The 57,671-nt window shown below is 48.5% G+C and carries 54 protein-coding genes (1 of these 54 running past the window's edge); 43 read left to right on the top strand and 11 right to left on the bottom strand.

Going from position 1 to position 57,671, the window contains the following annotated elements; genetic code table 11:
* The 10 genes from EJL91_RS22670 to EJL91_RS22625 all read left to right on the top strand — a co-directional run.
* Positions 1-1,702, top strand: partial view of a leucine-rich repeat domain-containing protein gene (locus EJL91_RS22670; RefSeq protein ID WP_125144250.1) — the 3' portion only. It extends 266 nt beyond the left edge of the window; the window shows 1,702 of its 1,968 coding nt (coding positions 267-1,968); its start codon lies off the left edge, out of view; its stop codon occupies positions 1,700-1,702.
* Between the two features lie 563 nt (positions 1,703-2,265).
* Entirely contained in the window at positions 2,266-4,209 is a 1,944-nt protein-coding gene (locus EJL91_RS22665; protein ID WP_125144249.1) for a PfkB family carbohydrate kinase, read from the top strand.
* A 67-nt stretch (positions 4,210-4,276) separates the two neighbouring features.
* Positions 4,277-5,215 carry a ribokinase gene (gene rbsK, locus EJL91_RS22660; RefSeq protein ID WP_125144248.1) on the top strand — a complete coding sequence of 313 codons (939 nt, stop codon included), beginning with the start codon at positions 4,277-4,279 and terminating at the stop codon, positions 5,213-5,215.
* Position 5,216: 1 nt separating this feature from the next.
* Positions 5,217-6,194: a nucleoside hydrolase gene (locus EJL91_RS22655; RefSeq protein WP_125144247.1), complete on the top strand. Its 978-nt coding sequence runs from the start codon at positions 5,217-5,219 to the stop codon at positions 6,192-6,194.
* A 189-nt stretch (positions 6,195-6,383) separates the two neighbouring features.
* The gene (locus EJL91_RS22650; protein ID WP_243125536.1) at positions 6,384-6,983 is read left to right on the top strand and encodes an ECF transporter S component; all 600 of its coding nucleotides are present in this window, start codon (positions 6,384-6,386) and stop codon (positions 6,981-6,983) included.
* A gap of 15 nt (positions 6,984-6,998) precedes the next feature.
* On the top strand, positions 6,999-7,769 hold the full coding sequence (locus EJL91_RS22645; protein WP_125144246.1) for an energy-coupling factor transporter transmembrane component T: 771 nt from the start codon (positions 6,999-7,001) through the stop codon (positions 7,767-7,769).
* Positions 7,757-8,602: an energy-coupling factor ABC transporter ATP-binding protein gene (locus EJL91_RS22640; RefSeq protein WP_125144245.1), complete on the top strand. Its 846-nt coding sequence runs from the start codon at positions 7,757-7,759 to the stop codon at positions 8,600-8,602. Before EJL91_RS22645 ends, EJL91_RS22640 begins: the two co-directional genes overlap by 13 nt.
* Positions 8,603-8,615: 13 nt before the next feature.
* Positions 8,616-9,419: an energy-coupling factor ABC transporter ATP-binding protein gene (locus tag EJL91_RS22635; RefSeq protein ID WP_125144244.1), complete on the top strand. Its 804-nt coding sequence runs from the start codon at positions 8,616-8,618 to the stop codon at positions 9,417-9,419.
* Positions 9,420-9,865: 446 nt separating this feature from the next.
* Positions 9,866-10,459, top strand: a complete 594-nt coding sequence (locus EJL91_RS22630; protein WP_125144243.1) for a hypothetical protein — start codon at positions 9,866-9,868, stop codon at positions 10,457-10,459.
* A gap of 91 nt (positions 10,460-10,550) precedes the next feature.
* Positions 10,551-11,090 carry a hypothetical protein gene (locus EJL91_RS22625; protein ID WP_125144242.1) on the top strand — a complete coding sequence of 180 codons (540 nt, stop codon included), beginning with the start codon at positions 10,551-10,553 and terminating at the stop codon, positions 11,088-11,090.
* Between the two features lie 104 nt (positions 11,091-11,194).
* Here EJL91_RS22625 and EJL91_RS22620 read toward each other — a convergent pair whose 3' ends face one another.
* Together EJL91_RS22620 and EJL91_RS22615 are read right to left on the bottom strand one after the other, a co-directional pair.
* Complete coding sequence (locus EJL91_RS22620; protein WP_125144241.1) at positions 11,195-12,199, bottom strand: NADH:flavin oxidoreductase; 1,005 nt, start codon at positions 12,197-12,199, stop codon at positions 11,195-11,197.
* 92 nt (positions 12,200-12,291) lie between these two features.
* Positions 12,292-13,248 carry a LysR family transcriptional regulator gene (locus EJL91_RS22615; protein WP_125144240.1) on the bottom strand — a complete coding sequence of 319 codons (957 nt, stop codon included), beginning with the start codon at positions 13,246-13,248 and terminating at the stop codon, positions 12,292-12,294.
* Positions 13,249-13,475: 227 nt separating this feature from the next.
* Between EJL91_RS22615 and EJL91_RS22610 the strand changes: the two genes are divergently transcribed.
* The 6 genes from EJL91_RS22610 to EJL91_RS22585 all read left to right on the top strand — a co-directional run bounded on the left by EJL91_RS22610 (position 13,476) and on the right by EJL91_RS22585 (position 20,210).
* Positions 13,476-14,951, top strand: a complete 1,476-nt coding sequence (locus EJL91_RS22610; protein WP_125144239.1) for a UbiD family decarboxylase — start codon at positions 13,476-13,478, stop codon at positions 14,949-14,951.
* The gene (locus tag EJL91_RS22605; protein ID WP_125144238.1) at positions 14,933-15,601 is read left to right on the top strand and encodes a UbiX family flavin prenyltransferase; all 669 of its coding nucleotides are present in this window, start codon (positions 14,933-14,935) and stop codon (positions 15,599-15,601) included. Before EJL91_RS22610 ends, EJL91_RS22605 begins: the two co-directional genes overlap by 19 nt.
* Positions 15,602-15,652: 51 nt before the next feature.
* Positions 15,653-16,009, top strand: a complete 357-nt coding sequence (lpdD, locus tag EJL91_RS22600; protein WP_125144237.1) for a prenylated flavin chaperone LpdD — start codon at positions 15,653-15,655, stop codon at positions 16,007-16,009.
* 150 nt (positions 16,010-16,159) lie between these two features.
* Complete coding sequence (locus EJL91_RS22595; protein WP_125144236.1) at positions 16,160-16,996, top strand: AraC family transcriptional regulator; 837 nt, start codon at positions 16,160-16,162, stop codon at positions 16,994-16,996.
* Between the two features lie 102 nt (positions 16,997-17,098).
* Complete coding sequence (xylB, locus tag EJL91_RS22590) at positions 17,099-18,622, top strand: xylulokinase (RefSeq protein ID WP_125144235.1); 1,524 nt, start codon at positions 17,099-17,101, stop codon at positions 18,620-18,622.
* A gap of 103 nt (positions 18,623-18,725) precedes the next feature.
* A complete protein-coding gene (locus tag EJL91_RS22585; protein WP_125144234.1) occupies positions 18,726-20,210 on the top strand; it encodes an L-fucose/L-arabinose isomerase family protein in 1,485 nt (494 codons plus the stop codon).
* Between the two features lie 208 nt (positions 20,211-20,418).
* Here EJL91_RS22585 and EJL91_RS22580 read toward each other — a convergent pair whose 3' ends face one another.
* The gene (locus tag EJL91_RS22580) at positions 20,419-20,922 is read right to left on the bottom strand and encodes a YbhB/YbcL family Raf kinase inhibitor-like protein (protein WP_125144233.1); all 504 of its coding nucleotides are present in this window, start codon (positions 20,920-20,922) and stop codon (positions 20,419-20,421) included.
* 375 nt (positions 20,923-21,297) lie between these two features.
* On the opposite strand from EJL91_RS22580, the gene EJL91_RS22575 reads away from it, so the two are divergent.
* Positions 21,298-22,035, top strand: a complete 738-nt coding sequence (locus EJL91_RS22575) for a metallophosphoesterase family protein (protein WP_341467048.1) — start codon at positions 21,298-21,300, stop codon at positions 22,033-22,035.
* Positions 22,036-22,078: 43 nt separating this feature from the next.
* Here the strand turns inward: EJL91_RS22575 and EJL91_RS22570 are convergent, their stop codons facing one another.
* The gene (locus EJL91_RS22570) at positions 22,079-23,035 is read right to left on the bottom strand and encodes a DUF1848 domain-containing protein (RefSeq protein ID WP_125144231.1); all 957 of its coding nucleotides are present in this window, start codon (positions 23,033-23,035) and stop codon (positions 22,079-22,081) included.
* A gap of 250 nt (positions 23,036-23,285) precedes the next feature.
* Between EJL91_RS22570 and EJL91_RS22565 the strand changes: the two genes are divergently transcribed.
* The 3 genes from EJL91_RS22565 (at position 23,286) to guaA (ending at position 25,387) form a co-directional block, all read left to right on the top strand.
* On the top strand, positions 23,286-23,549 hold the full coding sequence (locus EJL91_RS22565) for a helix-turn-helix transcriptional regulator (RefSeq protein ID WP_125144230.1): 264 nt from the start codon (positions 23,286-23,288) through the stop codon (positions 23,547-23,549).
* Entirely contained in the window at positions 23,521-23,973 is a 453-nt protein-coding gene (gene def / locus EJL91_RS22560; RefSeq protein WP_125144229.1) for a peptide deformylase, read from the top strand. Before EJL91_RS22565 ends, def begins: the two co-directional genes overlap by 29 nt.
* Before the next feature lie 121 nt (positions 23,974-24,094).
* Positions 24,095-25,387, top strand: a complete 1,293-nt coding sequence (gene guaA, locus EJL91_RS22555) for a glutamine-hydrolyzing GMP synthase (protein ID WP_125144228.1) — start codon at positions 24,095-24,097, stop codon at positions 25,385-25,387.
* A gap of 78 nt (positions 25,388-25,465) precedes the next feature.
* On the opposite strand, the gene EJL91_RS22550 is transcribed toward guaA, so the two are convergent.
* Genes EJL91_RS22550 through EJL91_RS22540 form a run of 3 tightly spaced genes read right to left on the bottom strand, consistent with a single transcriptional unit; the run spans position 25,466 to position 27,095 of the window.
* Entirely contained in the window at positions 25,466-25,678 is a 213-nt protein-coding gene (locus tag EJL91_RS22550; protein WP_125144227.1) for a hypothetical protein, read from the bottom strand.
* Between the two features lie 23 nt (positions 25,679-25,701).
* A complete protein-coding gene (locus tag EJL91_RS22545) occupies positions 25,702-26,190 on the bottom strand; it encodes a GNAT family N-acetyltransferase (protein ID WP_125144226.1) in 489 nt (162 codons plus the stop codon).
* On the bottom strand, positions 26,190-27,095 hold the full coding sequence (locus tag EJL91_RS22540; RefSeq protein WP_125144225.1) for a PhzF family isomerase: 906 nt from the start codon (positions 27,093-27,095) through the stop codon (positions 26,190-26,192). Before EJL91_RS22540 ends, EJL91_RS22545 begins: the two co-directional genes overlap by 1 nt.
* Before the next feature lie 313 nt (positions 27,096-27,408).
* On the opposite strand from EJL91_RS22540, the gene EJL91_RS22535 reads away from it, so the two are divergent.
* From EJL91_RS22535 to EJL91_RS22520, 4 genes are all read left to right on the top strand, one after another.
* Positions 27,409-28,410, top strand: coding sequence for a 2,5-dihydroxypyridine 5,6-dioxygenase NicX family protein (locus EJL91_RS22535; RefSeq protein ID WP_125144224.1), 1,002 nt, complete (start codon positions 27,409-27,411; stop codon positions 28,408-28,410).
* A 95-nt stretch (positions 28,411-28,505) separates the two neighbouring features.
* Complete coding sequence (locus EJL91_RS22530) at positions 28,506-29,951, top strand: amidohydrolase family protein (protein ID WP_125144223.1); 1,446 nt, start codon at positions 28,506-28,508, stop codon at positions 29,949-29,951.
* A gap of 49 nt (positions 29,952-30,000) precedes the next feature.
* Positions 30,001-30,960: a LysR family transcriptional regulator gene (locus EJL91_RS22525; protein WP_125144222.1), complete on the top strand. Its 960-nt coding sequence runs from the start codon at positions 30,001-30,003 to the stop codon at positions 30,958-30,960.
* A 31-nt stretch (positions 30,961-30,991) separates the two neighbouring features.
* Complete coding sequence (locus EJL91_RS22520) at positions 30,992-32,539, top strand: AbgT family transporter (protein ID WP_125144221.1); 1,548 nt, start codon at positions 30,992-30,994, stop codon at positions 32,537-32,539.
* 228 nt (positions 32,540-32,767) lie between these two features.
* Here EJL91_RS22520 and EJL91_RS22515 read toward each other — a convergent pair whose 3' ends face one another.
* Positions 32,768-34,114 (bottom strand): MATE family efflux transporter, encoded by a 1,347-nt coding sequence (locus EJL91_RS22515; RefSeq protein WP_341467047.1) that lies wholly within the window; start codon positions 34,112-34,114, stop codon positions 32,768-32,770.
* A gap of 155 nt (positions 34,115-34,269) precedes the next feature.
* Here EJL91_RS22515 and EJL91_RS22510 point away from each other — a divergent pair, with 155 nt between their 5' ends.
* The 6 genes from EJL91_RS22510 (at position 34,270) to EJL91_RS22485 (ending at position 40,236) form a co-directional block, all read left to right on the top strand.
* Positions 34,270-35,088 carry a MerR family transcriptional regulator gene (locus tag EJL91_RS22510; protein WP_125144220.1) on the top strand — a complete coding sequence of 273 codons (819 nt, stop codon included), beginning with the start codon at positions 34,270-34,272 and terminating at the stop codon, positions 35,086-35,088.
* A gap of 73 nt (positions 35,089-35,161) precedes the next feature.
* Positions 35,162-35,665 (top strand): RNA polymerase sigma factor, encoded by a 504-nt coding sequence (locus tag EJL91_RS22505; protein WP_243125546.1) that lies wholly within the window; start codon positions 35,162-35,164, stop codon positions 35,663-35,665.
* A gap of 195 nt (positions 35,666-35,860) precedes the next feature.
* A complete protein-coding gene (locus tag EJL91_RS22500) occupies positions 35,861-36,478 on the top strand; it encodes a TetR/AcrR family transcriptional regulator (protein ID WP_125144218.1) in 618 nt (205 codons plus the stop codon).
* Positions 36,479-36,483: 5 nt separating this feature from the next.
* Positions 36,484-37,869 carry an MATE family efflux transporter gene (locus EJL91_RS22495; protein WP_125144217.1) on the top strand — a complete coding sequence of 462 codons (1,386 nt, stop codon included), beginning with the start codon at positions 36,484-36,486 and terminating at the stop codon, positions 37,867-37,869.
* A 370-nt stretch (positions 37,870-38,239) separates the two neighbouring features.
* Positions 38,240-39,676 carry an MATE family efflux transporter gene (locus EJL91_RS22490; RefSeq protein WP_125144216.1) on the top strand — a complete coding sequence of 479 codons (1,437 nt, stop codon included), beginning with the start codon at positions 38,240-38,242 and terminating at the stop codon, positions 39,674-39,676.
* Positions 39,652-40,236, top strand: coding sequence for a cytidylate kinase-like family protein (locus tag EJL91_RS22485; RefSeq protein ID WP_125144215.1), 585 nt, complete (start codon positions 39,652-39,654; stop codon positions 40,234-40,236). Before EJL91_RS22490 ends, EJL91_RS22485 begins: the two co-directional genes overlap by 25 nt.
* Before the next feature lie 168 nt (positions 40,237-40,404).
* Here the strand turns inward: EJL91_RS22485 and EJL91_RS22480 are convergent, their stop codons facing one another.
* The 3 genes from EJL91_RS22480 to EJL91_RS22470 all read right to left on the bottom strand — a co-directional run bounded on the left by EJL91_RS22480 (position 40,405) and on the right by EJL91_RS22470 (position 42,331).
* On the bottom strand, positions 40,405-41,157 hold the full coding sequence (locus EJL91_RS22480; protein WP_125144214.1) for a DUF6232 family protein: 753 nt from the start codon (positions 41,155-41,157) through the stop codon (positions 40,405-40,407).
* Positions 41,158-41,181: 24 nt separating this feature from the next.
* Positions 41,182-41,676, bottom strand: a complete 495-nt coding sequence (locus tag EJL91_RS22475) for a DUF4489 domain-containing protein (RefSeq protein ID WP_243125535.1) — start codon at positions 41,674-41,676, stop codon at positions 41,182-41,184.
* Between the two features lie 118 nt (positions 41,677-41,794).
* Positions 41,795-42,331: a DUF4489 domain-containing protein gene (locus tag EJL91_RS22470; RefSeq protein ID WP_125144212.1), complete on the bottom strand. Its 537-nt coding sequence runs from the start codon at positions 42,329-42,331 to the stop codon at positions 41,795-41,797.
* A gap of 216 nt (positions 42,332-42,547) precedes the next feature.
* Between EJL91_RS22470 and EJL91_RS22465 the strand changes: the two genes are divergently transcribed.
* From EJL91_RS22465 to EJL91_RS22405, 13 genes are all read left to right on the top strand, one after another.
* Positions 42,548-43,618, top strand: coding sequence for a zinc ribbon domain-containing protein (locus tag EJL91_RS22465; protein WP_243125534.1), 1,071 nt, complete (start codon positions 42,548-42,550; stop codon positions 43,616-43,618).
* 425 nt (positions 43,619-44,043) lie between these two features.
* Positions 44,044-45,117, top strand: coding sequence for an RNA ligase RtcB family protein (locus EJL91_RS22460; protein WP_125144211.1), 1,074 nt, complete (start codon positions 44,044-44,046; stop codon positions 45,115-45,117).
* Between the two features lie 9 nt (positions 45,118-45,126).
* Positions 45,127-45,720 (top strand): peptide chain release factor H, encoded by a 594-nt coding sequence (gene prfH / locus EJL91_RS22455; protein ID WP_125144210.1) that lies wholly within the window; start codon positions 45,127-45,129, stop codon positions 45,718-45,720.
* Positions 45,721-46,276: 556 nt separating this feature from the next.
* Complete coding sequence (locus EJL91_RS22450; protein ID WP_164516928.1) at positions 46,277-48,184, top strand: sigma 54-interacting transcriptional regulator; 1,908 nt, start codon at positions 46,277-46,279, stop codon at positions 48,182-48,184.
* A gap of 412 nt (positions 48,185-48,596) precedes the next feature.
* Entirely contained in the window at positions 48,597-49,370 is a 774-nt protein-coding gene (locus tag EJL91_RS22445) for an enoyl-CoA hydratase/isomerase family protein (RefSeq protein ID WP_164516927.1), read from the top strand.
* A gap of 43 nt (positions 49,371-49,413) precedes the next feature.
* Positions 49,414-50,439, top strand: coding sequence for a TRAP transporter substrate-binding protein (locus EJL91_RS22440; RefSeq protein WP_164516926.1), 1,026 nt, complete (start codon positions 49,414-49,416; stop codon positions 50,437-50,439).
* Positions 50,440-50,471: 32 nt separating this feature from the next.
* Positions 50,472-50,963, top strand: coding sequence for a TRAP transporter small permease (locus EJL91_RS22435; RefSeq protein WP_125144206.1), 492 nt, complete (start codon positions 50,472-50,474; stop codon positions 50,961-50,963).
* 1 nt (position 50,964) lies between these two features.
* Positions 50,965-52,230 (top strand): TRAP transporter large permease, encoded by a 1,266-nt coding sequence (locus EJL91_RS22430; protein ID WP_125144205.1) that lies wholly within the window; start codon positions 50,965-50,967, stop codon positions 52,228-52,230.
* A gap of 44 nt (positions 52,231-52,274) precedes the next feature.
* Positions 52,275-53,543, top strand: a complete 1,269-nt coding sequence (gene leuC, locus EJL91_RS22425; protein WP_125144204.1) for a 3-isopropylmalate dehydratase large subunit — start codon at positions 52,275-52,277, stop codon at positions 53,541-53,543.
* Between the two features lie 14 nt (positions 53,544-53,557).
* Positions 53,558-54,112, top strand: coding sequence for a 3-isopropylmalate dehydratase small subunit (leuD, locus tag EJL91_RS22420; RefSeq protein ID WP_125144203.1), 555 nt, complete (start codon positions 53,558-53,560; stop codon positions 54,110-54,112).
* A 2-nt stretch (positions 54,113-54,114) separates the two neighbouring features.
* The gene (locus EJL91_RS22415) at positions 54,115-55,002 is read left to right on the top strand and encodes an isocitrate lyase/PEP mutase family protein (RefSeq protein ID WP_125144202.1); all 888 of its coding nucleotides are present in this window, start codon (positions 54,115-54,117) and stop codon (positions 55,000-55,002) included.
* Between the two features lie 132 nt (positions 55,003-55,134).
* Positions 55,135-56,091 (top strand): D-2-hydroxyacid dehydrogenase, encoded by a 957-nt coding sequence (locus tag EJL91_RS22410; RefSeq protein ID WP_125144201.1) that lies wholly within the window; start codon positions 55,135-55,137, stop codon positions 56,089-56,091.
* Between the two features lie 50 nt (positions 56,092-56,141).
* On the top strand, positions 56,142-57,287 hold the full coding sequence (locus EJL91_RS22405) for a glycerate kinase family protein (RefSeq protein ID WP_125144200.1): 1,146 nt from the start codon (positions 56,142-56,144) through the stop codon (positions 57,285-57,287).
* Positions 57,288-57,671: the final 384 nt, after the last annotated feature.

Below are 57,671 nucleotides of genomic sequence, written 5' to 3'. Positions count from 1 at the left end.
GCTGTTTTTTGTTATACTGGGCGTGATGAGAGGTCCTGCCGTTTACCGGCGCTATAAGATGGACCATGAGGCGAAAGTAAATAGTGAACTGTCAGAGGATGCCGTCAACGGAAGTGCGGCAGTAATTGGCAAAACAGAGGTAGATGATATTAAGCTGGAGGGAATTCTTGCCGCATTTGCGGAACAGGTATATGGGCAGCCTGCGGAGTTAATCACCGATGAACAGCTGGCAAAGATTCAGTGGCTGGAATTCAGAACCACAGCCGATTTTGAGCAGATTGGGTACAGTTTTCATAATCCGTATTCCGGTTCCGGTGACGGAGCCGCCGATTGGGAAATGGGAGTTTCTGAGCCGGAGTTTACCTGGGTCAGCTTTCCCAGAGACAACTATGTAAATATGAATTTATCCAGCTTGCCGAAGTTTACGGGGGTAAAGAAACTGAAAACCAACCGCGGACTTACATCGGAGGAAATTGCGGGTCTGCAGCTTGAAGGGATCAGCGGATACTTTGACAGTCTGGACGGTGTGGCAGGACTGATCGGTGATACGGATTCCATGCGGGAAATCGGCATATCGGGAGACAAGGTGAGTATTAACGGAGCCGAAAAGTTTCCGAACCTGGAGATTCTGAGTCTGAACTGCGATCAGATTGAGGAGCCGAAGAAGCTGGTTGCTGTCAAAACATTGAAATCCCTTTCGGTCGATCTGTATGACGAGGGGATGGATTTTTCCGTTTTCGGCATGATGCCATGGCTGGAGAGGGTGACGATTAGTTCAAAGAAGTTAAAAGATTTCAGCTTTGTGTCGGGGATGGAGGGACTAAAGGAACTGAACTTAAGCTATGGGACATTCCTGAATCTGGATCCGCTTAAAAACTGCACGGGGTTGGAGAGTCTGACCATAGAACGCTGCGACGAGTTAAAAGATATGTCTGCGATATCCGGACTGACAAATCTTAAAAAATTGAAGCTGGAGCTGCCATACGGCTGCCCGGAACCGGATCTGAGTGCGCTTTCGGCCATGGAGGAGCTGTATCTGGACAGTTTTGAGAATACCGCTTTTCTGCGGAACATGCCGGAGCTTAGGACAATGACGCTGGACGGCTGCAGGATAAATAATCCGTCGGATTTTGAGGGCCTGGGGAAGCTAACTACCTTAAACTGCACCTCGTTCGGCCAGATGGAACGGGACTACCGTTTTATCACAAGACTTCCAGCACTTGAGAACCTGAACCTGAGCGGGACAAAAACTTATGAGGATATATCCGGGATTTTTAACATGACGACGCTTAAGTCTTTAAACATCAGCGGGATGGAGTGTGAGATTAATTTTGATAACATCCGGGATAATACAAGCCTTGAACAACTGAAGATCGATCATATCAAACTGTATAAAAATGTGTCGGTCAGAGGAGGGGGCGGAATCTACTCTGTAAACTGGGATGATGTGAATCTCACGGATCATCTGTCTTTCCTGGGTAAATTTAAAGGATTGAATGCATTAAGTATTAAAGAGAATGAATTGACGGATCTGGAATTTGCGTCATCAACGGAGGCGCTTAAATCGATTGATTTTTCGGATAATTACGTGACGGATATATCGCCGCTCTCCGGTCTGAAGGGGCTTCGGGAAGTAATCTGCACAGAGAACCCCATCTCTAACTTTGAAGTGTTGAGTGATTCTGTGACGGTGGTCCAATAGTGGGCGGTAAGAGGACGAATGGTCGTATTTACAAGGGCTATGGGATACTGGTGTAAGTAAAGAAAGAGCTTTCCGGCGACGGCCGGGAAGCTCTTTTCAGAATTAGCGGAAAATTACGGGGCCGGAGGAAAAGTCCCCAGAGCGCAGTTTCCAAGAACTTGACGGTGTCCTGAAAGGTTGTATTGCAAAGTGAAACCGGAATCGGCATTAAATTAAATAATATGGAAACTAAAATATGGATACGGCTTTACGAAGATAGTCACGAAACATTTTTCCCCTGACTGTCTGTGTAAAGCCGCTTTTCGTTGAACGGCAATAAAAAGTTACGCATACAAAATTTTCCTTTGTTCCATACTATACGATATTTCCGAAACATGTTTCGTGCATTTCCTGATACATCTGATTAATTTCAATTCTTTGTGCAATCCATACAAAAACAAATCTGTATATCCTGTAGTAATCATGAAACTTCCGAAACGGTTTGACGAAAATTGTGAAAACAATTACGTTTAAGACATGAAATACGTTTCGGAAATATAGTTCAGGTTCGAGGGGTCCGGGAGGTGTGTCATATTAATATCAGAGATATTGCGTCAATTGCGGAAGTTTCGGTCTCGACCGTTTCAAAGGTGATAAACGGGAAAGACCAGGATATCAGTGCAAAGACGCGAAAGCGGGTACTTGAGGTGGTGAGGGAATATCAGTACGTTCCCTATTCCAAAATAAGAAAGAACATGTCGGGAAAAAGCCATTTGATCAGTGTACTCATCGCAGAGGGGGATACGGAATATACGCCGATCCTGGGAGTGATTGAGAAGCAGGCGTCCAAGAGCGGATACAGCATTGTCGTCTATACGCTGGACGGAGTGAAGAAACATGAGGAGCGCCAGATGAAGGTGATGGGAAGCCGGAACGTAGACGGTTTCCTTCTGATTGGAAACTTCAGGGACAGAAAAGGGCTGATAGAGCAGATTGGGCTGGCGGATAAACCCTGCGTAATTCTGGGGGCCGATGTGGGAGATATGGAGGGAACCTCAGCCGTTATTTACGACGAGAGTTCTATCGGATATGAGGCCTCCCAGTATCTGCTGCAAAAGGAGCATGTCAACATCGGATGTATCTTTTCGGCAGGCACCGGGATGGAGGAAGGCTATAAGAGGGCGCTTTATGAGGCAGGGATTCCCTATGAGGCGGGCCGGATTTTCCGTTGGGACAAGACGGACGGGGACGGGAAAGAGAAGTTTAAGAGCTGGTTTTCCAACAACTGCACCGCTGTTTTCTGCGGGAGTGTGGAAAATGCCATCTATCTCTATCAGAGATTCCAGGAGCTGGGCGTACTGATACCGGATGATGTTTCCGTCCTCTGCGGACAGGATTCCACCTATCTGGAGCTGTTAAACCCGCCGGTCACCTCGGTTGCCTGCATGCTTCCCACCTTTGGGAAGGCGGCGGTCAGCGAGCTGGTAGAGCTGATTGAGACGAAAGAGGAGTATAAGAAGCCGCCGGCCGTGATTCCCTTTACAATCAGGGAGAGGGAGAGCATCTCGCTTCCGGCGGCGCAGAGCCGGGGACAAAAGCTGGTGGTGGTCGGCAGTATGAATATGGATGTCACCATCTCCGTCCCCCATATCCCTGCAGATGGGGAAACGCTAATTGCGGATGATGCCCTGCTCCTGCCGGGAGGAAAGGGAGCCAACCAGGCGGTAGGCGCCAGCAAGCTCGGGGGAAAAGTTTATTTGGTCGGCTGCCTTGGAAACGACAGGGAAGGCAAAGAGATTTACAATGCCCTCGTTACAAACAAGGTCCACACAAACGGAATTCTGTTCGACGGACTGTCGCCCACCGGAAAAGCCTACATCAATGTATCTGATTTTAACCGGGGGGAGAGCACCATCGTGATATACCCGGGAGCCAACCAGAAACTGAACGGGGTACAGATACAAAAAAGCGAGGACCTGTTCGACGAGGCGAAATACTGTCTTCTGTCCCTGGAGATTCCGACCGAGGCGGCCAGTTATGCGGTGGCTCTCTGCAAACGGAAAGGAATCGACATCATTTTAAAACCTTCCGGAGTCGACGTGCTGGACAGGCAGTTTATCGACGGAATCACCTATTTTGTTCCTAACAGGAAAGAACTGGAACAGCTTATCCCGGGCAATGATTCGATGGAGCGGAAGGCGGACCGCCTCTGGAAGCTGGGGGCAAAAAACGTGATTATCACTCTTGGAAAAGACGGGTGTTATCTGAAAAACGAGGAATGTTCCCGGTATTTTCCAGCGGCGGATTTCCAGCCGGTGGATACGACGGGAGGAGCCGACGCGTTTATAAGCGCCCTGGCGGTCTACTTAAGCGAAGGCGTTTCCCTGGTCCATGCAATCGGCTTTGCGACATACTGTGCGGGGCTCAGCATCACGAGAAAGGGAGTGCAGTCCGCCATGCCGGACCGGGGAGGCGTGGATATGTACCGCGACGTGGTATATGCCCAGTTTCCCTCCGAAGGAAAATAGGCCCGGCTCATAACACCGGCCCAAAAGAGTATACATCATGGAGGAATAACGAAAGACAGGTGGTTCAATGGAACAGATTGTGGTAGTGGGAAGTCTGAATATGGACTTTGCGGTTGAAGTGAAAGAGATGCCGGAAAAAGGGGAAACAATCCTTGGAAAAAAGGTATCCCTGATTCCCGGGGGAAAGGGCGCGAATCAGGCTTACGCGGTCAGCCGCCTGGGGAAAAAAGTACAGATGATAGGAGCGGTCGGAACCGATATTTTCGGGGATAAGCTGGTTGGCAACCTGGAAAAGGCCGGTGTGGGGACCGAAGGAATCTGCCGTGTGGAAAACCGTGAGAGCGGCCAGGCATTTGTATTCGTCAATGAGGCGGGGGAAAACAGCATTACCGTGATTCAGGGGGCCAATCAGGATTTGACGGAGGCCCGGGTGGATGAAAATGAGGAGCGGATTGACCGCTGCGACGCCGTGGTCATACAGTTGGAGGTTCCTGTCCCCACGGTTGTCCATACGGCACAGGTGGCTCGGAAGAAGGGAAAGCTGGTGTATCTCGATCCGGCTCCCGCAAGACCGGATTTGCCGGACGAGCTGTTTGCCTCAGTGGATATCATGAAACCCAACGAGACGGAGCTTAAAATCCTGACCGGAATGGAGGTTTCCACCGGGAAAGAGATTATCCTGGCGGCAAAGAGTCTGCTGAAAAAGGGAGTGGGGGCCGTGATCGTCACCCTCGGGGAAAAGGGCTGCGTGCTGGTTACCGAAAAGCTGGTAAAGGAATTTCCGGCAAGGAAGGTAAATGCGGTGGATACAACGGCGGCCGGAGACAGTTTCACCGCGGGATTTCTGGCGGCCTATGAGCCGGACGGGGAAAAACGGGAGGAAAACCTGGAAGAGGCGCTTTTATTTGCCGGAAAGGTTTCGGCCATAGCGGTCACGAGAAAAGGTGCGCAAAGTTCGATCCCGACTCTGGCGGAAGTGATGGAAGAACAGAAAGGAGAAGATTAAAATGGAGAAAAAAATTCCGGTCATTATAGACTGCGATCCCGGTGTGGATGATGCCCTTGCCATTATCTTGGCGCTGAGCCACCCGACGCTGGACGTGAGGGCCGTCTGCTCCGTGACGGGCAACGGGAACATTGAGAACACGACGGATAATGGACTGAAAATCCTGTCACTGTGCGGCAGGGAGGACATTCCTCTCTATAGAGGTTCCGATACGGCCTTAAACCGGGAGCGTCCGGAGACGGTGGACGCCTTTGGAGACGACGGCCTGGGAGGTTATGCCCATACGGTCGTGACGGATAAAAAACCGGAATCCGAACATGCGGTGGACTATCTGCTCAGAGCGGTGCGGGAAGCTCCGGGGGAGCTTACCATCCTGGCAATCGGCCCGTGCACCAATCTTGCAAGGGCAGTCATAAATGAGCCGCGGTTTGCGGAAAATGTAAAACGCCTCATCATCATGGGAGGAGCCAAATACACGGGGAATATGAGTCCGGTGGCGGAATATAATTTCTGGGCCGATCCGGAGGCAGCGGCCGTCATTTTCCGGGCGGGATTTAAGGAACGGGTGATGATTGGCCTGGATGTGACAAACAGAATTGCACTGGATGCCGGAACAAGAGAGCTTCTGCGGATATTCGGGACGGACCTTTCGCGTTTCCTTTATCATATCACCCAGTCCGGGCTGGATGAAAACTGGCTTACGAGAAGAAAACCGGTGTCCCCGATGCACGACGTGCTGACGGCGGCCTATCTCATCGATCCGGACGTTATAACGGTAAAACCCGCATTCATCGATGTTGCGACAGAAGGCATTTCCAGGGGGCAGTCGGTTGTGGACATAGACGGCCACTGGAATCATGGAACCTGCAATGCCCTCTACGCCGACAGCGTGGATGTAAACCGGTTTTACAGACTGTTCCTGACAACGGTGTTTAAGGAGCATGAGGAGGAGATACTCGCCTATCTCGGGAGTCTATAAAATTTATATAAACGCGTGGTAACTCCAGAGGCGAAGGAAGCTTTAAATGTAGTACAAAAGCATTCACGAGGCAGCCATAAATGCAGTCACAGGGCAGTGACAAACGTAGTCAAGCCACAAATGCAGCCAAGCCACAAAGGCAGAACAAAGATGCAGTACGAAAGTGCATAAAAAGAGGAGGAAATACAAATGAGCATGAAAGAAAAAATGGGAAAAGACTTTTCATTAATGGTAATCTTACTGATCCCGATCGCAATCGCAATTAACATAGTGGGGGGACAGATGACATCTATCTTAAAGCTGCCGCTGGATCTCGATATGATAGGCGTAATTCTGGTAGGCGCTTTGGCAGGGCCGCTTCCGGCGGCAGTGACCGGTGTTCTGACCAACCTGATTAACGGCATTTTCAGCCCGGATCTGATCCCGTACGCAATCTGTGCATTTGCAATCGGTATTGCGGCAGGTCTTCTTTCCAAATACAACATGATGAATAAAATCTGGAAACTGGTGGTGTCCGGCCTCGTTATCGCAGTGGTTGCCACGATTATTGCAACCCCCATCACGGTATTCTTCTTCGGCGGAGCCACGGGTGGCGGCGCTTCCATGCTGGCGGCGGGACTCATGGCGACGGGAAAGAAAATCATGCAGTCCGTACTCTCCGTATACATTGTGACGGAAACAATCGGAAAGGTATTATCCGTGTTTGTTGCCTATGTAATTATCAAGGCAATCCCGGCCCGTTCCCTGACGAAATTCCGTTTTGGCAACAACTTTGTAGAAAAGAAATAAGGAAAGGTGAAAAGTATGCAGGCGTCCGAATCTAAGAAAAATAAAATAGCGGCTCTCTATCCGCTCACTAAATTTTACATAGCGGTTGTGATGGCGGTTCTGGCCCTGCTTTTGCCGGGATTCGTTTCAAAAATAGGTGTTTTTATCCTGATTAATATACTGGCGGCATGCAGCGGCGTTTGGGGAATCTTTGCAAAGCGGGTCAGAAACTCCGTGGGCATCCTGTTTATCATCCTTTTGCTGATTCAGTTGTTTTTCTATCCGAATGAGAGCGATATCCTGTTTACCTTCTGGATATTCAGCGCCAAGAAGGAGGGATTGTTCTTCGCCCTCAGGCTGGGCTTCACGCTTCTCTGTGTGGGCGGCGCGCTGATCTGGTATTTTGCGGTGACAACGGAACGCGATTTTGTGCTGACGCTCGAGAAAAAGGGACTGAGCTCCAAGGCCTCCTATGTCATTTTGTCCACGCTTCAGATGGTGCCTGTCATGAAAAAACGTTCACAGGTGATTATGAACGCCCAGAGGGCCAGAGGTGTGGAGACGGAAGGAAATTTCATCACCAGGGCCAAGGTATTTATCCCGACCCTTGTCCCACTTGTCCTCAGCTCGATCCAGGGGATGGAGGAGAGAGCCCTGACGCTGGAAGCCAGAGGGTTCTCCATCGAGACAAAGGCAACGCATCTTTACGACATATTTGAAACCCCTCTTGACAGGAAAGTGGTGCTCCTTATGCATGCTGTACTGGTCATCGGGATTGCAGGGAGGATCGCATTATGGCTTATATAGACCTTCAGAATGTAACCTATACTTATCCGCTGGCGGACAAACCCAGCATTGAGGATGTAACGCTCTCTTTTGATAAAGGGAAATTCTACGCCATTCTGGGCGCCAACGGAAGCGGAAAAACGACGCTCTGCAATATTATCAGGGGATTTATCCCTCAGTTTTTCCAGGGGGACATAAAAGGGGAAGTGAAACTGCAGGGAAAGAACCTAAGTGAGTTTTCCCTGGCGGAGCTGGCGCCGAAGATGGGTTACATTTTCCAGAATCCGTTTAACCAGATAACAGGGGCGCGTGATAATGTATACGAGGAGATTGCCTACGGTCTGGAAAAGTTCGGGGTGGCTCCGGACGAGATAAGAAAAAGAGTGGACCGTGTGCTGGAGATGACGAATACGGCGGCCTTTGCCGACAAGAATCCGTTCGAGCTGTCGGGCGGACAGCAGCAGAGAGTGGCCCTGGCTTCGGTGATTGTGCTGGAGCCGGATATCATGGTCATCGATGAACCCACCTCCCAGCTCGATCCGCAGGAGACGGAGAGGGTATTCGACATAATCAGCCGGATGAAGGAAATGGGAAAGACCATCATTCTCGTGGAGCATAAAATCGAACTGATTGCGGAATATGCGGACGAAGTCATCGCCCTGGAAAACGGCAGGCTGCTGACGAGTGGTCCGAAGGAGAAAGTACTGTCGGACATTACGTTAAAGGATCATGGGATTGACATGCCTCCGTCCGTCCTTCTTTCGGAGGAACTTAAGAAACGCGGTATTGAAACGGAATACTTCATAAGCAGGAAACAGATGATGGAATTTTTGAAAACGCTGGTGCGGGAATAAGGAGGAAGCGGCTATGGCTCTGATAGAATTTAAAAATGTCAGCTTTTCGTACCCGAATGGGTTTACGGCCATTGAGCACGTGGACTTCGCGATAGATAAAGGGCAGAATATAGCAATAGTAGGGCAGAACGGTGCAGGAAAGACGACGACGGTCAAGATGATGAACGGCCTTTTGAAACCGACGGAGGGAACCGTCCTTGTGGACGGTATGGACACCAGGGATTTTACGGCGGCGAAGCTGTCCAGAAAAGCCGGTTACGTGTTCCAGAACCCGGATGATCAGATTTTCCACAATACGGTGGGAGCGGAAATCCGTTTCGGCCCCGGCGTCCTGGGCTACGATGCCGGGAAGACGGAGGAACTGGTAAAGTTTGCGGCGGAGCTTGTGGGCCTTTCCGGGGAGCTTGAAGAAAATCCTTATAACCTGCCGCTGTCCATCCGGAAGTTTGTCACAATCGCGTCGGTTCTTGCGATGGATACGGATATCGTCATTCTGGACGAACCGACTGCGGGGCAGGACCTTCACGGAATCAGAACGCTTGAAAACATGATGGAGGTACTGAAGAAAAAAGGGAAAACAATGATTACGATCACCCACGACATGGAATTCGTAGTCAATAATTTTGAAACCGTCTTTGTCATGGCCCATAAAAACCTTCTGAGAGCGGCGGATCCCGGACAGATATTCGGGGATGGGGAATTGTTGAATGAAAGTATGTTAAAAAGGCCCTTTGTCTGCGACATCGTCGAAGAACTGGGACTGGACAAGCAGATTACGTCCCTGGGGGCGCTGGCGGACTGCCTTGCCGGAAGATAGGCCCAGTTTAAGGAACTGTTATCAAGCGCAGTTGCCTGGAATAATCATTAAAGGAAGCTGCAGGATGAGAAAAAGCATTTTCTGTATGATCGGTTTGAAGATCATGGAGAAAATGCTTTTTTGGTTTACTGACGGTAGCCTGATGAGAGGGGCATGCATCAGCACGCGTGGAAATGAGATTTCATGAGATATATAAATAAGATTTCATGATTCTTTATGATGATTAACCTGAGGAAATTAGAAAATTAAGCGATTCATTAAAGAATAAAACGATATAAAGCAGAAGTTAAAGAATTTAAAAGAATAAAGCAGAAATACAAGAATTTGACTTGACTGTCATGGGAATATATGATTTAATGTAATTAAATCATAAAGAATTATAAAACAATGAAAAATGAGCTTATAAATTAAAAGTCATGAACACAGAGAAGAAAAGGGGATGCTCTATGGAATCAACAAGTGCGATCTTGAGAAGGGCAATTATTCGTGCAATGGAAGATGGTAAAGAACGGGATGTTTCTGAGATTAAGGAGATGGTAAGAGAGAAATGTGGGCTGACATATGGCGTGGATTATCAAGAAGGCCATATCGCGGGCAGCCTGAGAGTACTGAAAAATTCAGGAAAATTACAGCTGCAGGGACGGGGAAGATACCGTTGTTTTCAGGAAGAAGAAAAAGCGGCTATCGAACATACACAGGAAAAAGAATTCATGGAGCCAGATAAGTTGACGGAGACCTGCAATTATTCATGTAGAGCAGGACGTCCGGTAAGTGAGACTAAACAGTCTGACAGGGAAAATGTCTTGGCCTCATCGGGACACCTGGTAATGGAAATGTATCAATCCTTTGAAGCACAGTATCATTATCTAATGGAGCAGTTAGGCCTGATGGGGACAATTTCCGTGTTAGATTTGACAGATGAGGAATTAGAGAATGTAAGGCGGCTTATAAAATACAGAGTTGGCCTGGAGGAAATTTTAGAAGATAAAACGGCGGACGGACGGACGGCGAAGAAATTCTCCGATACTGAATCAAGATAGGGGAGCGAAAAAACTGTGGGTGTTCTAAGCTTTGTAGATTTTAGGTGTATTAATTGATGGAGTGCTGCAGCCACAGATTAAGGAGATGTAAATGCACAAAACAGGGAACGGAAAATGGAGGAGGATATTCGCTCCGTTGTATGTGATGAAAGAGGAAAAACTATACTGCATTTGGATTGTTTTTGTATGTTTTTTCGGACTGATGAATATATGGGCAGGATTGCTCTTATGGCAATTCGACAGTATTGTAAAGTCGCTGCGGGAAGGGATTGTATATACATACTCGATTTCAATTTGTGCACCGTTTCTGGCGGAAGTTTTTGTCCGGCAAATCGTGAATAAACGGGCAAAAGAGAAGCCGGTCTTTGTATCATATCAGATAGCATCCGCTTCAATTAATGTGATATGGATACTAATTTTAACATTTCTGTGGTTAGGAGAACTGAGAGGGGCAATCTGGCCGCAGGTACTGTGCGGCACTTTTTCATCATTCTTTGCATTTTATATGTACTGTGTGGCTCAAATGGAGCGTCATAAAGAACTGCTGGGAGAATTTGATGATCATGAATATAAATCCGGCCATGCATCCGGAACTATAATTGAAGATGTCAGAACAGAGATGAAGACGTAAAAGAGCACCGGAAACCTTGTAAAACAGGAATTCCAGTGCTCTTTATGATCACAGTGATCTGCATGAACAGCGGGGAAACTGCTGCAGCATCCATACAGGAAACTTCAAGCATGAGTCAGCATTGCCTTTTCCGCCCAGGTGGAGTCCTTAAGGATTGCTCTCCCTACGCCAATCAAATCTGCTTTATTCTGCTCCAATAAACGCTCGGCTGCTTCTACGTCCACAATTCCGCCTGTCAGTATCACGGGAATGGTTACAGATTTCTTTATAGCTTCAGTCAGCTCGCTGAAATATCCCTGTTCTTTCGAGCCGGGACGCACATATCCGCAGAAACCGCCGGAGATATCCAGCAAATCAATACCGGCCTTCTCAAATTCAATTGCAGCAGACACGCTGTCTTCGATTGTGGTTCCGCCCTCCATATAATCGCAGGCGCCGAGACGCAGCGCGAGCGGGTAGGCAGATCCAACCACACTGAGGACCGCTTCTATGACTTCAAGATGGAACCGTATTCTTCCTGAGAGAGAAGAAACGCCGTAAGAATCTGTGCGGCGGTTGGTTAGCGGAGAGAAGAACTGGTTTAGCAGATAGCCGTGGGCTGAGTGGATTTCCACACCGTCAAACCCGGCTTCTTTCGCTCTCCCGGCCGCACGGGCGAAGTCATCGGTAACTCTCAGGATGTCTGAAGCTGTCATCTCACGGGGCAGCGGGGTGCCGGCCGCCGCCCTGGGCATATGGACAGCGCCGGCGCTTATAACCTCACATCCGGTAACCTCTCTTTTGGCAGCTCCGCCCGCATGGTTAATTTGAGCCATTACTTTTGTATTATTCCGGTGAATCACTGACACCAGTTCCCTTAAGCCGGGAATAGAGCCATTATCGGATATGGAGAGCTGGCCTTTGCTGGCTTTCCCCTCCGGACTTATATAACTGTGCTCTGTGATGATCAGGCCAATATGTCCGCCGCGCGACTTTTCCTCATAATAATTACACAACTCTCTGGTAACCATCCCATCATTTCCTGATTTAGATGTTGCCATCGGAGGCATAACGAGCCGGTTAGGCAGTGTCAGATTTGCAGCTTGGAGCGGAGAATTAAAAAATGTCATTGAAATACCTCCCTGAATTAATGATTTGAAATTAAAGAGCGTCTGTTTTTCTTTTATTCTAGCACGACAGAGAAAAAATAGTAAGAACATGATTAAAAGAAGGACGCCGATTTCAGCATGGAGGATACCCTAGCATCTGCTGTTCGCTCGGCCCGCTCCTCATTTTCCCCTTCCACACACCTCAGAAAATGCAGACCAGCCGCCGACAATTTCCGATCCTTCCTGTAAATCAGTGATACCTGACTGGTAACATCGGGTGTAACCGCGGCAACCGTAAATACATTTTCCGGCAGATTGAAACTCTTAATCTGCTTTTCCATCAGCAGTGCAATTCCCATTTTTTTTCTGACCAGATCAATAATATTTTCAATTCGATGGCTTGAAAATACCACGTTTGGGGTAAAGCCGGCCTGTTCGCAGGCGCGGATGCACATTTCATAGAGAAATGTCTTTTCCTTGATGAAAAGCAGCGGCTCGTTACGGAGCAGATCCAGTGAAAGCGGCGTCTGCCGTGATGCAGAGAGCGGGTGGGAGGAGGGCAGCAGTGCAATCAGCCGGTCCGTGGAGTAGGGAATCCGGATAAAGTTGTCATTCAGTTCCGGAGATTCCCGTGTAAAGGCCAGTTCGCATGTTCCCTCGTCCAGGAGCGGTATCAGTTCGGAGGCCTCCGCTTCCAACACATGCAGGGAGATATTTCTGTTTTCCTGATTGAAACGGGCGATGACGTCCGTGATCCGGTACTGGGCCATGACGGGAAGGGAACCGATTGTGAGCGAGGAGGAAAGGTTTCCAAGATGGTTGTTGAGTGCTGTTGTATATTCATACTGGGTGTCCAGGATTCGGCGCGCATAGGGGAGAAAGAGTGTTCCGGCTTCATTGAGTTTTACACTTCTGCTGGTCCGCGTAAAGAGCGGTGTCCCAAGCTCCGTTTCTACCTGTTTTAAGTGTTTGGAAATCGTGCTCTGCGTCGTAAACAGGCGCTCGGCCGTCTCATTAAAATTCCTGGTTTCGGCCAGGACTACAAACTCACGGATATATTCGATATTCATATCAATTCCCCCTTCTCAATGAAACGGAACTGTTTCCCTTATAAGTCCCATAATCGGCCGCAGTATATATCAATTCGATTATGGAATTGATCATACTTGAATCAGAATTGCTTGTCAATCCCTTCCAATAATATAATAGAGACAGTGGTTACATAAAAGTTACGGTTCACAGGTAACTGTAAAGTGGGATTAAGAATAAGCAGTTTCATGTAAAGGAGAGAATCAAGATGAACAATCGGACAGAGATCCTGGATTTGAGGACAGCGCTCCAGGTTTTGATGGAGATACCGGGACAGTTGGTGGAAACGGATGTGGAAGCGGATCCGATGGCGGAATTGTCGGGTGTGTACCGCCATATTGGAGCCGGAGGAACGGTGCAAAGGCCGACGAGGGTGAATGGGCCGGCGATGATATTTAACAAGGTTAAGGGCTTTGACGATGCCAGGGTTGCAATCGGCGTCCTCGGCAGCAGGAAAAGGGTGGGGACGCTTCTGGGATGTGAGCCGGAAAATCTTCCGAAACTTTTATGCGAGTGTGTGAGCCGTCCGATTCAGCCGGTGACGGTGGAGGAGGCGCCCTGCCAGGAGGTAGTGCATCTGGCCTCGGAACCCGGTTTTGATTTGAACCGGTTAGTTCCGGCGCCGACCAACACACCGGTAGATGCCGGACCTTATATTACCCTCGGCATGTGTTATGCCAGCCATCCCGATACCGGGATTGGGGATGTGACGATCCACAGGCTCTGCATTCAGGGAAAAGATGAGCTTTCCATTTTCTTTACTCCCGGAGCAAGGCACATTGGTGCAATGGCCGTGCGGGCGGAGGAACTGGGACAGACGCTGCCGATTTCCGTCAGCATCGGCGTGGATCCGGCGATTGAGATTACCTCCTGCTTTGAGCCGCCGACAACGCCGCTCGGTTACAATGAGCTCTCCATCGCAGGCGCGCTTCGGGAGTCTGCGGTAAAGATGTGCAGGTGCAAAACCGTTTCAGAGCTGGCAATTGCAAATGCAGAGTATGTAATTGAGGGCGAGGTTATGCCGAACTGCCGTGTCCAGGAGGATCAGAACAGCCATACGGGTTATGCCATGCCGGAATTCCCGGGTTATACCGGAGGGGCCAGCGACCAGTGCTGGATGATCAAGGTGAAGGCCGTGACACACCGGAAACATCCGGTTATGCAGACCTGCATCGGTCCGGGCATGGAGCATGTAAATATGGCGGGAATCTGCACGGAGGCCAGTATTTACGACCTGGTGGAGCGCGCAATGCCCGGCCGTCTTCAGAATGTGTACTGTCATCCGTCGGGCGGCGGTAAATATATGGCCGTCATGCAGATTAAAAAGAGCATGGCCAGTGATGAAGGACGTCAGAGACAGGCGGCCATCCTGGCGTTCAGCGCTTTTTCCGAATTGAAACATGTGATTTTGGTAGATGAAGATGTGGATATCTTTGATACCGACGATGTGATGTGGGCGATGAATACAAGATACCAGGGGGATGTGGATACGATTTTCCTGCCGGGCGTGCGCTGTCATCCGCTGGATCCAAGCGCCCAGCCGTATTACAGTCCGTCGATTTCAGACAGGGGCATATCCTGCAAGGCTATTTTCGACTGCACCGTGCCCTTCCATTTAAAAGAACATTTTGTGCGGTCACAGTTTATGGAGGTGAATCCTGACAAATGGATCAAACTCGATTAGTGATAGGTATCAGCGGAGCATCCGGCGTTCCCATTGCCGTGGAAATTCTGAGACAGCTTCGCCGATCGGAAATTGAAACACACCTTGTATATACGAGAGGCGCCGAAATGACACTGGCTCAGGAGACAAACCTGACCCGGGAGGAACTGAATGCCATGGCCGATGCGGTTTACGATAACAGCAACATCGGTGCAGCCATAGCCAGCGGGACATTCCGTACCGCCGGGATGATTGTAGTGCCGTGCAGTATGAAAACAGTTGCGGGGATTGTCAGCGGATACAGCGACAATCTCCTCCTCAGGGCGGCTGATGTGACAATAAAGGAGAGGAGAAAACTGGTGCTGGTAGCGCGGGAAACTCCTCTCAGCACGATTCATTTGAGAAATCTGTATGAGATCAGCCAGATGGGGGCTGTAGTCATTCCACCGGTGCTCAGCTACTACAACCATCCTGATTCGGTGGAGGCATTAACAGCGCATATCGCGGGAAAAGTGTTGGATCAGTTTGGTATTGACGCGGAGTACTTCTGCCGCTGGGGCGAGGACGGAAGACTGGGAGAAGAGGATAGACTGGGAGAAGAGGATAGACTGGGAGAAGAGGATAGACTGGGAGAAGAGGATAGATTGGCAGAAAAAGAAATGACTGGGTGAATCAGGCAGATTGGATGAAAAAGGCAGATTAGGCGAAAAGGGGGACGGATTATGAAAAGGGTTACATATAGGCAGACGGTTCTCAATTATCCAATAACGGCAGAAATTTCGCTGCTGAACCAGGGCATACATATTCTCCTTGTAGGCGGAATGAAAACCCATATTGGCGCCGTCAGCATCTGCAGTGCCGACGGTCTTCATACCATGGAGGAGGACGGCCACAGGGAAGGCGCGGTCAGCGCCCGGTGGGCTAAGATCCTGTTTGAGGCCTGGGGCTGCCCTGTAACGGTGGCGTGCGGGATTCACTACGATTATATTACAAAGGAAAAGATAGGACTGATTTTGGATGAGACGGAGGTAATGCTCGAGCAGGTGGAAAAGTTAACGGAGGTTACTGTTCACAGGTAGTATTCCGCGAGGTGTTTTTTGTGAGTGGAGCGTAGCGAAAGTCACAGAAAACCCGAGGGTTGCGGCGCGAAACGGCGTTTTGCTGCCGGAGAAAGCCGGTTGCATGGACCTGCCGTTTGAGGTAAAATGAGCCCATAAGGAGGAACTATTATGAACGGAGATTTCGACCATGAACTGGTGCTGCCCAATGAGGACCTGCCGTTTAAAATGTTTCTGTTTGAGGGGAAGGACGGCAGCTACCGGCGGGCCGGCCACTGGCATCGCTCGATAGAGATATTCCTCGTGATGGAAGGCCGGCTCGAATTTTTCTTTGGGGAAAACAGCCGGCCTCTTAAGGCAGGAGACTTTGTAATTGTAAATTCCAATGAGATTCATTCTATTGAATCGCCAGAGCCGAATAAAACCGTTGTGGTCCAGATTCCTCTGAGCTGTTTCTCCAGTTATCTGGAGGAGGACGGCCGCACGGTATTTCTGAAGCGGGGAGAGGAGTTTGACGGGATTCTGGCCCGGTTGATCGGGGAGATGTTTATCATATACCAGCAGAAGCAGTTTGCATTCGAACTCAAGGTTCGGAGCCTGTTTTTGGAGCTGTTGTATCTGATGGTTACGAAGCTTATGCAGACCGAAGAAAATCAGGATACAATCCGTCAGAAACGCCACCTGGAAAAATTGTCTGGCATCACTTCTTATATGAAGAAAAATTACAGCCGTGAAATTACGCTGCAGAGCGTGGCGGACAAATTTGGTTTTTCACCCACCTATCTGTCACGGATGTTTAAGAAATATGCCAATGTCAGCTACAAGACGTATCTTCTGAACCTGAGGACCGAGTATGCACTGCGGGAGATGATGAGCACAACTCACAGCCTGAACGACGTGGCGCTTAATAACGGATTTCCTAACAGCCGCGCTTTTGCCAAAGCATTTTTAAAGCGCTATGGCTGTCTGCCGAGCATTTACAGGGAACGGATGGGAAAAAGGGAATAAAAAGGCAAGAAAGTGCTATTGTAAGGTCAAGTTTTAGTCTGGAAAGAGGAATCGCGGCAAGATATAATCATAGATAGAACAATACAGAGAAAGGGGTATCACATGAACTATCTGATTGGGATTGACGTGGGGACGTCCGCGACGAAGACGGTGCTGTTTGATGAGGCAGGAAATGCCGTCTGTTCTTCTTCCAGGGAATATCCTCTGTATCAGCCTGAGAACGGTTGGGCCGAGCAGAGGCCGGAGGATTGGCGGGACGCGGTTTTGGAAACGTTAAAGAGCGTTGTGGAAAAATCCAAAGTACCTGCTGCAGATATCGCAGGTATCGGGCTGTCCGGGCAGATGCACGGACTGGTTATGCTGGATGAGTCGGGAGAGGTGATACGTCCCTCCATTATCTGGTGCGATCAGAGAACAGGAAAAGAGACGGAAGAAATGCTCGATATCATGCCAAGAGAGCGCTGGATTGAAATCACGGCCAACCCTCCGTTAACCGGCTGGACGGCGGCTAAAATTCTGTGGGTGAGAAATCATGAGCCGGATAACTTTAAAAGATGCCGTCATATTCTGCTTCCCAAGGATTATATCCGCTATGTGCTGACGGGAATATTTGCCACCGAGGTATCTGATGCCAGCGGTATGCAGCTTCTCGATGTGCCGGGACGCGGCTGGTCGAAGGAGGTGCTGGATGCCCTGGCAATTGATAAATCCATGCTGGGCAGGGTCTACGAATCCTGCGAGGTAACCGGCGCACTGCTTCCGCAAATTGCATCCCAAACCGGCCTGCACACCGGCGTCAAGGTAGTGGGAGGCGCGGGTGACAACGCGGCTGCTGCCGTGGGAACAGGAGTAGTTCGGGATGGAACAGCATTTACCACGATTGGGACATCTGGCGTGGTATTTGCCCACAGCAGTAAGCTTTCCATCGATCCAAAAGGCAGGGTACATACATGCTGCTGCGCCGTTCCGGGCGCGTGGCATATCATGGGCGTGACACAGGGCGCAGGCCTTTCCCTGAAGTGGTTTAAGGATCAGTTCTGCCAGGACTATGTGGCGGAGGCTAACTCACAGGGGAAAGACGTGTATGACCTTATCAACAGGTATGTGGATACAGTGACGGCCGGAAGCGATAAACTGTTTTATCTTCCCTATCTGATGGGAGAGCGAACGCCGCATCTGGATCCGGACTGCCGGGGAGTATTTTTCGGACTGTCTGCCATCCATACGAAAAAACATTTGCTTCGCGCTGTTATGGAGGGCGTTGCATACTCTCTTTGTGACTGTAATGATATTCTCAGGGAAATGGGAGTGGAAGTCAACCGAATGATGGCCTGCGGAGGCGGAGGCCGAAGCGCGGTCTGGCGTCAGATGCTCTCTGATCTCTATGGCTGCAGTGTAAAAACTGTGAAGCAGGAAGAAGGCCCTGCATTGGGAGCCGCTATTCTGGCCGGCGTGGGCTGCGGCATTTATCCGGGCGTGGAGGAGGCTTGCGATATGCTCATTGGAGTGGAGAGCAGCACCGAACCGGATAAAGACAATGCGGAAACTTATGCAGAGTACCATAAACTCTACAGGAACCTGTACCGCAGCCTGAAGCTGGATTTTAAAGAGTTGGCGAAGCTGTAGGGCTAGTATGTGGCCGTTCCGCAGTGATAATGCCGTCGCATCCGCATTGATGTCGCCCGCAGTGATAACATCCGAAGCAATAAAAAAGATGGAGGATATAGATATGAATAACATACCGGAAGTAAAAATAGGAATTGTGGCCGTAAGCCGGGACTGTTTTCCTGAGAGCCTCTCCGTAAACAGGAGAAAGGCACTGGTGGAGGCCTACAGGGCGAAGTATGACGCACAGAATATTTATGAATGTCCTGTCTGCATCGTGGAGAGTGAGCTCCACATGGTACAGGCGCTGGAGGACGTAAAAGCAGCCGGCTGTAACGCGCTTGCAGTTTATCTTGGAAACTTTGGTCCGGAGATATCGGAGACTCTGCTGGCGAAGCATTTTGACGGACCGTCTATGTTTATCGCGGCGGCCGAGGAGAGCGGAAACAATCTGGTTCAGGGGCGCGGAGACGCATACTGTGGCATGTTAAATGCAAGCTATAACCTGAAGCTGCGCGGTATCAGGGCGTATATACCGGAGTATCCGGTCGGTACGGCCGAAGAGTGCGCCGATATGATTCATGAATTTGTATCGATTGCCCGGGCCGTTGTGGGACTGTCCGGTTTGAAAATCATAAGCTTCGGTCCGAGACCTCTCAATTTTCTTGCCTGCAATGCCCCGATTAAACAGCTTTACAATCTGGGGGTGGAGATTGAGGAAAATTCCGAACTGGATTTATTCGAAGCGTTCAATAAACATGCGGGTGATGACCGGATACCCGGAGTGGTAAAAGACATGGAGGCGGAACTTGGCGCGGGCAACCGTAAACCGGAAATACTGGAAAAACTGGCGCAATACGAACTGACGCTGCTGGACTGGGTGGAGGAGCATAAGGGATACCGAAAATATGTGGCGATAGCAGGCAAATGCTGGCCGGCATTCCAGACACAGTTTGGTTTCGTGCCATGTTATGTAAATAGCCGCCTGACGGACCGGGGAATTCCGGTATCCTGTGAGGTGGATATCTATGGTGCACTGAGTGAATTTATAGGGATCTGTGTGAGTGAAGATGCGGTAACTCTCTTAGATATCAACAATTCCGTACCGGCCGACCTCTATGAAGAGGATATTAAAGGAGTTCACAATTACAGCCAGAGGGAAACTTTTATGGGATTCCACTGCGGCAACACCAGTTCAAAGAAACTTTCGTTCTGCGAAATGAAATACCAGCTCATTATGGCCAGGGCGCTTCCCGAGGAAGTGACGCAGGGGACGCTGGAGGGGGATATTGTGCCGGGCGATATTACATTTTTCCGCCTGCAGAGCACGGCGGACTGCAAACTCCGGGCCTACATCGCCCAGGGAGAGGTGCTTCCGGTCGCCACCCGTTCCTTTGGTGCTATTGGAATTTTCGCAATTCCGGAGATGAACCGTTTCTACCGTCATGTGTTGATTGAAAAGAACTTCCCGCATCACGGAGCGGTAGCCTTCGGCCATTACGGGAAGGCAATTTACGAGGTGTTCAAGTATATCGGGGTAGATGCGGAAGAGATTGGATTCAATCAGCCGAAGAATATGCTCTATAAGACTGAGAATCCGTTTGCATAACCGGCGCAGACCATTTTAAACATCTTTGCTTTGAGCGGGGACGAAAGCACAGGGAAAGTCAACGGCCCGATAAATCTTGAAACAATAAAAAACAGAAGAGACGCTGCACTCCGGATAAAATTTTTATTTGGGTGCAGCGTTTCCTGCATTCATTCTGTTTCCGTTTAGTCAGGTCTTTGAGCATTCCCTGCTTTTTACCGCTCTTTCACTAATTACTGTATTCGCCCTTCAGCGTATATTGATCCAGGATGTGTCCGTCCATCTGGCGGAACATATGGTTCATCAGGAATCCATTTTCCAGATCAAGGAGGCAGTCCAGGGCGTATACATGGAGCTCATAGATATGCGGCGCATCCGGCGGAGCCATGCCTCCGTAAAAGGCGGTAAGCTTTTTAGTCTCGGGACTGCTCTGCTTAAAGTTCCAGGTGTTGACGCCCTGGACAAAATCGGCGGCGGTCTGGCTCTCATTTTCTTCAATCTTACTTCTTGTTATGTTGGCGGCGGTCCAGTGAATCCAGGAAAAACCTCCATTGACCTGAAATGCGTCCTTATCTTCCAGGAGAAGTGCAAAACTTTTTGTTCCTTCCGGGGCATCCAGAACTTCGAACGGAAGGGAATAGGTCGACATCCCGAATTCGTTGAAATGGGAACCGCGCTTACCGTACTTGTCCTCAATAATGCCGTTAACAATTCCGTGACTGATGACTTTCATATTGTTCCTCCTCTTACTTTCACTTGATGTATTAAGTATACAAAATAATGGAAAAAATGTAAATTACTTATTTTATTGATGATAGTACCGTATTTATATTTTGGTTATGCAGTTTGAAGAGTGATTCGAAAATCCGAGCTGAGAATATGACAGCAATGAAAAATTAAAGAACATGCAGTGGTAGAACTGAGGAAATCTGCATTTTATATCATAACATGTGAAGAACGATTATAGGTGCAGCTCATGAGGTACACCTACATGAATGGACGGCGTTTGGTTGTTGTGATAAAATGAAGTGGTTGATAGGTTATTAGCCGAATAAAATAACCATATACAATATCTATATACATATAGGAGGTGGTTTGAATTATTTATGTGACAGGAGATACACATGGTAACTGGATGAGTAGGCTTAGAACAGGGAGTTTTCCGGAACAAAAAGAACTGACAAAGAGAGATTATGTTATAGTTTGCGGGGATTTTGGTATATGGCATGAATCAAATGCAGAAAAATATAATCTTGATTGGCTCGAAGGCAAACCATTTACAACTTTATTTGTTTCAGGTAATCACGACAATTATGATATTTTAGACGCCTTGCCAATAACGGAGTGGTGCGGCGGTAAAGTTAATTTTATTCGTCCGTCCGTCATTCATCTAATGCGCGGCCAGGTTTACAATATAGAAGGGATCAGATTCTTTACATTCGGCGGAGCAAGCAGCCACGATATAATTGATGGTATTTTGGATAAGGGAGACCCAAAAATCAAAATATGGAGGAGAGATTATTCAAAAATGTTTCGTATCAATCATGTTTCATGGTGGGAACGTGAGTTACCATCAGAAACAGAGATGAAAGAAGGCGTACAGAATTTGAAGAAGGCTGCTAATGAGGTTGATTATATCATTACACATAGCCCATACACTTCTCTCCTGGAGCAAATGGATGCAGGAAGCGGTTTATATCATGTGGATAAATTAACAGATTATCTACAAAGAATTAGAGAAACTGTTAGTTATAAACACTGGTTCTTCGGGCATATGCATATAAACCAAACATTCCAAACGGAACATAGCAGCTGTTTATATGAGCAGATAGTGAGACTGGTATGAAATTAACTGTTGTCATGGTATAGAGGCATTAGTATATGATAGTTTATTTTGATTCGGGAGGGAGTCTGGAAAACAGATCAAGCTGTCTGTGTTGCAGGCTCTTTGCCTTCCGTTCCGTCACCTTATCAAGTTCCGTTAGGCGGCCGCAGAGCAGAGGGGAATACTCGTCGTAAATCCGGCCGCGCTTTTCCAGGGTTTGGCTGCTGTGGTTGGCATAGCAGTAAACACAGCCGTTTCGGCATGTATTGTAGAGACCCAGGTCAATACTCGCGGCACAGCCGCATTCGGGACGCTGGTTCTTATCCTTCTCCACGTTGAGGGAACAGCCCAGAAGAGCTGAAATCAAACGGCCGTCGATACAGCAGCCATGGGCGATGTTGCAGGAAGATAAATCGATCTTTTCCGAACATGTTTCCATGGTCATACCAAAGGAGCGGGCAATGGAGGATAACTCCTTTGCAAGTTCCAAAACCGCGCTGTCAGGAAGTTCCTGGATGCCGTACTTCTTCGCCGGACCGGCAATGGAAGCGTAGAGGTCTATAAAGCTTATGATGCATCTTTCCGTATCGCCCTTCAGTGCACCGGCCAGGGAGGCAAAGCGGTCCAGGTGCCATGAGAGAGTATAGGTTTCATTGAGAATGATGGGATCATAGCGCCAGATTACCCGCTGCTTTCCGATAAGCCGGGAGAGGGTGTGAAAGGTAGAAAGGCGTTCCGAAACGGGAGGAAGATTCTTTTCAAGTTCCTCTCCGTACGCATTCAGAGTATATTGAAAATAGTACATATAGTCCTTCAGTTCCTGCAATCTGTGAATGATCGGTTCTGGGTTCTTGCTCCAGAACACAATGCAGTCGACAACGTCGGGACTTAAGCTGACTTTGCTTATCTGGTGAGCATTAAACGGATTCTGTACAAGGGCATATTGCTCTCGGATTCGATTTATAAACCAGCCGGAAAAGAAGGCAGGGATATCGGTTCTTCTGCTGGCGCTGATTATCATGGCAGCCCTCCTTGAAAATATATCGAACAAATGTTCTGGTTATATTATAGTCCATGTCCTTGAAGATTGCAAGGGAAAAATACTATAAAATAAATATGGCAAAGAGACCAGAACAAAGTGAACAGTAACGAGAAAATATAACGAAAAAACGATAAAAGAATTCAAATTGAAAGTAAGGTTGACATTACATTAGACAGCTTTTATACTATAAACAGTATATGTAAGGTAAACATTACATAGGAGGACAGCAGTGAAAAACAGAATCAGGGAATTGAGGGAGAAAAAAGGTATAACACAGGAGCAGCTGGGTGAAATGGTCGGAACCTCAAGACAGGCAATCAATGCAATTGAAACAGAAAAATTTGAACCGTCGATCTGGCTTGCCTATGGCATATCGCAGGTGTTCGGCTGTTCCATTGAAGAGGTATTTTTATTTGCAGAAAGCCGGAAAAAATTGAGAGCCGACTGCAGCAGAAGGGAGAGCCATGGCGATCAGGCAGATTCGGAAAAATGATGATGAAATATTGAGGAAAAGGTGCAAAGAGGTCAAGGCAGTGGATGATAAAATCAGGGAGCTGCTGGATGATATGATGAATACGCTGCATCATACGGAGAATGCGGCAGCTATGGCGGCTAACCAGGTGGGGATCTTGAAACGGCTGGTTGTCATTGATTACTGCGATGTATGCCTGAAGCTGGTCAACCCGAAAATAATCGGCAGAAGCGGAGTGCAGGAGTGCATTGAGGGATGCCTGAGTTTCCCCGGCCGTTTTGCTAAGACGATACGCCCGCAGAAAGTAACGGTCCAGGCCCTGGACGAAAACGGCATGGAAATCATCGTGACCGGAGAAGGGGAGATGGCGAAATGCTTCTGCCACGAGCTGGAACATCTGGACGGGGAGGTCTTTTTAGACAAGGCAATTGAAGAGTTACAATGAGAATGTGATAGGTAACTTAAGAAAATGAAGGAAAAAAGTTCCCTATTCAGCCATTATCAGTTATAATGAAAAAACAGGAAATTTGTGAAATAAATATTAAGCATACAAAGGAGACGAAATCATGAAACAGGACATGATTGTTATTCTGGATTTGGGCAGCACGGAGAATACGGTAATTGCCCGTCAGATCCGTGACATGGGAGTTTACAGTGAGATTCATCCCCACGATATCACTGTGGGCGAATTAAAGGCGCTGCAGAATGTAAAGGGAATTATTCTGAACGGCGGAGAAAACCGCGTCGTGGACGGTGCGGCCGTAGACGTCAGCCCGGAGATTTATAACTGTGGCTATCCCGTAATGTCAATCGATCATCCGACCGCCAAATGTGAACAGCAGCTTTCAGAACTACCGTCGGAAGAAGTGCTGAGAACATTTGTATTTGAAGCATGCAAGGCAGAGCCGAACTGGAATATGAAAAATTTCATCGAAGATCAGGTGGAATTGATCAGAAAACAGGTTGGGGACAGAAAGGTTCTTCTCGCTCTTTCAGGCGGAGTGGATTCCTCCGTTGTTGCCGCCCTGCTGATCAAGGCAATCGGACAGCAGCTTGTATGTGTCCATGTCAACCACGGGCTGATGCGTAAAAATGAATCCGAGAGCGTTATTGAAATTTTCAGGGACCAGCTTCATGCGAACCTGATCTACGTCGATGCGACGGAGCGTTTCTTAGGGAAATTAGAGAATGTTTCAGATCCGGAGCAGAAGAGAAAGATTATCGGCGGAGAATTTATCCGCGTATTTGAGGAAGAAGCAAGGAAACTTGAGGGAATTGATTTCCTGGGTCAGGGGACAATTTATCCCGACATCATCGAGAGCGGAACAAAGACGGCCAAGATGGTAAAATCCCATCACAACGTGGGCGGCCTTCCGGAAGATCTGAAATTTGAATTAGTGGAACCGTTAAAACAGTTGTTCAAAGATGAAGTACGCGCCTGCGGCGTGGAACTGGGCCTTCCTGCCGGTATGGTTTACCGCCAGCCCTTCCCTGGACCCGGACTCGGAGTCCGCTGTCTGGGAGCCATCACACGCGACCGTTTGGAGGCGGTGAGAGAATCGGATGCCATCTTAAGGGAAGAGTTTGAGAAGGCGGGACTGGACAAGAAGGTATGGCAGTATTTTACCGTAGTTCCTGATTTTAAATCCGTCGGCGTAAAACACAATGCCAGAAGCTTTGAATATATGGTTATCCTTCGTGCTATCAACACGATTGACGCCATGAGCGCAACGATCGAGCGCGTGGACTGGGATGTGCTCCAGACAATTACGGAGAGGATCCTGGCTGAGGTGGAGAATGTGAACCGCGTATGCTACGACATGTCCCCGAAGCCGCCGGCAACGATCGAATTCGAATAAGAAACAGAGAGCCATGAAGCCGCCCGTTCAGCGGCCTTCATGGCTCTCAATTGATTTTATGGCAACTGTTACGAGCCGTTACTCTTTTAACAATTTGTTAAAAACAACCGTCCGCTCCTTCATCGATATCTTGCCGACTTCATACCCATACCCGGTTAACTCCTTTTTAGAATTTAAAAAAGAATGGTCTATCGGCAGGCCTGCAATCTTTTCAATCTCATCAAAGGTTAACTTAAACGATTCGTTCCCCGTCTGTTTCACATATTCCCACAAAGAATTGTATTTACTCATATAACTCCCTTTCGATCCTGCACTTATGAAAGGCCGGACAAATTATGTACCATAATGTACTCTTCATCATTTTCTCTTACAGCTTCAAACCCGAGGTTCTGATACATCCTTACCGCATAATTTGCTTTTTGTACGGACAGGGAGACTCGCTCATATCCGTGTTCCTTTAAGCAGCCAAGCATGCTTTTCATCAGGGCGGTTCCGATTCCCAGTCCCCGGTATTCTCTGTACAGGGAGATGGCAAGAGAGGGGGTCCGGCCGTCAAGGTGGCCGTAATCGTCCATAATGCGTACCCAGACGGCGCCAGCCGCTTTTCCCGATATCTCTGCGACAAATCCCAGGTCGTCTTCATAGTCACCAAAGTGCTCAACATACAGTTTCAATTCGGGATAGGCGGTTACCGACTTTGGCGGCGGTGTTGCACCGTCGGGGACGAATATGGCTTCGTATAAAAAATCATTCAACAGCGGATATTCATTTTCTCCCATCCTGCGTATCGTATAGTCTGTCATTAAATCTCCACTTCCGTTGAAAATGCCACAACTGCGCGTCCAAAGATCTGAACCTGAACCGGTTTTCCGTCCGATATGGAAACTTTGACTTCCATACCTCCGGTTCTTCCGATTGCCTCACCCTGCACGATGTTAAAAGAAAACTCGTCTTTTGCCGCATCGGCAAACCCAAGATGCACCAGATAGGCCCCGAGCGGTCCGTTGGCATTGCCGGTTACCGGATCCTCCGGGATGCCGCCTGCCGGGGAGAACATTCGGCCGTGTACCATCGGATCTTCATTGGGGTTGAGCGTAAAAACGTAATACCCGTTACATCCCACTGCACTGCTTAAACGTGCCAGCGCGGGTAAATCCGGCTGCAAACCGTGGAGACGTTCCAGATCACGGATCCGTATCATCAATTTCGAATGTCCGGTTGAGGCCACCGCCATGGGGACATCTTCGGTAAGCTGATCCATAGTAAGCCCCAGCGCCGCCATAATCTGTTCCTGATATTCGGCAGACAGCGGCTTTTCTATCTTAATTTCTCCCTGGGTCATGGCAATCCGGTAACCGTCGTTCTCACGGTAAATATCGACGGGAAGAGTTCCGGCTCCGGTTTTCTGGAATACCCGGTTATGGCCCTGCATGTTCTTTTCCAGCGCATTGGCATAATGTGCCGCAATGGTAGCGTGACCGCAGATCGGCACCTCCCTTGTCGGCGTGAAAAAGCGGACATGCATGTCACAGTCTTCACAGTTTTCCGTGAAAATGAATGCGGCCTCAGAATTGTTCAGTTCCCGGGCGATCTGCTGCATTTTTGAAGGGGTAAGCCCATCGGCATTCGTGATGACTCCCGCCGGATTTCCGGTGAATCGTTTTGTTGTAAAAGAATCAATTTGATATAAACGGTAGATTTTTCCCATGTTGGCGTCCTCCTGATATGGTCTGCGGTTCGGCAGTGAGATGGTGATTATTCATTACTGCTATTATAAAGCCGGGAAGGAGGCACTGCAAGAACGTTCTTTGGAAGAATAAAGTCATGGAAATATTAAGAAGTCAAAAAAATAGATATTGTATGTTTTATTGAAATTATATATGTGATTTATCACCTATAATCTCAAAATTATATCAAAGTATGAATGTCCTCATACCATTTTACAGCTTTTGTACGAAACCATATAATGAAATTAACCTCATGAGGAGTACGGTATCACCAAATAATTGGAGGAGGATGACATGGAAGATAACAGAGTGATTGAATGTATTGAGAGAGCCCACTATATATTGTCCAATCTAATGGCAGTAAAACCGGGCGAGGAGGTACTGATTGCGATTGATCCGCAGACCGATATGCGCATGGCGAATGCAATGGCCGCCGCGGCCCTGATGTGCGGAGCGGAGTACAACGTCAGCATGATGCCCGTCAGGGGGAAAGATAAGGCAACTATTTTCCCGAAGACTCTGGAGCTTGCGATGGAGGCCTGCGATGTCTTTGTCGGAATGACCACGGCTTCGGGCGCGGCGATTTATAACAACCGGCTGAAAGAACTGATCAATGAAAAGAGGCTGCGGGAGGTTTCCATCTGTCTGAGAAATATCGATAATTTTACAAGAGGAGGCGCCCTGGCCGATTACGAGGCGGTCTATGCGGACGGTGTGAAGCTTCAGGCGGTATGGAGAGGGAAAAAGAACGCCCATATTACAACGCCTGCAGGGACTGATCTCTATATGGAGATGAATCGCATGGAGCCGATCATAGAGTGCGGAATCGCCCGCAGTCCCGGAGATGCGATGGCATGGTCCGACGGAGAAGTGTCGTTGGGACCGGTGATTGGAACCACACACGGCAAACTGGTGATAGACGGCCCAATCTGTTACTATGGCTGTCCGGTTATCCCGGTAGAACTCAGGATAGAGGGCGGACGGATCGTGGAAGTGGTTGGAGGAGACCCGAAAATCTGCAAAGAGATCCGCCGCCAGATTGCAGAGGTGAAAGACAGTGACAATATTGCCGAGATCGGAATTGGACTGAATCCCGCCTGTATGTTTAACGGTGACTTTGAGGAGGAGAAGAAGGCGCGCGGCACCTGCCATATCGCGATGGGCAACGGGTTCTACTATGGCCAGCCGGCCCGCTCCACCGTACATATCGATATGGTACAGTACAACCCGACCATCACCTTTGACGACGAGCTGATTGTGAAAGAAGGAAAAGTGGTCTGCATTGGGGATCAGTAGAATCTTTGAAGGAAACAGGACTGGAGCAGACGTGAATACAAAGCCGGGGGAGGGACCGGTAAAAGACTGGGGTGGAGAGCGGGAAAGGAGAGAAAATGAAACTCGATGTTATTATAAAAAACGGTTTTGTCGTGGATCCGGTCAATCATGTGAGCAGTAAGCAGGATATCGGGATTCGGGACGGAAAAATCGCGGTTCTCGGGAGTGGGCTGGCTCAGCAGACAACCTGTGCAAAACAGATATTGGATGCCGAAGGAATGACCGTAATTCCGGGCGTAATCGATATGCATGTCCATGTGACCGAACTGTTGGGTGGACGGGTCGGATACTATATGGCGGCAAAGACGGGCGTCACTACAATTATAGACTTTGCCGGGCCTGTGGCGGATATCACCGGCCATCTCAAGGAGTGCGGCTGCGGCCTGAATGTCGGCTGTGTGGAGGCCGTTCTGCCGGATGAGGTGGGGGTAAATCCATCCAGGGAGGCAGTTCGGTCCTTTTTGGACGGAGCCTTAAGCCGCGGGGCTTTGGGACTTAAGATACTGGGAGGCCATTTCCCTCTCACGCCTCAGGCGTCGAGATTCTGTGTGGAGGAGGCTAACCGGAAAAAGGCCATGATTGCCTGTCACGCAGGAAGCACGGAAAACCGAAGTGATATTCTTGGCCTGAGGGAGGCCTTTGGCTTTGCGGAAGGATGCAGCATGGTGATGGCCCACATCAATGCTTACTGCCGGGGAAACCGCCGGAATTACCTGGATGAATTGCGGGAGGCATTTGAGCTTCTCCGCAAAAATCCGAATGTGACGGCCGACTCCCATATGGCGGTCAACAACGGTACCAGCGGTTTCTGCGTGGGAGGCCTGCCGAAGGACGCAATCACAGTAAACTGCCTGAAAATGTATGGATATGAACCGTCGGAGGACGGCTTGGAACAGGGAATCCGGGAGGGGATGATCCGGGTGATTGCCGCCCTTGAGAAAGAGAACATTATGCTGGAACGGGAAGAGGCGCTTACATACTGGCGGTCGAACCGGACAAGGACGAATGTAAGTTTTCCGGCAAATCTGCCGTCCGTGGCTGCGGCCTGCGTGACGGAGCGGCGCACACCGGGCGGAGAATTTCTGATTCCCCTGGCTGCCACGGACGGAGGGGGATTCCCCAGAAACGGCCTGCTGCAAAAGCTTCTGGCATTTTACCGTCTGGGGTACCTGTCGCTTGAAGAGGTAATAGCAAAGTGTTCCATTAATCCCGCCAGAATGTTCGGATTGGTGACAAAAGGCCATCTTGGCATTGGAGCGGATGCAGATATCACAGTGGTGGATTTGGAAAAGCTGAATGCCGTTATGAGCCTGGCGTCCGGAAAACTGATTATGGAAAATGGCCTGGTACAGGGCAGAGGAGGACGTATGCTTTTAACAGAAGCCGGGGAAAAGGAGGCCCAAAAGCGTCAACTTGATTATCAAATTGTAAATATTGAACAAGGGGCACTCTATAAAGGAGTAAATCAGCACGTTCCAAACCGGGATATAAAAGAAGAATAAACTATAGCCGGGATGGGAACTGTAATAACAGGACAAGGAGGGGGACCGGATGCTGGTTGAAATGGAATATGTCTATGCAGTATACAGAGAAAAGAGCTTTTCAAAGGCAGCGCAGCGGCTGTTTATCAGCCAGTCTGCTGTGAGTGCGATGGTCAGGAAAGTGGAAAAGAAGATAGGCCAGCCTATTTTTGATCGAAGCACGATTCCACTTACTGTGACAGAAGAGGGCAGGAGCTACATAGCTTTTGTAGAAGAATTTGCACTTTTGGAAAAAAACATGGAGGCATATTTCAAAGATTTGACCGGGCTGAAGACAGGGCATCTGGTGGTCGGAAGCTCATCCTTTCTGTGTGTTTACTATCTGGTTGATCTGGTAAAACGTTTTAAACAAAAGTACCCGGGGGTTTCCGTAGACCTTCGGGAGGGAAATATGGAGGAGCTTCGGTACGGCCTGATGGAGGGCTCCATCAACCTGCTTTTGGAAACGGCCCTGCCGGAGAATGAGGAGATCGAGCGCTGCCTGTTTGATTATGAGCATATCATTTTGGGGGTACCGGCAGACTACGAGGTAAATAAGAAACTGCGGGACTACCAGATGACATTTGACGAAGTAAAGGCGGGGAAAATGCTGGATCCGGAATTTCCGGCAGTGGCTCTGAGGCAGTTTTGCAGATATCCCTTTATTTTCCTGAAAAAGCAAAATGATATTTATCTGCGGAGCATGGATATGTGCAGAGACGCCGGTTTCACGCCCTATGTGGAGGTGTACCTGGATCAGATTATGACCGCCTACTATGTGGCGGGATCAGGGGCTGGAATCACATTTATCCGAAGCAGTCTTTTAAATCTGGTAGCGAAAACAGACAGTCTTGTCTACTATAAGCTCGGACATAATCTGGCAAAGCGGAAAGTCTGTCTGTCGTACAAGAAGGGGAGATATTTATCAAGGGCGGCGCGGGCGTTTCTAGAGTTGTCGGGGGTGAAAATCCAGGAGGAGCGGGAACAATAACAAAGACTTATGGTAGAAGGGGAGGTATTAAATGAAGGGTAAGGCTAAAAAGAAAAAGGGTTCTTTTTTGCAGAAGATGATTCTGGCATGCGGCCGGGCGGGGGACAGGCTGCCGCATCCGGCGATTCTGTACTGTTATGTCACTGTGTTTTTTCTCATCGTTGCCCATGTTTTAAATGGAACAACATTTCAAATTCCAGGTCAGGAGAGTGTCTCAACCGTAACGACGCTGCTCAGCCGTTCAGGGCTGGAATATATTCTGACCAAGCTGTTTTCAAATTTCTCCGGCATGTCGATCCTGCCGATCCTGATCGTAATGGCGGCGGCCGTGGGAATCGGGGAGGCATCGGGATTCTGGGAGGCGTTAGTCATCAAGTGCTTTAAGAAAATCCCGGACCGTCTTCTGGTATTTCTGTTTTTGCTTGTCTGTATCAACGGAAACCTGATGTCCGACGCATCCCTCATTATTTTCCCGGTATTGGGAGCAATGCTGTTTCAGAGCAGAAACCGCAATCCTCTGCTGGGGATTACGCTGGCTTACGGCGGTTATCTCTGCGGACTCAGTGCCAATCTGTTTCTGGCATCCACCGACGCCAATGTAACCGCTGTTACCAACGATGTGCTTCCGACTTTGGAAATTACGAAAGACCTGACGATACATATGGCCAGCAATTACTATTTTATGGCGGCCAGCGCCATTGTTCTGGCTGTGGTGGGAACATTTATCACGAAATGGGTGGTGGAGCCCGCCATCAACAGTGACACTTCAATAGACTGCAGAGCCTGTTTCGATCCGGCTTCATTTGAAGGAGATTCTCCGGAACAGAGCAGGGGGCTCCGTCTGGCCGGAATTGTTTCTCTCTGTTATGTCGTTCTTGTGCTGGCAATGGTAATTCCGCCTCACGGTCTTCTGAGAAACGCGGAGACATTCACTATCCTTCCAAAATCTCCGTTTATGTCCAGTATCGTTCCGCTGCTGGCAATCCTGTTCGGGCTGGCCGGCGCGGCTTATGGATATGGCGCAAAGACGGTAAAAAGGGGAACGGATATTATCAATGCCATGGGCAACGGAATCAAAAGTATCGCCAATGTGCTGGTGGTGTTTTTCATTGCTGCTCAATTTATCAACTATCTGACCAAAACAAACCTGGCGGCTTATTTTGCCGTTTCAGGAGCCAATTGGCTGGCTGAAAAAGGGCTGACCGGAATTCCGCTTATTATTGCGCTCATCATTCTGGTCTCCATTATTAATATTTTTGCAGGCTCCGTCTCCACAAAATGGGCCATGATTGCGGGTATCATCGTTCCCATGATGGCGCTGCTCGGATATCATCCGGCTTATGCCCAGTGCATCTACCGGGTGGGAGACGCGCTGACCAATTCAGTTAATCCGATTTTTTACTATCTGCCGCTGATTCTCGGCGTGGTGCAGAAATATAAGAAGGATGCCGGAATCGGCACGGTTGTGGCCTATCAGATCCCGTATTTTATCGGCTACAGTGTCATCTGGACGCTGATGCTGATTCTATGGTACGTGATGGGATGGAATGTAGGCCCCATGGCGCCGGTTATGCTGTGATACGGTTTTGGATAAAAGGCGGTTCTGAATAAGAATTCATGTTTTAAAAGCAATTGCGGCAAAGATATTTTCTTCACGGCGACAAAAAGAAGAGGCGAGCGAAAAACTGAAAATATAGATACAGCAGTAAAGAACGGCAGGCATACCGGATGACGGACATGCCTGCCGTTCTTTGCTGCATTCCCGGGGATAATGCAGTTGCCGCGATTATCCCGCGGCAGCAAAAGCTCAGTACCGGTACCGCTTTTTGTACCGGAAAAACATAAATGCGGACAGGAACAGCGCCATCAGTTCCGCGGCCGGGTTTGCCAGCCAGGCGCCGTTTATTCCCAGTACGGCCGGTAAGATGAGCATGGCGGCCACCATAAAAACAAAGGAGCGGGTGAACGCCAGGAGGGCGGAGATAAAACCGTTCGACAGCGCGGTAAACATGCTGCTGGCAAAGATATTGAAGCCGATGAACAGCAGCGCCAGGGAACAGAGCCGGTTGCCGGTGACGGCGAGTCCGAAGACGGGGTTTTCCGGCCGGACAAAAACAGATACCAGGGGTCTTGTGGCCGCGATGGACAGCGCCATAGCTAAGACAGAGACAGCGCCGATAATCTTTAAACTCGCCGTGATCAGGGACTTGAGTTTCAGTTGATTTTTTTCACCGTAATAAAAGCTGATCATCGGGGCAACCCCGTAGGCGTAACCCGTATAAATGGAACCCGCGAACATCAGCACGTACATGATAATCGTAATCGCGGCAACGCCGTCTTCACCGGCATATTTCAACATGATCCAGTTAAACATCAGGGTGACGATTCCCGTGACAAGGGAGGTAGCCATTTCGGAGGAACCGTTGGACGCTGCATGTAGGAGAACTTCGGGCCGGACAACCGGTTTTTTAAAGTACAGCAGGTTCTTTTTATCCGAAAAGATAAACAGTCCGGCAACGGCCGTCACAGAATAACCCAGGCCGGTCGCAATTGCCGCGCCTCCGATTCCCATGTCCAGGATGGCGATAAACACATAATCCAGCACAATATTCAGGACACCGCCCGCCGCGGTACAGATCAGGGAAACCTGGGATTTTCCGATTGCGATCATGTAAAGCGTAAAGTTATTCATCAGAAGAATCGGCACCGTAAATAAAAGATATCGCTCCAGGTATTCGGAGCAGTAACCGGAAACTTCCGAAGACAGTGACATACTGCTGAAGATGGGCTGCATCACAACACGACCTATGAGGTACATGATCAGGCCGACAGCCACATTGACCAGGATTAAAAATGTAAAATCCTGCCTGGATTCTTCCTGCAGCCCGGCTCCCATTTTTTTCATAATAACGGCGCTTCCGCCGGTTGCCAGCATTGTGGAAACGGCAGTCACCAGAGTGATGGCTGGTGCGGTCAGGTTGATGGCGGACAGGGCGCCCGTCCCGATGAGATTCGAGACAAACAGGCCGTCCACCATGGTGTAAAATGACATAAATACCGTCATGACAATGGTCGGCACGGCAAATTTCATAATATTCTTAAGCGTCACAGGTTTCTGATAGACGTTCTCAGCCGGTAAGTTCTTGTTATTCACGATTATTTCCTCCCTATTTGATTGTTGCCGGTTGGCACATATAGTATAATAGACCGTACAGTTACTGTACGGTCAAGCGGAAAATTGAATTTTCGGAAAAAGGATGGACGGGCCGACGTTTGATGTCATAGCCCAAGAATAAAAGGAGAGGGAAAATGTCTAAAAATCAGAATACGCAGTTCACAATCGGTCAGTTTGCAGCCCTGCACGGAATCAATAAGAAGACACTCATGTGGTACGATGAGATTGGATTGTTTAAACCGGCCGCAATTAAGAAAAACGGATACCGGTACTATACGTATTACCAGAGTTCCGTGCTTGAGACAATCCTGATGCTGAGGGAACTGAACGTTTCCATCGGGAAGATACGCGAATTCATGGAACTGCGTTCGCCATCCCGGCTGAAAGAGCTTCTGGAAGAAAAGATTAAAGAGGTGGACAAAACGGTCAATCATTTAAAACAGCTTCGGAAGACGCTGACGGCCCGAAAAGAGGAGATGAGTTTTCTGCTGTTCTTGGATCTTTCGGATATTACGATTGTGGAAAAAGAAAAGCGTTATATAGCAGTTGTGGATATCCCGCAGGGAATGTCTTTTGAAACAGAAATTGAGATGGTTATCGAGGAGGCGGGAAAATATCAGTTGTCGAGGCTGCATGACGCGGAATACGGCTCCATGATTTCCGTGGAAAATCTGTACGGCGGTAAGACAGACGAGTATTCCGGGATGTTTATGAGGATCCCAAGCCCGCTGGAACGGAAAGGACTCCGGATACAGCCGGCGGGCAGATATTTAACGGCATATTACAGGGGAAATTGGGACGGTCTGGCCGGGAAATATAAAGAGCTGCTGGCATATGCGGAGGAAAAAGGACTTAAATTATGCGGCTATGCCTATGAGACGGGAATTAATGAGCTTGTGATTAATTCGATTGATGAATATGTGACGCAGATTGAAATTTTGACGGAAAATTAATTTAAAATAATTTGTAACGAAACGGGGAAAATCCGGATAAATAAGGTGAAAGGGGGGAGATGCCGTGCATGACATGGATGAGATTTATCATAAATATGCCGGAATGGTCTATAAGTTTCTGCTTGCCAGGACGGGAAAACGGGATTTGGCGGAGGAATTGACACAGGAAACATTTTACCGTGCAGTTTATTCCCTGAAAACCTATGACGGCACTTGCAGGTTTTCCACCTGGCTGTGCCAGATTGCAAAACATGTCTGGATGCAGGAACTGGAAAAACGGAAAAAACACCAGGCGGACAAACAGGAATATCTGGAGGGAGAAGCACATGTGACCTCGGAAGAAGTGAGAAAAATAAAGCCCGGGATGACGGCCGGGGAAATACAGGAACTGTTGGGGATAACGGCCGCCTGCTACGAAGGCGGTTCTCTGGATTATTCCCTGGGATACATTGTGGATGAGGAGTACCTGATAGAAATTATTTTTTCCACCCTGAATGAGGAGCAGCCCTGCGGGATGACGGGAGATGAGATACTGGCGGCTAAGGTGCCTAAGGGAGAAAGCAGATTCGGGCAGTGAGGTATGCCAGGAATTTTACAGAATGTGGGCTTTGCCAACACTTTAAAAGGAGTCCGTCTTGCCGGACTCCTTCCTGTGCAGAGGAGAATAAACGGCAGAATATCACTGGAAAATGTTCCTGATAAATATTGACCACCTGGTCTGTTTATGATATTATAATAAAATAGACCAGGTGGTCAATATTTGGAGGCAGATATGAAACGGGAAGAAAAAAATTTAATGACGCGCCGGAAGATCATGGACAGCGCAATGAAAGAATTTGCTGATAAGGGTTACGGCTTAAGTTCAGTCAATACCATTTGCAGTGACGGGGATATTTCGAAAGGAATCCTTTACCACTATTTTAAGGACAAAGATGAAATTTACCTGATGTGTGTGAAGGAATGTTTTGACGGACTTACCCGGCACATGAAAGAACATATGCAGAGCAGCTCGGATGGGGTTCAGGAGAGGCTGAACCGGTATTTTGAGGAGCGGTTTGCCTTTTTCGCAGGGAATCCGGCCTGCCAGCGTATTTTTTGTGATGCGGTGATTATGCCGCCTGCCCATTTAGATGGGGCAATCCGTGAAATTAAGACAGAGTTTGATAAGTTTAATATAGGTGTACTGAATGAGATTTTGTCGCAGGTAAGGCTCAGAAAAGACGTGACGAGGCAGGAAGTGATAGACACATTCAGCCAGTACCAGGATTTTATCAATGCGAAGTACCAGATGGCGGGAGCGACGGGAATCGATGCGGCGGAGCGTGAAAAGAGCTGCAGCCGCGCGCTGTCAATCCTGCTTTACGGCGTTATCGAGCGTGGTGAGGAGTGAGGATTATGGAGCAGGTAAAAGAATCGGTCTTATCTGAATTAGAGCCGTCAAAGGCGATTGTTAAACTGGCGGTTCCGGCGACACTGGCATTGCTGGCGAAGGCAGTTTATAATATCGTGGATACCGCCTATATAGGAATGCTGCACTCGGACATTGCCCTGGCGGCCGTGGGGGTTACACTCCCCCTGCTGCTGATTATGGTATCGGTGGAAAATATTTTTGCAGCCGGAGCGGCAGTTCTTGCCGGGAGGCAGCTCGGGGCAAACGACAAGGAGGGAGCCAACGTCACGGTCACCACGATTGTGGGGCTGTCCGTCGCTATCGGCCTGTTTCTCTGTGTCACCGGAATTATCTTTATGGGGCCGCTGCTGCGTTCCTTCGGGGCATCGGAGGCCGTCCTTCCGCAGGCGAAAGAGTATGCGCTCTGGATGTTTATCGCCGCTTTAGCCAATCTGCCGGCACAGAGCATGAACTGCGCGGCCAGGGCAGAGTCATCGGTTAAAATATCGTCCATCGCCGTTGTGACAGGCGCCGCGCTGAATGTGGTCCTGGATCCCGTTTTCATGTTCGACTGGGGACTGGGGCTGGGAGTGGGAGGCGCCTCTCTGGCAACCACGGTTTCACAGTTTGTCACTTTCATCATACTGGCCTGGTTTTATATGAGCGGGAAATCAATCATCAAGATACGTCTCGAGTATTTTAAAATGAACCTGCAGCTTGTGCGCACCGTGACGCTGATTGGGGTGCCGACTGCCGTGATCCAGATCTGTCTTGCCGCCGCGACATCCCTGACGAACATCGCCGCAAAACCTCTGCCGGATTCGGATTTGATTATCGCGGCCTATGGCGTTGTCCAGCGTCTTGTGCTGATTGGCTGTTATATGGTCATGGGATTTATGCAGGGATATCAGCCCGTTGCCTCTTTTGCGTTCGGCGCAGGCAATGAGAAACGGTTTCATGAGTGTGTCAGGTTCTCTCTGAAGGGCGCCCTGATTCTCACAGTGGTGGTGGAGGCGGTTTATATATTGCTTTCCAGGCAGCTTATCATGCTTTTTAACGGAAATCCGATGGTGATTGATTATGGGGCAAAGCTTCTGATTTCCCAGGTTGCCCTGTATCCGGCTTTCGGTCTTTGCTACATGATGACGATTACATACCAGACGATAGGCGCTTCACGGTTTGGCCTGTTCCTTTCCGCAATCAGGCAGGGATTATTTTATATTCCTTTTATCCTAATCCTGCCGCGGATGATGGGAGTGACGGGGATTTACTTTTCCCAGCCGGCCGCAGATTTACTGACGATTGCAATTTGTATTTTTGCGATTAAACCAATGAAACAGACGGCTTCCCGGAGTATGGGCGGGGATGACGTAAAAGGAGGAGAAAGCTGAAAAAAAGACTTTGCCTCATTTCAAAAAATATGCTATAATGAACCAAACAGCGAGTAGCTTTACTGCGTAAAACCAGTTGTAACCTACTTGCTGTTTTTTTATACCATAGGAAACACCTGTGATATAAAAAGCCCTCCGGGCAGGATTTGCACTCCCGTGCGAGTCCTGCAGGAATCCGTGGGGCGTGAAAATCATTAAAAGCGTGTGGCCCTCAGGCATAAATCCAGCTTGTGCGGCCGCCTTTCGTTTAAGAGTCCGGCCTGCCGGGCTTTTTTTCTTTGCCGGCGGCGCCATGAGCGCAGACACGTCGGTGAATAATAACCGGCCGTGCAGACAACAAAATATTTTAGCAGCAGGAGGTTTTTAAATCATGGAACAAAAGTCCAACTCTTTTCTGGAAACAGAAAAAATCAGTGTTTTAATGCAGAGATACGCAGTACCCTGCATCATTTCATTACTTGTAGCCGCATTGTACAACATTGTCGATCAGATATTTATAGCCAATGCGGATTATCTCGGCTCATACGGAAATGCCGCCAATACGGTGGTCTTCCCCCTCACCGTCGTGGCGTTGGCTATCGCGGTCATGATAGGGGACGGGTGTTGCGCGTTTGTCAGCATCTGCCTGGGGTCCAATGAAAGGGAAAATGCCCACCGCAGCATCGGTAATTCCATTGTGCTCTGCCTGATCGGCAGCATTATCCTGACCGCGGTCTATTTCATTTTCCGTGATCAGATTCTAGGGATGTTTGGCGGACGCGTCAATGAGGAGACATTCCGCCACTCGAAAGAGTATTTCACTTATATTTCCTTGGGAATCCCATTCTACATGTTCGGGCAGGCGATGAACCCGATCATCCGCTCGGATGGGAGTCCCATGTTTGCTATGGTTTCAACGCTGGCCGGCGCAGTTGTGAATATTATTCTGGACCCTGTTTTCATATTCATCTTCAGATGGGGCATGATGGGGGCGGCCGTAGCTACGGTAATCGGACAGGTGCTGACGGCCGTACTGGCCGTCGGATACCTGTGCAACATGAAGGCGGTAAGGCTGAAAAAGGAGAGTTTCAGGTTAAACGGCAGGCTGATTGCAAGATTTCTGCCTCTGGGCATATGCAGCTTTCTCTCGCAGATTTCCCTGGTGGCGGCCATGGCGGCGATCAACAATATGATTCAGAAATACGGGGCAATAGATGCCGTGTTCGGGCAGGAGCAGTTTGCCCAGATTCCGATGGCAGTGGTGGGAATTGTCATGAAATTTTTCCAGATTGTCATCTCGATCTCGGTCGGCATGGCGGCAGGCTGCATCCCGATTGTAGGATATAATATCGGGGCGGGACGTAAAGACCGTGCCAGGAGCTTATTTACTCATCTGCTGGCAGCGGAAGCGGCAGTGGGAGCGGCGGCATTTCTGATTGTGGAGCTTTTGCCGAAACAGTTGATTGCCATTTTCGGCGCTGCCAACGAAAGCGTGTATTATACGGAATTCGCAGTTAAATCATTTCGGATTTATCTCTGTATGATGATCCTGGCCTGTGTCAATAAGGCGACCTTTATTTACCTTCAGTCCCTGGGGAAAGCGTTTATTTCCACAATGCTTTCCATGGTGAGAGAGGTAGTGTTCGGAGTGGGATTTGCACTTTTGCTTCCCGCTTTCCAGGGACTCGACGGGGTATTGTATTCGATGCCGGCAGCGGATCTGCTCACATTTTTTATCTCGGCGGCCGTGATACGGTACACATATAAGACACTGAAAACAACGGAAAAAGTGGAGGTGGTTTCATGCAGAACAGAATTATCACAATAAGCCGGGAATTCGGCAGCGGAGGAAGAACGATTGGGAAGATGACGGCCAAAAAGCTGGGAATTCCGTGCTATGATCAGGAGCTGATAGAGAAGATTGCAAAGAAGAGCGGTTTTACAAAAGAGTTTGTTGAGGAAAAAGGGGAACATTCCCAGCACGTCGGTTGGTTTGCTAATGCTTTTACAGACAGGGGGATGAACGGTATCTCCAGCCAGGACTATCTGTGGGGGATACAGAGGGATATTATTCTGGAATTGGCTGCAAAGGAATCCTGCGTGATTGTTGGACGGTGCGCCGATTATATTTTAAAGGATACGGCTGACTGTCTGAAGGTATTTATCCATGCCGATATGAAAGCCAGGGCCGGCCGGATTGTGGAGCAGTACGGAGAAAGCCGGTATTCCCCGGAAAAACGTCTGAGGGATAAGGATAAGCGGCGGAGCGCCTACTATCAGTTCTATACGGACATGGAATGGGGGACGGTGAAAAATTACCATATTGCGTTGGACAGCGGAGTGATTGGGATTGAGAGGTGTGTGGAGATTCTGGCAGTTCTTTACTGACGGTGTGACAGCAGATTTGATGGCAAAGATTGAAGGACTTGATTGAACGCTTTATGTTCCTTTACCAGCCTCATTCACCAGCAAAAAGCAGCTTTTGGTAAAAAACAGCTGCTTTTTCGCGTGTATTTGAGACACTGCGGGAGACTCAGAGTAATATAAAAATGGAACTTAATAAACAGAATTCCTTATTTCTGTTATAAGTGAGTCAAGCCCCAAATCGTTACAGTCATTAATTAAGCCCGCCAGGACAAATTTTTTAAAGGATGTCTTAAGCCCTTCCTGGTCGTTCGAGTCAATCAAACGGGCTGCATCGTTAATGAGGTTCAGAATTTCACTGTCGGCATCTGTTTTTTTAATATAGCATTGATACAGCTTTTGCAGTTCGGAAACCAGCTGGCTGTTTTTTGTACCCTGACCGCTAATTCCCATGATACCGGGGGATTCGTTGACAGGTTCCTCTATAGCCGGTACATCTTTCACCGCGCTTACGATTTTGCCGTCCGTATTAAAATTGATTTCCCGGCCCGGGAGAGTGCTGCTCCCAAAGCTCTCTTTTAAAGCTTCATAGAACTGGTCAATAAAATCATTGCTGCCGGTAGATAAGGAATAAATTTCTCCGGAGTATAGCTCTATATTAATCCATCGTTCCGTATTGTCGGACCGGTGGCACAGGAGCCAGGCGGCTGCCCCGACAGCCAGAACTGATATCATGATAAGCGTGCTTTCAATGCTCCGTCCTGATAAAGCGATGAAAAGCAGAATAAACGCCGCACCGGACGGAAATGGAATTTTGGGAAGAACGTCTGCCCATATACGTGAAATTCCCGACAGAGGCAGAGTATGGTTTTCCCAGGTAATCACGTTGTTTTTTATATCAATTTGTGTAACTTTGTATTTGTAAAATTTATTTTGAGCTGCCATAGGGTAAAACCTCCATATTCGGCATTAATTTCTGTCTATTATGGTTGCAATTAAAACAGGGCTTGCAATGATGCCTGTTCCAACCGTTTCAGCGCCTTCATTTTCGACGTAAACGCTGTACGTACAGCCTTTGCCGGCCATTAAATCACAATCGCAGACCGACAGTGTAAATGTATTTGCTTCCATTTCCGTTTTATCACGGCAATATAACACTCCGGTGCTGAGCGGTATGGAAAAAGGCTGGCATTTTTCCTGCTTTACTATCTGGAACCGAAGGCAGACCTTCGATTTGCTGGCAATAATATTGCAGGAAAAGCTGAGCTGAACCAGAAGTTCTTTATAACAGGATGCGTTCAGAGTAAGAGAAGCCACATGGAATGTGGCTCTCTTTTCTGTGCCTTCCGGTATAATAAGCCCTCCGAAAACAGCGCTTTTAATCTTTATATTATTTCCACCCTGTTTTTTCATGCCGGGAATGAGGCAATGATTTGTATTGGGTAAAGCGGGTGGTTGAATCATTGCCTCCTGATGGCCGGATGGCCGGGGAGAGCAGTTACATGTTCTTGAACGCGGATAACAGCCGCGCCCGAATAAACCGTAATACATAGCTTCTCCTTACTGCCATTTTAATTGTTTATTAGTTGCATCCGTTGTCAACAACAATTGCGGACAGTGTTGCGTTATTAATAGAAGTAACGCCGACTGTAGCAACACCGGCAACCGTAGCAACCACACTGTAAGTGCAGCATTCCTGGTCACAGATATCGCAGTCACATACAAAGAATGAGAAAGCATCGCTGGATGTGATGGCAACAAGCCTGGAGAATGTCCAGACGGGACCTACCGGAATAGGAACCAGCTGGTTTTTGCACTGTTTGAATATCTGCAGGTTAAGAGTTAAAACGGCAGCTGTTGTAACAATGTTGCTGGCAAATTCAAATTTAATACATGGTTTGCGGAATCCTTTCGTATCTACGGTTACAGTGGAAACTGTAAAATTTGTTCCTGCAATCGTAGCTAAGGGCAGCGTAACTGCGCCTGGGCATCCGCATTTTAAAGTCGTTCTGTTCGGTGCAAGCGGTCTGTTTTTTTCACATTCACAGTAGCATTTGCAGTCACAATCACAACACTCTCTATTATCATACTCGCAATTATTGCAGTTTATATCGCTCATGATGGAACCTCCATATAAATCTCTGTTTTTTTACCTCTCTGGTATAATATAGTATATTGCCAAACTCTAAGGATGTTACTTTTTTTGGTCATGCATAAGAAAAGGTTTTTTTGGGAATCTTACATATTTTTTAAGGAAGAAAATGACGCTGTTATTTTCTACAGCGATGTGTTATGATTAGCCAGAAATGAAGACACAGGATACGAAAGGGATGATATGATGATTTGTCCAGAATGCGGACACGAGACATCAGGGAACTTCTGCAGTAACTGCGGCGCCCTGCTGAAAACAGGAAAGTCTCCGGACACTCATGAAAATACATATAGACGCAGATCCAGGGCTCAAAATTCTGAAGTGTACGAAACTGCAGCCGGCGAGGATGAAACTGCGGCGGCAGCGAACCGAAGCACGATGTATGGCAGGTGTTCGGATGAAAGCGTCGGTGGGGATAGCTGGGCTGCTATAAATGACGGGCCAGCCAGACGAAACCCGGAGCGGCAGGAGAGCAATAATGCTGAGAGCCGTGCAGAGAGGCGGGCAAATTCCAGAAAGAAGGACAAGCCTAAAAGAACATCCTCCTCAAAAGATTCGGGAAAAAGCGGCCCGGGCAAAAAAGAGGTGCGCCTTGAGCAAAAAGAGAAAAAGCTCAGGGAAAACAGAATCAGCAGCCTAGAGAGCGAAGTGGAACGTTTGACGGTACAGGAACGGCTCAGGGACAGGCGCAGATGGGATCAGGATGAGGAAAGAGACGGTGATTCCGGTCCGGATCTGGGTGAGATGGCAGCCAAAGGAGCGGCGGGCGTTGTGCTCATTGCCGCCCGTGTGATGCAGCTGGCATCGTTCTTTATGATGGGAATCATGGTACTTATTATGGCGCGCTCTTTTCTCAAATACAGTGAGGGACTTGGAGATATCAGCGTCATAGCGGCTGAGCATAATTATGGGCTGGCGCTTTATGTGGGTGTTGCAGGCGTTTCCCTGTTTATGGGAGTTATCTGGTGCCTGTGGATTCTGTCCAGAAAAGGCGCAGGCGGAGGGTTCAGGCTGAAAAAATACGATACCGGGAGAGGATTGATTCCGTTTATACTCTGCGGAGCCGCTATATTCGCCGCAGGGCCGGCGCTGACGCTGCTTCCTCCTGTGGAGGATGTTGTGGGGCAATGGCAGGGAATTGTCATGGGTGCAAAAGCTGTCCTGACGGCAGTCAACGTGCACCGCGGCACACTCTTGTTCTGTAGTGGGGCAGGAGCCGTAATGTCGCTCATACGGAGAATTCTGCTGGTTTAATGATGAGATTTCCGGGTCTGGGGTGCAGCGTCCTAAAGCAGGTGCAGCGCCCCGGACCTTTTTGTGAAAATCCCTAAGATGCTTCCAAAGAAAAAATATACTTGACGCAGCCCTTGTATCTGAGTTATAGTGAATAACAGAATATGATGAAATCGCGTTTTGCTGGCGGTTCATTGTTATCAATAAGGGGACGGAAAGTCCTTCATAAGTAAAGGAGTGGTTGTTATGTTGGCAAATTTTAGTTTTGAGGTGAAGACAAGATAATAATTTTTTAATGGCAGGGACTGGCGTACAGAGTGTTTTTTGACGCACGGCTTGTTGTCGTGTTTTTTTTGTACCTTTTTTCAGGGTGATTTCGGGAAAATAATACGAAAATGTCTTGAAGACGCCGGAGAACCTGCCTGCTTATGAAGGAGAATTTAAATTTGAAAAGTGAAAATTGCATATTAATCAGCAGCGGCAACAATTGGATTGAACAGGCGGCAAAGGACCAGCTGGAGGGAGTATCGCGTCTTCCGGGCGTGGTGAAGACTGTGGGGCTGCCGGATCTGCATCCGGGAAAATCACCGGTGGGAATCGCGGTTCTAAGCCGCGGCAGGTTTTACCCTCACCTGATTGGAAACGATATCGGCTGCGGGATGAGTCTTTTTGACACAGGCGTAAAGCTAAAGAAATTCCGTCAGGATAAGTGGGTATCCAGACTCAGCTACATCAGGGAACTGAGGGATATTCCCGCCGAAAATCCGTATGAAGAGGAGTGCCCGATCCTGGATTTGGGAACAATTGGGTCTGGAAACCATTTTGCCGAATTCCAGTGCGTGGATGAGGTGTTTGATAAAGAGCCGGCGGAGCGGCTGGGCTTACCGAAGGACCGGGTCCTCCTTTTAATACACAGTGGATCCAGAGGTTACGGACAGGAGATTTTAAAGCGGTATTTCCGGCCGGAGGGCCTCGAGGAAGGCAGTGCGCAGGCTTATGCCTATCTGGCGGAGCATGACCGGGCTCTTTTGTGGGCAGCCAGAAACAGGGCGGTTACGGCATCAAAACTTTTAGACTGCGTGGGAGTGCATGCCAAGCCCCTGGAACTCCTGGAGTGCTGCCATAACTATCTGGAACGGACGGAGGAGGGCTGGCTCCACCGGAAGGGAAGTGTTTCGGCAAAACAGGGAGCCGTTGTGATACCGGGCTCAAGGGGGAGCAGAACTTATCTCTGCCTGCCATCGGAGGATACGGAGATTTCGCTTGGTTCCCTGTCTCACGGAGCCGGCCGCAAGTGGGCCAGAAGCATCTGCAAAAGCAGGATTGATAAAAAGTATGACCGGGACTCCATCCGTACGACGGAGTGGAAAAGCCGTGTGGTCTGCCACGACACAAACCTGCTGTTTCAGGAAGCGCCGGAGGCGTACAAGAATGTGGAACAGGTAATCCAGTCCCTCAAGGACTGGGGACTCATCGAGGTGGTGGCCGCTTTCCGCCCTTTGATTACGTATAAAGGGTAGGTGAAGGATATGAGGATTCAGTTGAGTTCCGGGCAGGGCCCGGCAGAATGTGAACTGGCGGTTGGACTTCTCTACGAAGCGCTGAAACGGGAGTATCCCGACATAAAGCTTATTGATTTTGTGAAGGGAAAGAGAAAGGGCAGATTTACCTCCATCCGTTTTGACACAAGCCAGGAGCTGCGCGGATTGGAAGGAAGTGTGCTGTGGATCTGTAAAAGTCCGTACCGGCCGGAACATAAGAGAAAGAACTGGTATGTGGATATCAGCGTCATAGAGGAAGAAAAAAGAATTACAGAGGAAAAACTGGTGCGTTATGAGACGTTCCGCAGCGGCGGAAAAGGGGGACAGCACGTAAATAAAGTGGAGACAGGGGTCAGGGTGATCCATATCCCTACCGGAACCGCCGTAGTGTCTACCCAGGCCAGAAGCCAGCATATGAATAAACAGCTTGCAATGAACCGGTTGTGTGAGATCCTGGCCCAACGGAACCTGGACTGTGACAGGAAAGAAAAGAACCTGGCCTGGATGGAGCATAACCGGCTGGAACGGGGGAATCCGGTCAGGACGTATGAAGGGATGGAGTTTCGGAGGAGGAAGCAGTAACAGGCAGGACTGTACTACAGATTGAAAGCAGAGAGAAAGTTAAAATGAGGAATATGCAGTATTAGAAAAAGTTCCGGCTATTAAGCCGGACTTTTTCTATTTTCAACAGGAAAGATTGACGAGCTCTCCCGAAGATTAAAATATCCCTCCGTACAGGAATGTAGTTCGGCGTAGAAAAATTATGCTACAAAAACGTGAGAGATTCATCTTTCAATTGAGATCACGACGCTCATTTATAGCAGAAAATGTTGGGGAAGATGTGGTAATTTATGGAAAATACAGAGAAGTGCAAAGACTGAAATAATTTGAAGATGCGGAGTTTCCTTTTAATATCAGCAAATTCAATATAATAAAGTGATATATCATATGATAATTGACTTCTTTTTGTATTTATAAAATATTTAGACTTTATTGAAAAATAGTGTATAATATATACAAAAATATAATGCAGAAGATATATAAATCAGACTTTAAATTGTAAAAGTTTATGGCGGATTTTCATGATGAATGGATATTTTTTGTACAGAGTATCGTCCGGGAGAAGGTGGGGGAACGAATGATTCGAATATGCTGTATTACATATAAAGATGTAGATCGGTTGGTAAGGGAGGTACTGGAGACATATCAGGATGACGAGGTAGAGTTCAGCATTGTGGAGGGACTCAGAACGGAAATCCTGGAGGAGGAAAAGAGAAAAATTATTGAGAGTGCAGACGTTGCAATCGCCACAGGGGCCAATGCCCAGATTGCGGCAGCGGCTTTTCAGGTGCCGGTTATACAGTTCCATATTACCGAATTTGACTACCTGATGGCAGTGGAAAAGGGACTGGAAATTGGGAAGAATCCGGCTGTTGTGACCTACAAACAGCCATTGTCTAAAAATATGAGGGATTATCTGGAAGTGGCCGGGAGGCATGTAAACTATGTTGTTTATGAAGACACTGAGGAACTGAGGGAAGCTTTAACCTGCAGTGGGGCGGATGTTATCATTGGAGCCACTCATGCCACGGAAGTGGGAAAACAGCTGGGGATTCGGACCGTACTGATATATCCAAGTTTCAGCTGCATTCTGGATACATTTGCCGAGGCGAAAAATCTGGCCAGAGAACTGGAAAAGGAAAGAAAAAAGAACCAGTATATCAATGCACTTTTGCAGTGCAGCGTTAACGGTATTTTTCTGGTGGACAACCTGTGCAGAGTAATTGATTTTAACCAGAAGGCTGCCGATTTGGCAGGAGTGGAAAGGGAAAAATTAAAGTATTCCTATCTGGATCAGATTTTTCCAAAATTGAAGATGAATGAATTTGTCTGGGGCAGCCAGCAGGAGTCCTTAAAAATTGTAAAGCTTGGGAATAAAGAGATTGTCTGTAATATCGTACGCCTGGAAAACCGTCATTCTCAGTTCGATGGAGCAGTTATCATGATGTACTATCTGGAAGAGTTAAAAAGTCAGATTGGGCAGAGAGAAAAGGAAGAAAAACAGAGAAAGGAAAAGGGGTTCCAGGCAAAGCGGAGTTTTTCCGATATCATTGGCTCATCTTCTACGATAAAAATGTGCATCGAGGATGCCAGATTTTATGCAGAGAGTGAATCAAATCTGATGGTTTATGGAGAAACCGGGACTGGTAAAGAGATATTTGCACAAAGTGTCCATAACCAGAGCAGGAGGAAGAATGAGGCGTTTATTGCGGTGAACTGCGCGGCTTTGCCGGAAAACCTTCTGGAGACAGAACTATTCGGATATGACGAAGGTGCATTTACAGGGGGAAGAAAAGGCGGTAAAAGGGGCTTGTTTGAACTGGCAAACCATGGAACTCTTTTTTTAGATGAGATTGGTGAACTGTCCCCGGCGTTGCAGTCACGGCTTTTGCGGGTATTACAGGAAAAAGAGATTATGCATGTGGGTGGTGAGCGCATTATTCCGGTGGATGTGCGCATTATAGCGGCTACTAACAAACATTTGGAGGAGCTGGATCCGGCGGTTTTCCGACGGGATCTGCTGTACCGCCTCAATGTCCTGGATCTGATGATACCGCCGCTGCGGGAACGAGAAAAAGATGTTGTGGAACTGTTTGATTTTTATTATAAGAAGAAAAGAGATGTAAGCCTTCATCAGACGGAGCTGACGGATGGGGCAAAAGAAATTCTTATGCTATATCACTGGCCGGGTAATATCAGGGAGCTGCAGAATGTCTGTGAACGGTTTTGTCTCTATCTAAAACAATCGGCCAGACACAGTGATTTGCTCATGAAAAAATGTATGATCCGTGCAGTAGGAGAGGAACGGCTACAGAAAAATATTTTGGAATCGTTTGAGTTTAAGGCGAAGGGGGGAAGTGTGGAACTGGTGGAAGAACTGCAGAGAATTTTTTCTTATAATAGGGAACAGATTGCAAAGGTGTTGGGGATAAGCCGGACCACAGTCTGGAGATTGATGAAGGGAGAAGAGAAAAAGAAGATTTAATAAGCAGGAAGACAGCAGGCCGGATATGGCAGCAGGAAACATTACACCTGCTGCCATGTCTGGCCTGTTCCTGGTTATAGGCGGAATATTGTCTGTAAAGCGTGAGGAAAACTGATTGGATGAAAAGTGCAGGTGGGAAATGTTTCAAAAAAGAGTGAAAACAGCATAGTGAAACATTATAACGAAAAAAAGTGTAAAACATTTGTCATGGGAGTTAGAAATGATGCCGGAAAAAGCCTGATTTTACAAGAAAAAACAGAGAGAATTTTTTATAAGGAAAGGATGAAAACTGGCACGCAGTTTGCTGTTTATATAGTCATCTAATATAAGTTTTAGAGAGGCGCGGATGATGCGGAGCCGGCCCGTCGGAATTCTGCCTAATGAAAAGTATAGTGGAGGAGGTACAAGGGGAATGTTTAAATCTATTCAGTATGAACTCAGGGAATCGATTGCAGTTATCTCGATCGATCAGTTACAGGATCAGAATCGAATGGATCGAAATACCTATTTAGAGGTAACGGAAGCGCTCCGCTGTGCTCAGGAAGATCCTGAAGTGACAGCAGTTATCCTGACCGGTAAAGGAGAATATTTTGTGACCGGAGGGCGTATGGACGGCTATCCCGGAGGAAAAATGATGGAAATGCGGGGGTTTGCAGATTCCTGCTCGGGATTAATGTTCCAGATGTACGATATGAGGAAACCGTTGATTGCCGCCGTAAATGGACTTTGTGTTGCGGGAGGAATGATGATTCTGGATGCATGTGATTTGGCGGTGGCGTCGGAATCAAGTAAGTTTGGTTTTCCTGAGCTTGAACGGGGGAATTTCCCGGTGCTGGCATTGGCGGTCGCCCAGAGGTCGATTCCTAAAAAGCGGGTTTTTGAGCTGTCTTATCTCAGTGAATTAATTGATGCGGATACGGCGCTGCAGTGGAATCTGATTAACAGAGCAGTTCCTGCCGAGTGCGTTTTGGATACGGCTTTGGATTGGGCAAGGCTGATATCCGGACGAAGTCTCCTGACGGCAGGAATGGGGCGCGAGGCCTATCACAAGATGCAGGGCATGAGCCAGATAGAGAGCTTGGAGTATGCGAAAAATGTTTTGTGCTGTATGCTGGCCACTCATGATGCCCAGGAAGTTGATTATGCAATAAAGGAAAACAGGGATCCTGTTCTAAAAGGTTATTAATTGAAGAACTTACTGAAGCAGATGAAAGAAGGAGGAAATGTACATGATGAAAAAAATGTTGTCTTTGTTTTTAGCGGGAGTAATGGTGGCAGGACTTTTGACAGGGTGCGGCAGCAAAACGGAAACTCCGGCAGTTGAAACTACGGCTGCTGCCGGGACGGAGCCGGTTGAACTTGTGTGTTCCCATATTTTCGGGGCAGATACAATACAGAATAAAGCATGTCAGATGTTTGCCCAGAAACTGGAAGAAAAAACAGGCGGGGCGTATAAGATGACGATTTATCCGGCAGCCCAGCTTGGTAACATGAATGATATTCTGGAGCAGCAGAAGAGTGGCGATATTCAGCTTACTATTATTTCTTCTATCGCATTAGCCGGTATTTCACCCTATTGTTTCGACAGCTGGCCGTTTTTATTTGAGACTCAGGAAGAATTTGAACGTGCCTATGCAAGTGAAGCCGGGGCAAAATGGCTGGAAAAATGCGAACAGGAATCAGGTTTCTATCTGTTGGCTCCTACGTGGAAAGGACAGCGTTATTTCTTTGTGAATAAGGATGTCAATTCACTCAACGATTTAAAAGGCATTAAAGTCCGCTGTTCCGGCAGCCAGATGGAGATGGATAAGTATAGTACCTGGGGCATGACACCGGTGTCTATGAGTTCTACAGAAGTTTTTTCCGCTATGCAGCAGGGAGTTGTGGATGCATATGAGCAGGAGATTCCGGTTGCCAGGGACGAGTCTATTCCTGAAGTGACGAAGACGGTTGTTCTTACAAAACATACAGAGGCCAATTACTGCTGGCCTACAAGTTCTGCCTGGCTGAACAGCATGCCGGAGGATTTCCAGAAAATATATCGCGAGACAGCGGCAGAGTGTTCCGCCTATGTAACCGAGGAATTGGTGAAGGAAGAGCCGAAGGCGATTCAGGATTTCAAGGATGCCGGTTGTAAGGTTGTTGAATTTGATATGACCCCCTGGATTGAGCTGAGTGAAACGACATATGCTGAAAAATATCCTGAGCTGGCTGAATATATGGTGGCTCTGAAAGCAGCCGGGAAAGGAAACTGATAATGAGATGATATAAAGGAGAATGATTGAGAATGAAGTATGTAGATAAAATTACGGCTGCTTTTGACAAAGTAGTATCCGTCTTCTGCAATATATTCATGATCACATTAATAATCTGTGTTGCTGTCCAGGTGTTTTCCAGGTTTGTTATTAATACATCAACACCATGGACAGAAACACTCTCCATATATTGCTATGCCTGGCTTACTTTGTTTGGAGCCGTACTGGTGCAAAGTGAAGGCGGCCTGCTTTATGTTGACGTAATCCAGGAAAAGCTGTCTGGAAGAGTGCTGAGGATTATTAAGATTATCTGTGATGTGATTAGTATGTTTGTTTCCGTCCTCTGGTGTTACTCCGGCATTCTGCAGTGCATGAATGCAAAGGGAATTACCAGCTGGGGAATTGTAATTCCGCTGCCGGTAGTCTATGCGGCAGTTCCGGTATCTTTCGCGTTTTTGTTTTTATTTCTGCTTCTGGATTTAATTAAACAGTTAATTCCGAATAAGAAGGAGGGGGAGGTATAGTATGGGTATTGTATTAATTATCTTTTTGCTTACCCTGCTTCTGGGAGTGCCAATAGCGCTTGCCATGGGGGCAGCCGGAATTTACGGCCTTCAGATTCTTCACTTGTCCCCATCGATTATGGGGTCTCAGCTGTTTGCCGGGTTGAATTCTTTTTCCATGATAGCAATCCCTCTGTTTATATTTATGGGAGCGCTTATGTCAAAAACGGGTCTCACGGAGATTCTGGTTGATTTTTGCAATGCCATCTTTGGAAGGTTTAAAGGAGGACTGGCAATAGCAGGAATTGCTGCAGGCGCTTTTTTTGCGGCTATCTGCGGTTCTTCCGCGGCATCCATCGCCTCTTTGGGCGGCGTTTTGATACCGGCCTTGAAAAAGGAAGGCTACGGCGGAGGTTTTGCAGGAGCGGTAATCGCAGCGGCCGGTTCACTCGGACCTATCATCCCCCCGAGCCTGTTGCTTGTAATCTATGCGTGTCAATCCAACCAGTCGATCGGCTGGCTGTTTATGGCAGGTATTGTACCGGGAATCTTAAGCGCGGTTTTATATATCATGATTACGATTCGTACTGCAAAGCTCAGGAACTTTCCGGTTCATGAAAAGTGCTCGTTCAAGGAAATAAGACGTTCCGGGCTCAGGGCGATACCGGCTCTCGTAATTCCTTTGATTATTGTAGTCGGAATCTGTGCCGGTATTTTTACAGTAACGGAATCAGCCGGTATTACCACTGTTTACGTGCTGGTGGTCTGGTTCGTTAAAAGGCTTTCGTTCAGGGAACTCATTAAAACGGTAGGAGAGTCGGTGAGAGAGACTGCGGCAATTACATTTATTATTGGTGCATCTACCTTTTTAGCCTATGTTATCACGAGAGGTCAGCTGCCTCAGACAATTGTCAATGCGATTGTTGCGGCGAAAGTGAGCCGTGTGGTAGTACTTCTGATGGTTAATGTTTTGCTGGTAATCATGGGAATGCTTCTGGCTCCGGCAGCGGCGCTTCTGATTGTTACTCCGTTGTTGATTCCGTTGTCGAACGCGTATGGCATTAATTTGATTCAGATGGGACTGATAGTCGTTTTTAACCTGAATCTGGGCTGTTTGACTCCACCGGTGGCTGTCAGCCTGTTCATGACTGCGCGTATGGCAGATACATCATTTGCCGAACAGGTAAAAGAGGCGATGCCGTTCTTTCTTATCTCGATCATTGTACTGATACTGATTACTTACTGGCCGGATTTCACCCTGTTTCTGCCCCGGATGATATATGGATAAGTATTGGTTTGGGGAATTTATGAATGAATCAGGAGGATATGCAAATGACAGGAATGACAATGACCCAGAAAATCTTAGCCGCCCACGCCGGTCTCAGCGAAGTGACGGCTGGTCAGTTGATTGAGGCAAATCTGGATTTACTGCTTGGCAATGACGTTACGACGCCGATTGCTATTGCCGAGATGGAGAAGATAGGCAGTCCATCGGTATTTCATAAAGACAAGATCGCGCTGGTCATGGACCATTTTGTCCCCAATAAGGATATCAAGTCGGCCCAGAATTGCAAGTACTGCCGCGAATTTGCCGGAAGGAATGAAATAACAAATTATTTTGATGTGGGTGTGATGGGAATTGAGCATGCGCTGCTTCCGGAAAAAGGACTTGTAACGGCCGGAGATGTTGTAATAGGAGCCGACTCCCACACCTGCACCTACGGAGCGCTGGGGGCATTCTCCACGGGTGTCGGAAGCACAGATATGGCGGTCGGCATGGTGACGGGAAAAGCGTGGTTTAAGGTGCCTTCGGCAATAAAGATTGTCCTGACGGGGAAGCCGTCCAAATGGATCAGCGGGAAAGATATAATTTTACATATTATCGGTATGCTCGGTGTGGACGGAGCCCTCTACCAATCTATGGAATATACGGGAGACGGCATCGGATATCTCTCAATGGACGACCGTTTTACCATCTGCAATATGGCGATTGAAGCGGGAGCGAAAAACGGGATCTTTCCGGTGGACGATACAACTGTGGAGTATCTGAAAGCGCATTCGGCACGGGATTTCAAAAAATACCAGGCGGATGAAGACGCCGTATATGAGGCGGTTTATACAATCGACCTTTCGAAGCTGAAACCTACGGTTGCCTTCCCATTTTTGCCGGAGAATACAAAGACGGTTGATGAGGCAGGCAATATTCCCATTGATCAGGTGGTAATTGGTTCCTGTACCAATGGAAGAATGGAGGATATGAGGGCGGCCGCAAAAGTGCTTCAAAACAGGAAGGTGGCCAGGGGAGTCCGCTGTATCGTAATTCCGGCCACGCAGGCCGTCTATCTTCAGGCGATGAAAGAGGGCCTTCTGGAGATTTTTATCGGGGCGGGAGCTGTTGTCAGCACTCCGACCTGCGGACCGTGCACCGGCGGTTATATGGGAATTCTGGCAGAAGGGGAACGGTGTGTTTCGAGCACAAACCGGAATTTTGTAGGCCGTATGGGGCATGTGACTTCAGAAATTTATCTGGCAAGCCCGGCTGTGGCGGCGGCCAGTGCGGTCACAGGCAGAATCAGCGGGCCCGGCGACCTGGGATTATAATGCGGGAGGATGCGATGAAAGTAAATGGACATGTATTTAAATATGGGGACAATGTGGACACGGATGTGATTATACCGGCCAGATATTTAAATGCAACGGACGGAATGGAACTGGCCCGGCATTGTATGGAGGATATCGACAGGGAATTTGTGAACCGGGTAAAAGAAGGAGACCTGATTGTGGCCAATAAAAATTTTGGCTGCGGTTCCTCCCGCGAACATGCGCCGCTGGCTATCAAATGCGCAGGGGTGAGCTGTGTTATCGCGGAGACCTTTGCCCGCATTTTCTACCGTAATTCGATTAATATAGGTTTGCCGATTATAGAGTGCCCGGAGGCCACAAAAGAGATTGAGGCCGGGGACGAGGTGACGGTGGACTTTGACAGCGGAGTGATAACGGATAAGACAAAGGGGACGGTTTATCAGGGCCAGGCATTCCCGGAATTTATGCGGGAAATTATGATGGCAGGCGGACTGGTAGGTTATACCAATCTTCAGATAAACGGGCATGACACAGTGCCGGTGAAAGGTAAAACGGCCGGGAATATTAAAATACAGGAGGACAAATAGATATGTATGCAAACAGTAAAAACAGCGGCGCCCGCGTTTTGAGGGAGCGTTTAAAAGATCCGAAAATTATCGTTGCCCCGGGAGCTTATGACTGCCTTTCGGCCAGGCTGATTGAGCAGTGCGGGTTCGAGGCCGCATTTATGACGGGATACGGGGCGGCCGCATCTATACTGGGAGAGCCGGACTACGGCCTTATGACTATGAATGAGATGGCAAATGTATGCGCAAATATGAACGCGTTCCTGAATATTCCGTTAATCGGCGACATTGATACGGGATACGGCAATCCCCTGAATGTTTACCGTACGGTGAAAGAGTTTGAGAGAGCGGGAATGGCGGCGGTCCATCTGGAGGATCAGGTGTTCCCGAAACGCTGCGGCCATATGGAAAATAAAGCGGTCATCTCCATGGAAGAGCATGTGGAGAAAATCAGGGCGGCCGTGGAGGCGAGAGACGAGATGATGATTATCGCCAGAACGGATGCCAGGGCGACCCATGGAATTGACGAAGCAATCCGCCGTCTTACCGCGTACCGCGATGCAGGCGCTGATATTGTCTACGCCGATGCACTGCGCAGTGACGACGAACTGAGGGCGGTCGGATCGATTCCCAACGTCTATAAATTTACTAACCAGACGGAAAATGGAAAGACGCCGCCCCGGACTGCAGAACAGTTGGAGGAGATGGGATTTAATATTGTAATCTTCCCGGTCGGAACGGCTTTTGTCGCAGCCAAGGCCATGAAGCGGATGCTGGAGCAGCTCAAACGGGAAGGAACATCCGCGGGCTGCGTGGAGCAGATGACAACATTTAACGAGTTTACCGGTATCGTAGGACTGCCGGAGCTCCAGAAGAGGGAAGCAAATTTTAAAACGTATGAGTTCCGATGACAGGGGACACAGGGGACGAAAGAATATAGGATACCGATGAACATAAGAAATATAAAAAAACGGTAAAGATAGGATACAAAAGAATATTAACGAAAGAGTAAAATCATTTACGGAAAGGAGAGATCCGCTTATATGAAAATCGTGGTATTGGACGGATATACAGAAAATCCCGGAGATTTAAGCTGGTCCGGTTTCGAAGAGCTCGGTGAATTTACCGTATATGACCGCACTCCGGAGGAACTGACCGCGGAACGGATTGGGGATGCGGATGTAATCCTCACCAATAAAGTGGCCGTTACGGAAGAAATTATGGATGCCTGTCCGGGAATCAGGTACATCGGCGTTCTTGCAACGGGATACAACGTGGTGGATACGGAGGCTGCGAAGAAAAGGGGTATCATTGTGACGAATATTCCAACTTACGGTACGGATACGGTAGGGCAGTTTGCCATCGCCATGCTTTTGGAAATCTGCCACCACATCGGTTATCATGACAGAACGGTCCACAAGGGAAAGTGGGAGAACTGCAGGGACTGGTGTTATTGGGATTATCCGTTGATTGAACTGGCGGGAAAGACCATCGGAATCGTCGGTTTCGGCCGTATCGGCCAAGCCACAGGCCGCATTGCCGCAGCGCTTAATATGCGCGTGACAGCCTATGATGCATATCCTAATGAAAGCGGAAAGCGGCTGGCGGAGTATGTGGATTTAGACAGGCTGTATGCGGAGTCGGATGTCATCGCCCTCCATTGCCCTCTTTTTCCTTCCACAAAGGAAATGATTAGCCGTGAGACAATCGGAAAAATGAAAGACGGAGTGATTATCATCAACAATTCCAGGGGAGGGCTGATAGCCGAACAGGATCTGGCCGATGCGCTGAACAGCGGGAAGGTATATGCGGCCGGGCTGGATGTGGTTTCCACGGAGCCTATCAGAAAGGACAATCCGCTTTTAGGGGCGAGAAACTGCCTCATCACGCCGCATATGAGCTGGGGAACGAAGGAAAGCAGGAAACGGCTGATGGACATTGCAGTCGATAACCTGAAGCAGTTTATAGAAGGCGCCCCCGTCAATGTAGTTAATGGCTGAGGAGAAATGTTTCAGAGATTCTAAGACTGCTCGGGAAGGAGAATGCCATAATGAAATTTCTGTTTGCGTCGGATTCCTTTAAAGGTTCGTTATCTTCGGCACAGACGGCCGCCATTCTGGAACGGGAGGCCAGGCTCTGTTTCCCGGACTGTGAATGCATCAGCCTTCCTGTAGCGGATGGAGGAGAGGGGACACTGGAGGCCGTGCTTCAGGCGGCGGGAGGAATTCTTATACGGAAGGAAGTGCGGGATCCGCTTGGGAGAAATGTTTTGGCATCCTATGCCGTGCTTGACGGCGGGCGTGCATTTATTGAGATGGCGGAGGCGTCCGGCCTTCCTCTCCTGAAGCCGGAGGAGAGAAATCCGCTGCTGACCGGCACGTATGGGACAGGACAGCTGATACTCGACGCGCTGGAACGGGGATGCAGTCAGATTACGGTGGCAATCGGCGGCAGCGCCACCAATGATGGAGGTATGGGAGCCCTGCGTGTGCTGGGAGTCCGGTTCCTGGATGAGGAAGGAAACGAGCTGGAGGGAACAGGCCGGGATTTGAGCCGGGTAAAAAGCATAGATTCGGAGCTAATCTGTCCTCTCGTCCGTGGGGCAAGTTTTACCGTGATGTGCGACGTGAAAAATCCCCTGACCGGAAAAGACGGCGCGGCCCGCACATTTGGCCGCCAAAAAGGAGGAACCGAAGCGGATATCGAATTGCTTGAGGCCGGTATGGAGCGGTACGGAGAACTTATGGCGGAACTGTGCGGCTATGACATTGCCGCTGCAGAGGGGGCAGGCGCGGCCGGAGGCCTTGGAGCGGCTCTGTCTGTATTCCTGGATGCGGAAATGAAACCGGGAATTGAGGCAGTGCTGGATCTGATTGATTTTGACCGGAAACTGAGAGGCGTGGATCTCGTCATAACGGGCGAGGGACGGATGGACTGGCAGTCCTCATTCGGAAAGGTCCCAAGCGGAGTGGGAGAACACTGCAAACGGCTGGGTGTCCCGGCGGTCGCGGTTGTCGGAGGCATGGGAGAGGGTGCGGAAAATATTTATGAGCATGGAATTCTGAGCATAATTCCGACCGTGAATGGAGCAATGAACCTGGACGAGGCAATGGAACGGGCGGAGGAGCTTTATGCCGGTGCGGCCGGGAGACTGTTCCGGCTTTTGAAAGTGGGGATTTCTTTAAAAGATAAATAACAACGAAAAGCACGCTTCGCGAACTTTACATTGCCACTCAATAAAAATTCAGGACACCGGATAACTTTTGATATCTGGTGTCCTGATAACGTCTTTTTAAACGGAATGCCCAATCCGCTCAATTTCAAAGCGTGGCCCTGAAAACCGCATGAAATGAGGATTTGATTGAGAAATGAGGACGCCGCCGTCAGGCCGGGGACCGGGGTGGTGAGGGGGATCGATGAGTCTTTCGTCCCGGGCGTTAGATTGTCGCGGGTGGGGAATCCGGGCAGAAAAAGTTCCTGCGGGAAACGCTCGCGCTCTTTGGAGTACATAATGGTACTAACCTCGAAAAGACCTCGGTAAGTACCAATGAACTCCCAGGTTCCCTCCGGAATCTTTTTC

Origin of the sequence: Clostridium transplantifaecale, assembly GCF_900626075.1 — a bacterium.
Taxonomy (GTDB): Bacteria; Bacillota; Clostridia; order Lachnospirales; family Lachnospiraceae; genus Otoolea; species Otoolea transplantifaecalis.
The sequence above is the reverse complement of the archived record's forward strand: the minus strand, read 5'-3'. Positions and strand labels throughout refer to the sequence as shown.

Excerpts from the sequence above, each read along its gene's own strand:
- rbsK (WP_125144248.1), top strand. The coding sequence starts at position 4,277 with ATGGAACAGATTGTGGTAGTGGGAAGTCTGAATATGGACTTTGCGGTT.
- EJL91_RS22655 (WP_125144247.1), top strand. The coding sequence starts at position 5,217 with ATGGAGAAAAAAATTCCGGTCATTATAGACTGCGATCCCGGTGTGGAT.
- EJL91_RS22650 (WP_243125536.1), top strand. The coding sequence starts at position 6,384 with ATGAGCATGAAAGAAAAAATGGGAAAAGACTTTTCATTAATGGTAATC.
- EJL91_RS22645 (WP_125144246.1), top strand. The coding sequence starts at position 6,999 with ATGCAGGCGTCCGAATCTAAGAAAAATAAAATAGCGGCTCTCTATCCG.
- EJL91_RS22640 (WP_125144245.1), top strand. The coding sequence starts at position 7,757 with ATGGCTTATATAGACCTTCAGAATGTAACCTATACTTATCCGCTGGCG.
- EJL91_RS22635 (WP_125144244.1), top strand. The coding sequence starts at position 8,616 with ATGGCTCTGATAGAATTTAAAAATGTCAGCTTTTCGTACCCGAATGGG.
- EJL91_RS22630 (WP_125144243.1), top strand. The coding sequence starts at position 9,866 with ATGGAATCAACAAGTGCGATCTTGAGAAGGGCAATTATTCGTGCAATG.
- EJL91_RS22625 (WP_125144242.1), top strand. The coding sequence starts at position 10,551 with ATGCACAAAACAGGGAACGGAAAATGGAGGAGGATATTCGCTCCGTTG.
- EJL91_RS22620 (WP_125144241.1), bottom strand. The coding sequence starts at position 12,199 with ATGACATTTTTTAATTCTCCGCTCCAAGCTGCAAATCTGACACTGCCT.
- EJL91_RS22615 (WP_125144240.1), bottom strand. The coding sequence starts at position 13,248 with ATGAATATCGAATATATCCGTGAGTTTGTAGTCCTGGCCGAAACCAGG.
- EJL91_RS22610 (WP_125144239.1), top strand. The coding sequence starts at position 13,476 with ATGAACAATCGGACAGAGATCCTGGATTTGAGGACAGCGCTCCAGGTT.
- EJL91_RS22605 (WP_125144238.1), top strand. The coding sequence starts at position 14,933 with ATGGATCAAACTCGATTAGTGATAGGTATCAGCGGAGCATCCGGCGTT.
- lpdD (WP_125144237.1), top strand. The coding sequence starts at position 15,653 with ATGAAAAGGGTTACATATAGGCAGACGGTTCTCAATTATCCAATAACG.
- EJL91_RS22595 (WP_125144236.1), top strand. The coding sequence starts at position 16,160 with ATGAACGGAGATTTCGACCATGAACTGGTGCTGCCCAATGAGGACCTG.
- xylB (WP_125144235.1), top strand. The coding sequence starts at position 17,099 with ATGAACTATCTGATTGGGATTGACGTGGGGACGTCCGCGACGAAGACG.
- EJL91_RS22585 (WP_125144234.1), top strand. The coding sequence starts at position 18,726 with ATGAATAACATACCGGAAGTAAAAATAGGAATTGTGGCCGTAAGCCGG.
- EJL91_RS22580 (WP_125144233.1), bottom strand. The coding sequence starts at position 20,922 with ATGAAAGTCATCAGTCACGGAATTGTTAACGGCATTATTGAGGACAAG.
- EJL91_RS22570 (WP_125144231.1), bottom strand. The coding sequence starts at position 23,035 with ATGATAATCAGCGCCAGCAGAAGAACCGATATCCCTGCCTTCTTTTCC.
- def (WP_125144229.1), top strand. The coding sequence starts at position 23,521 with ATGGCGATCAGGCAGATTCGGAAAAATGATGATGAAATATTGAGGAAA.
- guaA (WP_125144228.1), top strand. The coding sequence starts at position 24,095 with ATGAAACAGGACATGATTGTTATTCTGGATTTGGGCAGCACGGAGAAT.
- EJL91_RS22550 (WP_125144227.1), bottom strand. The coding sequence starts at position 25,678 with ATGAGTAAATACAATTCTTTGTGGGAATATGTGAAACAGACGGGGAAC.
- EJL91_RS22545 (WP_125144226.1), bottom strand. The coding sequence starts at position 26,190 with ATGACAGACTATACGATACGCAGGATGGGAGAAAATGAATATCCGCTG.
- EJL91_RS22540 (WP_125144225.1), bottom strand. The coding sequence starts at position 27,095 with ATGGGAAAAATCTACCGTTTATATCAAATTGATTCTTTTACAACAAAA.
- EJL91_RS22535 (WP_125144224.1), top strand. The coding sequence starts at position 27,409 with ATGGAAGATAACAGAGTGATTGAATGTATTGAGAGAGCCCACTATATA.
- EJL91_RS22530 (WP_125144223.1), top strand. The coding sequence starts at position 28,506 with ATGAAACTCGATGTTATTATAAAAAACGGTTTTGTCGTGGATCCGGTC.
- EJL91_RS22525 (WP_125144222.1), top strand. The coding sequence starts at position 30,001 with ATGCTGGTTGAAATGGAATATGTCTATGCAGTATACAGAGAAAAGAGC.
- EJL91_RS22520 (WP_125144221.1), top strand. The coding sequence starts at position 30,992 with ATGAAGGGTAAGGCTAAAAAGAAAAAGGGTTCTTTTTTGCAGAAGATG.
- EJL91_RS22510 (WP_125144220.1), top strand. The coding sequence starts at position 34,270 with ATGTCTAAAAATCAGAATACGCAGTTCACAATCGGTCAGTTTGCAGCC.
- EJL91_RS22505 (WP_243125546.1), top strand. The coding sequence starts at position 35,162 with ATGGATGAGATTTATCATAAATATGCCGGAATGGTCTATAAGTTTCTG.
- EJL91_RS22500 (WP_125144218.1), top strand. The coding sequence starts at position 35,861 with ATGAAACGGGAAGAAAAAAATTTAATGACGCGCCGGAAGATCATGGAC.
- EJL91_RS22495 (WP_125144217.1), top strand. The coding sequence starts at position 36,484 with ATGGAGCAGGTAAAAGAATCGGTCTTATCTGAATTAGAGCCGTCAAAG.
- EJL91_RS22490 (WP_125144216.1), top strand. The coding sequence starts at position 38,240 with ATGGAACAAAAGTCCAACTCTTTTCTGGAAACAGAAAAAATCAGTGTT.
- EJL91_RS22485 (WP_125144215.1), top strand. The coding sequence starts at position 39,652 with ATGCAGAACAGAATTATCACAATAAGCCGGGAATTCGGCAGCGGAGGA.
- EJL91_RS22480 (WP_125144214.1), bottom strand. The coding sequence starts at position 41,157 with ATGGCAGCTCAAAATAAATTTTACAAATACAAAGTTACACAAATTGAT.
- EJL91_RS22475 (WP_243125535.1), bottom strand. The coding sequence starts at position 41,676 with ATGATTCAACCACCCGCTTTACCCAATACAAATCATTGCCTCATTCCC.
- EJL91_RS22470 (WP_125144212.1), bottom strand. The coding sequence starts at position 42,331 with ATGAGCGATATAAACTGCAATAATTGCGAGTATGATAATAGAGAGTGT.
- EJL91_RS22465 (WP_243125534.1), top strand. The coding sequence starts at position 42,548 with ATGATGATTTGTCCAGAATGCGGACACGAGACATCAGGGAACTTCTGC.
- prfH (WP_125144210.1), top strand. The coding sequence starts at position 45,127 with ATGAGGATTCAGTTGAGTTCCGGGCAGGGCCCGGCAGAATGTGAACTG.
- EJL91_RS22450 (WP_164516928.1), top strand. The coding sequence starts at position 46,277 with ATGATTCGAATATGCTGTATTACATATAAAGATGTAGATCGGTTGGTA.
- EJL91_RS22445 (WP_164516927.1), top strand. The coding sequence starts at position 48,597 with ATGTTTAAATCTATTCAGTATGAACTCAGGGAATCGATTGCAGTTATC.
- EJL91_RS22440 (WP_164516926.1), top strand. The coding sequence starts at position 49,414 with ATGATGAAAAAAATGTTGTCTTTGTTTTTAGCGGGAGTAATGGTGGCA.
- EJL91_RS22435 (WP_125144206.1), top strand. The coding sequence starts at position 50,472 with ATGAAGTATGTAGATAAAATTACGGCTGCTTTTGACAAAGTAGTATCC.
- EJL91_RS22430 (WP_125144205.1), top strand. The coding sequence starts at position 50,965 with ATGGGTATTGTATTAATTATCTTTTTGCTTACCCTGCTTCTGGGAGTG.
- leuC (WP_125144204.1), top strand. The coding sequence starts at position 52,275 with ATGACAGGAATGACAATGACCCAGAAAATCTTAGCCGCCCACGCCGGT.
- leuD (WP_125144203.1), top strand. The coding sequence starts at position 53,558 with ATGAAAGTAAATGGACATGTATTTAAATATGGGGACAATGTGGACACG.
- EJL91_RS22415 (WP_125144202.1), top strand. The coding sequence starts at position 54,115 with ATGTATGCAAACAGTAAAAACAGCGGCGCCCGCGTTTTGAGGGAGCGT.
- EJL91_RS22410 (WP_125144201.1), top strand. The coding sequence starts at position 55,135 with ATGAAAATCGTGGTATTGGACGGATATACAGAAAATCCCGGAGATTTA.
- EJL91_RS22405 (WP_125144200.1), top strand. The coding sequence starts at position 56,142 with ATGAAATTTCTGTTTGCGTCGGATTCCTTTAAAGGTTCGTTATCTTCG.